This window comes from Stutzerimonas sp. KH-1 (assembly GCF_054483855.1).
In genome coordinates, this window is record NZ_CM137011.1 from 2272537 (window position 1) to 2327531 (window position 54995).

60 protein-coding genes and 1 pseudogene (2 of these 61 only partly in view) are annotated in these 54995 nt (G+C 62.7%); 10 read left to right on the forward strand and 51 right to left on the reverse strand.

Going from position 1 to position 54995, the window contains the following annotated elements:
* From ACX1DW_RS10905 to ACX1DW_RS10970, 14 genes and pseudogenes are all read right to left on the reverse strand, one after another.
* A pseudogene (locus ACX1DW_RS10905) lies at positions 1-28 on the reverse strand (hypothetical protein) (its annotated part extends 197 nt beyond the left edge of the window); the annotation flags it as partial.
* 25 nt (positions 29-53) lie between these two features.
* Positions 54-290, reverse strand: a complete 237-nt coding sequence (locus ACX1DW_RS10910) for a hypothetical protein (protein WP_013982118.1) — start codon at positions 288-290, stop codon at positions 54-56.
* Between the two features lie 780 nt (positions 291-1070).
* Positions 1071-3086, reverse strand: a complete 2016-nt coding sequence (locus tag ACX1DW_RS10915; protein WP_458993348.1) for a DNA topoisomerase III — start codon at positions 3084-3086, stop codon at positions 1071-1073.
* 294 nt (positions 3087-3380) lie between these two features.
* Entirely contained in the window at positions 3381-3764 is a 384-nt protein-coding gene (locus tag ACX1DW_RS10920) for a single-stranded DNA-binding protein (RefSeq protein ID WP_016852001.1), read from the reverse strand.
* Positions 3761-4309, reverse strand: coding sequence for a DUF3158 family protein (locus ACX1DW_RS10925; RefSeq protein WP_017244812.1), 549 nt, complete (start codon positions 4307-4309; stop codon positions 3761-3763). Before ACX1DW_RS10925 ends, ACX1DW_RS10920 begins: the two co-directional genes overlap by 4 nt.
* The gene (locus tag ACX1DW_RS10930) at positions 4306-5094 is read right to left on the reverse strand and encodes a PFL_4669 family integrating conjugative element protein (RefSeq protein WP_014819582.1); all 789 of its coding nucleotides are present in this window, start codon (positions 5092-5094) and stop codon (positions 4306-4308) included. The genes ACX1DW_RS10925 and ACX1DW_RS10930 overlap by 4 nt, the downstream gene beginning before the upstream one ends.
* A 188-nt stretch (positions 5095-5282) precedes the next feature.
* Complete coding sequence (locus ACX1DW_RS10935; protein ID WP_014819581.1) at positions 5283-6035, reverse strand: OST-HTH/LOTUS domain-containing protein; 753 nt, start codon at positions 6033-6035, stop codon at positions 5283-5285.
* A gap of 238 nt (positions 6036-6273) precedes the next feature.
* Positions 6274-7467, reverse strand: a complete 1194-nt coding sequence (locus ACX1DW_RS10940) for an STY4528 family pathogenicity island replication protein (RefSeq protein ID WP_014819580.1) — start codon at positions 7465-7467, stop codon at positions 6274-6276.
* 3 nt (positions 7468-7470) lie between these two features.
* Positions 7471-8031, reverse strand: coding sequence for a DUF2857 domain-containing protein (locus tag ACX1DW_RS10945; RefSeq protein WP_010792177.1), 561 nt, complete (start codon positions 8029-8031; stop codon positions 7471-7473).
* A gap of 17 nt (positions 8032-8048) precedes the next feature.
* Positions 8049-9692 (reverse strand): ParB family protein, encoded by a 1644-nt coding sequence (locus tag ACX1DW_RS10950; protein WP_023125208.1) that lies wholly within the window; start codon positions 9690-9692, stop codon positions 8049-8051.
* On the reverse strand, positions 9685-9921 hold the full coding sequence (locus tag ACX1DW_RS10955) for a hypothetical protein (RefSeq protein WP_003294162.1): 237 nt from the start codon (positions 9919-9921) through the stop codon (positions 9685-9687). Before ACX1DW_RS10955 ends, ACX1DW_RS10950 begins: the two co-directional genes overlap by 8 nt.
* Positions 9905-10771: a ParA family protein gene (locus tag ACX1DW_RS10960; RefSeq protein ID WP_014819578.1), complete on the reverse strand. Its 867-nt coding sequence runs from the start codon at positions 10769-10771 to the stop codon at positions 9905-9907. The genes ACX1DW_RS10955 and ACX1DW_RS10960 overlap by 17 nt, the downstream gene beginning before the upstream one ends.
* A 40-nt stretch (positions 10772-10811) precedes the next feature.
* The gene (locus ACX1DW_RS10965) at positions 10812-11030 is read right to left on the reverse strand and encodes an AlpA family transcriptional regulator (protein ID WP_010792181.1); all 219 of its coding nucleotides are present in this window, start codon (positions 11028-11030) and stop codon (positions 10812-10814) included.
* Positions 11031-11154: 124 nt separating this feature from the next.
* On the reverse strand, positions 11155-11955 hold the full coding sequence (locus ACX1DW_RS10970) for an ATP-binding protein (RefSeq protein ID WP_446678075.1): 801 nt from the start codon (positions 11953-11955) through the stop codon (positions 11155-11157).
* A 297-nt stretch (positions 11956-12252) separates the two neighbouring features.
* On the opposite strand from ACX1DW_RS10970, the gene ACX1DW_RS10975 reads away from it, so the two are divergent.
* Positions 12253-12495 (forward strand): hypothetical protein, encoded by a 243-nt coding sequence (locus ACX1DW_RS10975; protein ID WP_134280909.1) that lies wholly within the window; start codon positions 12253-12255, stop codon positions 12493-12495.
* Here ACX1DW_RS10975 and ACX1DW_RS10980 read toward each other — a convergent pair.
* Positions 12465-13376: a LysR family transcriptional regulator gene (locus ACX1DW_RS10980; protein WP_010792183.1), complete on the reverse strand. Its 912-nt coding sequence runs from the start codon at positions 13374-13376 to the stop codon at positions 12465-12467. The two genes, ACX1DW_RS10975 and ACX1DW_RS10980, sit on opposite strands and share 31 nt — an antisense overlap.
* A 467-nt stretch (positions 13377-13843) precedes the next feature.
* Between ACX1DW_RS10980 and ACX1DW_RS10985 the strand changes: the two genes are divergently transcribed.
* Positions 13844-14278, forward strand: a complete 435-nt coding sequence (locus tag ACX1DW_RS10985) for a LysR substrate-binding domain-containing protein (protein ID WP_014819576.1) — start codon at positions 13844-13846, stop codon at positions 14276-14278.
* Positions 14279-14389: 111 nt separating this feature from the next.
* Here ACX1DW_RS10985 and ACX1DW_RS10990 read toward each other — a convergent pair whose 3' ends face one another.
* The 12 genes from ACX1DW_RS10990 to ACX1DW_RS11045 all read right to left on the reverse strand — a co-directional run bounded on the left by ACX1DW_RS10990 (position 14390) and on the right by ACX1DW_RS11045 (position 26499).
* Positions 14390-14851: a cytochrome c gene (locus ACX1DW_RS10990; protein ID WP_010792184.1), complete on the reverse strand. Its 462-nt coding sequence runs from the start codon at positions 14849-14851 to the stop codon at positions 14390-14392.
* A 60-nt stretch (positions 14852-14911) separates the two neighbouring features.
* Positions 14912-16111: a lipid A deacylase LpxR family protein gene (locus tag ACX1DW_RS10995; RefSeq protein WP_458993349.1), complete on the reverse strand. Its 1200-nt coding sequence runs from the start codon at positions 16109-16111 to the stop codon at positions 14912-14914.
* Positions 16108-16974: an LOG family protein gene (locus tag ACX1DW_RS11000; protein ID WP_014819574.1), complete on the reverse strand. Its 867-nt coding sequence runs from the start codon at positions 16972-16974 to the stop codon at positions 16108-16110. The genes ACX1DW_RS10995 and ACX1DW_RS11000 overlap by 4 nt, the downstream gene beginning before the upstream one ends.
* Positions 16974-18383: an MBL fold metallo-hydrolase RNA specificity domain-containing protein gene (locus tag ACX1DW_RS11005; protein ID WP_014819573.1), complete on the reverse strand. Its 1410-nt coding sequence runs from the start codon at positions 18381-18383 to the stop codon at positions 16974-16976. The genes ACX1DW_RS11000 and ACX1DW_RS11005 overlap by 1 nt, the downstream gene beginning before the upstream one ends.
* Positions 18384-18390: 7 nt before the next feature.
* Entirely contained in the window at positions 18391-18594 is a 204-nt protein-coding gene (locus tag ACX1DW_RS11010) for a YgaP family membrane protein (protein WP_010792188.1), read from the reverse strand.
* 20 nt (positions 18595-18614) lie between these two features.
* A complete protein-coding gene (locus tag ACX1DW_RS11015; protein WP_014819572.1) occupies positions 18615-20153 on the reverse strand; it encodes an efflux transporter outer membrane subunit in 1539 nt (512 codons plus the stop codon).
* Positions 20150-21268, reverse strand: coding sequence for an ABC transporter permease (locus ACX1DW_RS11020; protein WP_014819571.1), 1119 nt, complete (start codon positions 21266-21268; stop codon positions 20150-20152). The genes ACX1DW_RS11015 and ACX1DW_RS11020 overlap by 4 nt, the downstream gene beginning before the upstream one ends.
* 4 nt (positions 21269-21272) lie before the next feature.
* A complete protein-coding gene (locus tag ACX1DW_RS11025; protein WP_014819570.1) occupies positions 21273-22442 on the reverse strand; it encodes an ABC transporter permease in 1170 nt (389 codons plus the stop codon).
* Complete coding sequence (locus ACX1DW_RS11030; RefSeq protein WP_014819569.1) at positions 22439-24211, reverse strand: ATP-binding cassette domain-containing protein; 1773 nt, start codon at positions 24209-24211, stop codon at positions 22439-22441. Before ACX1DW_RS11030 ends, ACX1DW_RS11025 begins: the two co-directional genes overlap by 4 nt.
* Before the next feature lies 1 nt (position 24212).
* On the reverse strand, positions 24213-25253 hold the full coding sequence (gene hlyD, locus ACX1DW_RS11035) for a secretion protein HlyD (protein WP_014819568.1): 1041 nt from the start codon (positions 25251-25253) through the stop codon (positions 24213-24215).
* 27 nt (positions 25254-25280) lie between these two features.
* A complete protein-coding gene (locus tag ACX1DW_RS11040) occupies positions 25281-25706 on the reverse strand; it encodes a hypothetical protein (RefSeq protein WP_014819567.1) in 426 nt (141 codons plus the stop codon).
* A 184-nt stretch (positions 25707-25890) separates the two neighbouring features.
* A complete protein-coding gene (locus ACX1DW_RS11045; protein ID WP_014819566.1) occupies positions 25891-26499 on the reverse strand; it encodes a TetR/AcrR family transcriptional regulator in 609 nt (202 codons plus the stop codon).
* A 283-nt stretch (positions 26500-26782) separates the two neighbouring features.
* On the opposite strand from ACX1DW_RS11045, the gene ACX1DW_RS11050 reads away from it, so the two are divergent.
* A complete protein-coding gene (locus ACX1DW_RS11050) occupies positions 26783-27679 on the forward strand; it encodes a LysR family transcriptional regulator (RefSeq protein WP_010792197.1) in 897 nt (298 codons plus the stop codon).
* Positions 27680-28045: 366 nt separating this feature from the next.
* Here ACX1DW_RS11050 and ACX1DW_RS11055 read toward each other — a convergent pair whose 3' ends face one another.
* The 15 genes from ACX1DW_RS11055 to ACX1DW_RS11125 form a co-directional block, all read right to left on the reverse strand.
* Complete coding sequence (locus ACX1DW_RS11055) at positions 28046-28336, reverse strand: helix-turn-helix domain-containing protein (RefSeq protein WP_003302338.1); 291 nt, start codon at positions 28334-28336, stop codon at positions 28046-28048.
* Positions 28337-28341: 5 nt separating this feature from the next.
* Complete coding sequence (locus ACX1DW_RS11060; protein WP_017244792.1) at positions 28342-28656, reverse strand: type II toxin-antitoxin system RelE/ParE family toxin; 315 nt, start codon at positions 28654-28656, stop codon at positions 28342-28344.
* A gap of 44 nt (positions 28657-28700) precedes the next feature.
* Complete coding sequence (locus ACX1DW_RS11065) at positions 28701-29708, reverse strand: phage integrase (protein WP_458993350.1); 1008 nt, start codon at positions 29706-29708, stop codon at positions 28701-28703.
* Positions 29708-30985 carry a hypothetical protein gene (locus tag ACX1DW_RS11070; RefSeq protein ID WP_458993351.1) on the reverse strand — a complete coding sequence of 426 codons (1278 nt, stop codon included), beginning with the start codon at positions 30983-30985 and terminating at the stop codon, positions 29708-29710. The genes ACX1DW_RS11065 and ACX1DW_RS11070 overlap by 1 nt, the downstream gene beginning before the upstream one ends.
* A 144-nt stretch (positions 30986-31129) precedes the next feature.
* Entirely contained in the window at positions 31130-32314 is a 1185-nt protein-coding gene (locus ACX1DW_RS11075; protein ID WP_458993352.1) for a zonular occludens toxin domain-containing protein, read from the reverse strand.
* Positions 32315-32326: 12 nt separating this feature from the next.
* Positions 32327-32653: a DUF2523 domain-containing protein gene (locus ACX1DW_RS11080; protein WP_458993353.1), complete on the reverse strand. Its 327-nt coding sequence runs from the start codon at positions 32651-32653 to the stop codon at positions 32327-32329.
* Positions 32653-33630: a virulence factor TspB C-terminal domain-related protein gene (locus tag ACX1DW_RS11085; protein ID WP_458993354.1), complete on the reverse strand. Its 978-nt coding sequence runs from the start codon at positions 33628-33630 to the stop codon at positions 32653-32655. Before ACX1DW_RS11085 ends, ACX1DW_RS11080 begins: the two co-directional genes overlap by 1 nt.
* Positions 33631-34200: 570 nt before the next feature.
* Positions 34201-34410, reverse strand: coding sequence for a major capsid protein (locus ACX1DW_RS11090; protein WP_044316574.1), 210 nt, complete (start codon positions 34408-34410; stop codon positions 34201-34203).
* Between the two features lie 10 nt (positions 34411-34420).
* The gene (locus tag ACX1DW_RS11095) at positions 34421-34636 is read right to left on the reverse strand and encodes a hypothetical protein (RefSeq protein ID WP_015277797.1); all 216 of its coding nucleotides are present in this window, start codon (positions 34634-34636) and stop codon (positions 34421-34423) included.
* Positions 34633-34812 (reverse strand): hypothetical protein, encoded by a 180-nt coding sequence (locus ACX1DW_RS11100; RefSeq protein WP_015277798.1) that lies wholly within the window; start codon positions 34810-34812, stop codon positions 34633-34635. Before ACX1DW_RS11100 ends, ACX1DW_RS11095 begins: the two co-directional genes overlap by 4 nt.
* A 15-nt stretch (positions 34813-34827) precedes the next feature.
* Positions 34828-35187: a hypothetical protein gene (locus tag ACX1DW_RS11105; RefSeq protein ID WP_181003917.1), complete on the reverse strand. Its 360-nt coding sequence runs from the start codon at positions 35185-35187 to the stop codon at positions 34828-34830.
* A 682-nt stretch (positions 35188-35869) separates the two neighbouring features.
* Positions 35870-36205, reverse strand: a complete 336-nt coding sequence (locus ACX1DW_RS11110; protein ID WP_458993355.1) for a DUF5447 family protein — start codon at positions 36203-36205, stop codon at positions 35870-35872.
* A gap of 3 nt (positions 36206-36208) precedes the next feature.
* Positions 36209-36526: an Arc family DNA-binding protein gene (locus ACX1DW_RS11115; protein WP_234301979.1), complete on the reverse strand. Its 318-nt coding sequence runs from the start codon at positions 36524-36526 to the stop codon at positions 36209-36211.
* Positions 36523-36672: a hypothetical protein gene (locus ACX1DW_RS11120; protein WP_313523537.1), complete on the reverse strand. Its 150-nt coding sequence runs from the start codon at positions 36670-36672 to the stop codon at positions 36523-36525. Before ACX1DW_RS11120 ends, ACX1DW_RS11115 begins: the two co-directional genes overlap by 4 nt.
* Positions 36669-36884: a hypothetical protein gene (locus ACX1DW_RS11125; RefSeq protein WP_014819553.1), complete on the reverse strand. Its 216-nt coding sequence runs from the start codon at positions 36882-36884 to the stop codon at positions 36669-36671. The genes ACX1DW_RS11120 and ACX1DW_RS11125 overlap by 4 nt, the downstream gene beginning before the upstream one ends.
* 139 nt (positions 36885-37023) lie before the next feature.
* On the opposite strand from ACX1DW_RS11125, the gene ACX1DW_RS11130 reads away from it, so the two are divergent.
* From ACX1DW_RS11130 to ACX1DW_RS11150, 5 genes are all read left to right on the forward strand, one after another.
* A complete protein-coding gene (locus ACX1DW_RS11130; RefSeq protein ID WP_106442936.1) occupies positions 37024-37299 on the forward strand; it encodes a DNA-binding protein in 276 nt (91 codons plus the stop codon).
* A 44-nt stretch (positions 37300-37343) separates the two neighbouring features.
* Entirely contained in the window at positions 37344-38522 is a 1179-nt protein-coding gene (locus tag ACX1DW_RS11135) for a hypothetical protein (RefSeq protein WP_458993356.1), read from the forward strand.
* A gap of 7 nt (positions 38523-38529) precedes the next feature.
* On the forward strand, positions 38530-39630 hold the full coding sequence (locus ACX1DW_RS11140) for a hypothetical protein (RefSeq protein WP_458993357.1): 1101 nt from the start codon (positions 38530-38532) through the stop codon (positions 39628-39630).
* Positions 39631-39695: 65 nt separating this feature from the next.
* Positions 39696-40454: a hypothetical protein gene (locus tag ACX1DW_RS11145; RefSeq protein WP_458993358.1), complete on the forward strand. Its 759-nt coding sequence runs from the start codon at positions 39696-39698 to the stop codon at positions 40452-40454.
* 42 nt (positions 40455-40496) lie between these two features.
* Entirely contained in the window at positions 40497-41228 is a 732-nt protein-coding gene (locus ACX1DW_RS11150; protein WP_458993359.1) for a hypothetical protein, read from the forward strand.
* Positions 41229-41487: 259 nt separating this feature from the next.
* Here the strand turns inward: ACX1DW_RS11150 and pcaD are convergent, their stop codons facing one another.
* The 5 genes from pcaD to ACX1DW_RS11175 form a co-directional block, all read right to left on the reverse strand.
* Positions 41488-42276 carry a 3-oxoadipate enol-lactonase gene (pcaD, locus tag ACX1DW_RS11155; protein WP_458993360.1) on the reverse strand — a complete coding sequence of 263 codons (789 nt, stop codon included), beginning with the start codon at positions 42274-42276 and terminating at the stop codon, positions 41488-41490.
* A gap of 178 nt (positions 42277-42454) precedes the next feature.
* A complete protein-coding gene (pcaF, locus tag ACX1DW_RS11160) occupies positions 42455-43660 on the reverse strand; it encodes a 3-oxoadipyl-CoA thiolase (RefSeq protein ID WP_458993361.1) in 1206 nt (401 codons plus the stop codon).
* Positions 43657-44439 (reverse strand): CoA-transferase subunit beta, encoded by a 783-nt coding sequence (locus tag ACX1DW_RS11165; RefSeq protein ID WP_200599997.1) that lies wholly within the window; start codon positions 44437-44439, stop codon positions 43657-43659. Before ACX1DW_RS11165 ends, pcaF begins: the two co-directional genes overlap by 4 nt.
* Positions 44439-45296: a CoA transferase subunit A gene (locus ACX1DW_RS11170; protein WP_156244484.1), complete on the reverse strand. Its 858-nt coding sequence runs from the start codon at positions 45294-45296 to the stop codon at positions 44439-44441. Before ACX1DW_RS11170 ends, ACX1DW_RS11165 begins: the two co-directional genes overlap by 1 nt.
* A gap of 175 nt (positions 45297-45471) precedes the next feature.
* Positions 45472-46314, reverse strand: a complete 843-nt coding sequence (locus ACX1DW_RS11175; protein WP_063541179.1) for an IclR family transcriptional regulator domain-containing protein — start codon at positions 46312-46314, stop codon at positions 45472-45474.
* Positions 46315-46478: 164 nt separating this feature from the next.
* Between ACX1DW_RS11175 and ACX1DW_RS11180 the strand changes: the two genes are divergently transcribed.
* Complete coding sequence (locus ACX1DW_RS11180) at positions 46479-47294, forward strand: DUF1206 domain-containing protein (protein ID WP_200600001.1); 816 nt, start codon at positions 46479-46481, stop codon at positions 47292-47294.
* A 162-nt stretch (positions 47295-47456) separates the two neighbouring features.
* Here ACX1DW_RS11180 and putP (ACX1DW_RS11185) read toward each other — a convergent pair whose 3' ends face one another.
* Both putP (ACX1DW_RS11185) and ACX1DW_RS11190 read right to left on the reverse strand, forming a co-directional pair.
* Entirely contained in the window at positions 47457-48941 is a 1485-nt protein-coding gene (gene putP, locus ACX1DW_RS11185) for a sodium/proline symporter PutP (protein WP_458993362.1), read from the reverse strand.
* 201 nt (positions 48942-49142) lie between these two features.
* On the reverse strand, positions 49143-51164 hold the full coding sequence (locus tag ACX1DW_RS11190; RefSeq protein ID WP_458993363.1) for a TonB-dependent receptor: 2022 nt from the start codon (positions 51162-51164) through the stop codon (positions 49143-49145).
* Positions 51165-51391: 227 nt separating this feature from the next.
* Here ACX1DW_RS11190 and ACX1DW_RS11195 point away from each other — a divergent pair, with 227 nt between their 5' ends.
* A complete protein-coding gene (locus ACX1DW_RS11195; protein ID WP_044315209.1) occupies positions 51392-51616 on the forward strand; it encodes a DUF3203 family protein in 225 nt (74 codons plus the stop codon).
* A gap of 136 nt (positions 51617-51752) precedes the next feature.
* Here ACX1DW_RS11195 and putP (ACX1DW_RS11200) read toward each other — a convergent pair whose 3' ends face one another.
* Complete coding sequence (gene putP / locus ACX1DW_RS11200; RefSeq protein WP_063541175.1) at positions 51753-53237, reverse strand: sodium/proline symporter PutP; 1485 nt, start codon at positions 53235-53237, stop codon at positions 51753-51755.
* 244 nt (positions 53238-53481) lie between these two features.
* Positions 53482-54995, reverse strand: partial view of a bifunctional proline dehydrogenase/L-glutamate gamma-semialdehyde dehydrogenase PutA gene (gene putA, locus ACX1DW_RS11205; protein WP_458993364.1) — the end only. It continues 1648 nt past the right edge of the window; only the last 1514 of its 3162 coding nucleotides appear in the window; its start codon lies beyond the right edge, outside the window — the gene reads right to left on this strand; its stop codon occupies positions 53482-53484.

The following is a 54995-nucleotide window of genomic DNA, read 5'->3' on the forward strand; positions in this document are numbered from 1 at the left end:
GCACGTCTTCGGGTAAAGACAGATTCATGAGAGAACTCCTTGAAGGGTGGGAATCAGGGGTGAGCGCGCTGTGTCCAGGCATGGGTATCCAGGGCGCGCTGTGCTGCGAGGTGGTTCGGGAAATACTCGACGGACTCCCGCGATACCGGGCCTTCGTCGTCTTGCGTGCCGATGTAGTGGCCGGCCGCGCTGCGCAGCACCTGTAGCGGCAAACGCTTGCCGGTCCAGGCCAGCGCCAGCGCACCACTGCGCACTGCGGTTGCAGAGGAAGATGCGGAAGGTTCAGACATGCCGTGCTCCTTGGTGGGTCGGGGAGCACGCATCCCGCAGGGGATGGGGTTCCCCTCGGGTGGTTGAGAAAAGTGCATCGTCGCCAGGCCGGCGAGCGTCCGCGGTGGGCGATGCGAAGCGGACTGGATCGGTCAACGCGGCGAACCGCGTTGCAGTCTTGAAGACCGGGACTGCCAGGGCATGCCGCTGACGACTGTCAGCAACGCATTGGCGTGAGGATGGGCGCGAAGCATGGCTGCCGTCGCAGGGAAAACCGAATCGCGGACGGTCCGCTTTAGGGCAGGCCCGCGTCACGGGACAAGGCAAGGACCAGGGCGCCGAAGGCCACGCGGGCCTTCGGCTGGAGAGGAAGGAAAACCACCTGTGGGCTGCGTCAGCGCGGGCCGTCGTCAAAGCCGTTCGCTGCGTCAGCAATCGCACCCGGCCCGTTTCGTGGCTGGGGCCGGAAACCTCTGGCGTGCATCCACACACAAAGGGAGCCCGTTGTTCCGCCGGCGGGCACCGGCACGGAATACCCTCGGCCCAAGGGGCCTCCTCATGGCTCGCGCGGCGGCAAGGCGTCAGGAAGCCCCTCATGACCGAGGCAAGGCACACCGATCAAGGGAATGGCGGCGGGCGCGATTCGTGGAGCAATGACCTTCTCGCCCCGTCGCCCGATGGCGGGCAGACGGGGCGCGCACACCGTTGCAGAAGGAGACGCGCGCTTTGGAGTCCCGCGCGGTGCGGGACGTTTGCCTCGCCGCCAGTGAAGTGGCCGGCGCGGCAGGGGGAAGCGAGGATCAGGACGCCTTGGAGGCAGCGCGCCGCTTGCGCGGTGCGCTGCGTCGGCCCGTCGGGGACTCTATCGGCAACGTGCCCTTGCAGTCCGGGTAGCGCGAGCAGGACCAGAACGCGCCGCTCTTGCCCGTGCGCTGCTGCATCGGTGCGCCGCACTGCGGGCAGGCTGGCGCCGGCGGCAGCTTGAGCGAGAGCGTCGCGCCGCGGTACTGCTGCACGAGCTGACCAACCCACACGGACTGCTTCTCGATAAAGGTGTCCAACGCCATCTGGCCGGCCTCGATCATGTCCAGCGCCTGCTCCCACACCGCCGTAGTGCCGGGGTCGGCGATGGCCGAGGGCACCGCGTCGATGAGCGTGAACGCCGCGTCGGAAGCGCGGACGGCACGGCCTTTCTTGACCAGGTAGCCGCGACCGATCAGACCGTTGATGATGTTGGCGCGTGTCGCCTCGGTGCCGATGCCGGTGGTATCTCGCAGCTTCTGTTTCAGGCGCGGGTCGGTCACGAACTTGGCGACGGTCTTCATGGCCTTGATCAGCTCGCCCTGCGTGTAGGGTTTGGGCGGCAGCGTCTTCAGCGCCTTGAGATCCACCTTTCCGACCGGGCAGGACAGGCCCGCATGCAGGGCGGGCAGCACCTGGCTGCGCTGCGCATCCTCGCCATCGGCATCGTCCGGCCCCGGCGTCGCCAGCACCTCACGCCAGCCGATGACGGCGATCTGCTTGCCCACGGCCGCCAGCGACTGACTGCCGCACGAGAACTGCGCCACCGTCCGGTCGAACTCATGGTGCGGGAGGAACTGCGCAAGGTAATGGGCGCGGATCAGCCGGTAGACGGCCAGTTCCTTCTCGTTCATGGCCGACAGGTTAGCGGGCTCCAGCGTCGGGATGATGCCGTGGTGAGCCGTCACCTTGCCGTCGTTCCAGGCGCGCGAACGCTGGTTGCGGTCGAGCTGGCCGATCAAGGGCCGCAGGCTGGGATCGGTGGCGAGCAGTGCATCGAGCACCGCCGGCACTTCCGCGAGCATGCTTTCGGGCAGGTATCCCGAGTCGCTGCGCGGATAGGTCGTCGCCTTGTGCGTCTCGTACAGCGCCTGCGCGATGTCCAGCGTCTCCTGCACGTCGAGGCCCAACTGCTTGGAGCACACCTCCTGCAGCGTGCCCAGGTCGAACGGCAGCGGCGGTGCCTCGCGCACGCGCTCGGTGTCCACCGACACGACCTGCGCATCGCGTGCGGCGCGAATGCAATCCGCAGCCTGCTGCGCCACCGGCTGCTGAAGGCAGCGACCCGCTGCATCGGTGCTGCCTTCGGGCGGTATCCAGCTCGCGGTGAAGGACCGGCCGGCATGGGATAGCAGCACGTCCACGGCCCAATACGGCACAGAGACGAAGCGCGCGATCTCGCGATCACGATCCACCACCAACTTCAGCGTCGGCGTCTGCACGCGCCCCACCGACAGCACGCCGGTGTAGCCGGCCTGCCGACCTAGAAGCGTAAACAGCCGGCTCAGGTTCATGCCGATCAGCCAGTCGGCACGCGAGCGGGCCAGGGCCGAGTAGTACAGCGGCAGCGTCTCGGCGGACGGCTTGAGCGCACCCAGCGCCTTGCGGATCGACGCATCGTTGAGCGCCGACAGCCACAGGCGCTGAATCGGCCCGTGGTAGCCGCACAGGTCGATGATCTCGCGGGCGATCATCTCGCCCTCGCGGTCGGCGTCGGTCGCAATCACCAGCTCGCCCGCCTTGGCGACGAGCTGCTGCACGACCTTGAATTGCGCCGCGGTCGCCGCCTTGGGCTCGACACGCCAACGCTCAGGAAGAATAGGCAGTTGCTCGATGGCCCAGCGCTTGTATTGCTCACCGTAGCCTTCGGGCGGAACCGCCTCCACCAGATGACCGATGCACCAGGTCACGACGACACCGGCGCCACTGTAGCAGCCGTTGCCGCGGTGGCCGGCACCCAGCACACGGGCGATGTCCTTGCCCTGGGACGGCTTCTCGCACAGGAACACGCGCATGAAGCCTCCTTGAAAATGTGCGGTTCATCGGATGGGCGTCAGCTTGGCGGGGCCAGGAGATGCCGGCAGCAAGGAAGCCGATTGATGCAGACACCGCTTTGTGATCGGCAGGCGGTCCGTTGCCGCAGCAGTGCGCATAGACCGCAGGAGCTGGCACAGCAAGAGCGTCGTTTCGGGAGGGCGGCTGGAACTCTGTGGACGACCTTGGAGCTATCCCCTGGGGATAGCTCGCTGGTGCATCGCGGGCGTATGACGGTTGCTACAGCCGCCCTCGGGGGACCGGCGATGGGCGAACTACTGTCCGCCGGCCGGCTTGGCGCTGAGCGCCACCGACTCGATGCGGTACGGCAGGATGCCCACGCGCCGCGCCTCGACCTTGAACGTCACGCGCTCGTTCTCGTCGGCGTCCTCCCATTCGTCGCGCACGGTGCGGCCCTCGACCAGCACCCGCATACTTTTCTGGTACAGCGTCTTCCAGTGCTCGGCGTCGCGGTGCCACAGCTCCACGGGCGCCCAGAAGCCGCCGCGATCTTCGTACTCGCCGTCCTTCTTCGGGATCGGGTTGTCGAAGTAGACGTTCAGGCGAAGCAGCCGGCGCGGCTCGTCGTTGCCGTTCGGGAATTCGCGGTAGTCCGGCGCAGAACCGATGTTGCCCTCGCCGACGAAGTGCGTGCTCATGGTGACTCCTTGGTGGTGGGTGGAACGGACGCGGTATGCCCGTGGACGCGCCGCAGGTAAGCCGCTTCGGCCTGGGCGGCCTTGCTGGCGCATTCCAGGGCTTGGCGAGCGATGCTGTGGGTCAGGCTGATCTGCATGTTCAGCACGATGCGCTGCAGTTCCATCGCGTACAGCTCGTCGATCAGCGAGGCCGGCGTCGCGGGGTTGGCCAGCAGGGCCTCCCACAACGCCACGCCCATGGAGGAACGGTCGAGGTTGCGCCAGCGCAGGAAGGTCGTCCCTGCGCCAGTGGCCTGCTGGGCCAGTTGCACGTCGAGCAGGCTGAAGGGGTAGGCGCGCGCCTGGGGCAGCACGCGCCGCTGCGCCAGGCCAATCACGTCGTCGCGCAGCGCTGCGCACTGGCTGGCCCAGGTCTCCAGACTCCCCTTACCCTTAAAAGGCTGTAAAAGGCCTTTTAGGTAGCCTGCGTGTTCCAGCCGCTGGAAGTCCGCCTGTTCCAGCGCCACGAAGCGCGTGGAGTGGCTGATAGGGGGCGATGCTGTCATGCGCCAGCACCCTCATCGCCCGCGGCACCATCGGCTGCGCCACCCGTGGGAGCCTGCGCATCGGGCACGATGGCAGGCTCAGCAGGCGGCGTGCCGGGCTTGTTCGACCGCCGCGCGATGGGTGGCGCGAAGCGCGAGCGGCGCGTGCCTTCCAGCACGTCCTGCGGCAACTCGCCGAACTTCTCCAGCGCCGCTCGCGCCGCCGCGTTCTTCGCCGCGAAGTCGTCGCGCGTCGTGCCCGAGTAGCGGTACTGCTGGGCCAGCGAGAACAGGCTGCGCAGCGCGTGCGCACCATCATTGAGCCAGCGCTCCAAGGTGCTGCGGTCGATCAGCGCCGTGTGGTGCGCCAGGATGAGCTTGCGTGCCAGGTCGTCGTAGTCGGCCAGCAGATACACCGCCATGAAACCGAGCTGGGCGTTCACGAACAGCGGCAGCTTCACCGGCTGCACGTTCATGTTCTCGCCCAGGGACAGCGCCGCTGGCACGTCGGCCAAGGCCTGATCCACCTGTTCGCGCAGGGTCTGCAAGCGGGTCTTGGTGTCGGCGAGCTTGTCCTCGATCCGCAACATCCACCAGTCCGAGTACGGGTCGTCCTGCTCGGCGCCGCGCTTCATCTTGTTCATGGCGCCGATGAAGCCGTTGAGACCGATGATGCCGGGGCGCCCCTCGGTCGGCGCACGGCCGTGCCAGATGCGCGAAGCGTGGTGCGTGTGCAGCGTCAGCGACATCGCGCTGCGCAGCGATCCGAGATTCAGTTGCAGGGGTTCTATGCGTTCGTTGGCCATGAGAGCGACTCGCGGTGAAGGGGCGAGTCGCCAGTATCGGCATCGGCCGGAAGGCTGTCAGTCAACAAACCGCAGCCCATGCGCGCCCGGTTTGTTCTGCGCGGAAGGCTGTGTGTGCCGGCTATCCCCTGGGGATAGCTCGGCGGAGTCGTTCGCGACTCGCGCGGAGGTGAGACCGCGTCGCGGGGCTATGCTTCGCGAGGTCTGTACCAGGCGGCCCGTTGCCCCTCCACCTCACGGTAGCGAAGCTCGAACAGGCGGCACTCGTGCACCACCTGCCGCCAACTGCTGCAGCCGTACTTGGCTGGAAGCTGCTCGGGATGCCGGTCCGCGATCCAGCGGCCAGCGGCGGCGATCGGTGTCCAGCCCTCGACGGCCAACTGCGCGGCGGCCTCGCGTAGCGCACGAACGATGCCGGCGGCCGGCCAGTCCACCGTGCCGTCCGGCGCGATGCCATTGACCACCAGGTCGTGGAACACATCCGACTGGACGAATTCCGCTGCCAGGCGCCGCGCCTGATCCATGTGCTCGGCCCAGCCGCGCAACTGCTCGAAGTGTTGATCGATGCGCGTGTAGGCGGAACCGAGTTCGTCCTGTGCAGCGCGGCACCCGTCCACGGTCCATAGATCGTGCTGGTCGATGAAGTGGTGCACCAGTGTGTTGCGCAGCGATACCAGGTCTTTGAGGTCGGCCTGGGTCTTGGCGTAGTCCTGCGCAGACAGGCTCAGTTGCACGCGCGTGCGAAAGGAGATCACGTCGCCGGGAAGATCGTCGTCGCGTTCCTCGCCGCCATTTCCATCGGTGACGACATACGAACCAAACAGTTGTCCGATCAACGTGCCCAGGGTCTTGGTCGCGGCATCTTCAATCCGCGCTGCGCGAATGGCCTCCAGCGAATGCGCCGGGCCTGAAATCTCGTGGTGGGCCACGATGGCTTTCATGAGGCGCTCGTATTGTTGAAGGCGAAAGAGGCATCTGCCCAGCAAGCGCTGAACGTCTCGCTGTAGTGGTTGCAGTGCGTTTGTGACGGGGAAAGTCGTCATATCCATCGTTGGCCGGGCTCGTGCGTGGCTGTCCTCGTTTGATTCACAGGCGACAGTTTCGCCTGTCATTCGGCGGGCGACAATCGAGCGCGGCGGAAAGATGTCTGTTCCAGCTATCCCCTGGGGATAGTCAACATCAGCGATCACGCAAGGCTTCTCGGAGCTGAGCCAGGTAGGCTCGTGCGACCTCGGGGTCAGCCGCACGGGATGCCGGCGGTGACGAGGGCGCAGGTGACGGGGGCGCTGGCGGTGCCGATGCACTTTCTCCGGCCCAGGCCTTGAACTCCCCGCGGATCGCCTTCTGGATGATGCCAAACAGGTAGCCGGCCGGGTTGCGTACCGCGCTGTTGTGGCAGCGTGCCGCCCACTCGTCGAGAACGGCCTGCCGCTGCGCCTCGTCCACCTGCTGCAGCGCCACCAGCGCGCCGGCCTGCTGCTCGTCCTTCAAGCGCAGGAAACGCTCGGGCAGTCGCAGGTTCTGCAAGGCCCTCGCGCGCGGCACTGTACGTACTTCATTTATACGATCATTACGTACTGTACGGTCCTCCTTCGGAATCCGAAGAGAGCTGTCCGGCGCGGGTTTCGGCCCTGCTTCGGATTCCGAAGACGGGCGCGCAGCATTCCGAAGAAGGGCTTCCTGGCCTTCTTCGGATTCGTGGTCCGCACCCTCCTGTGGATAACCTGGCGTCGTCCAGCCATGCCGCGCCATGCGCTGCGCCAGCACTTGCAGACGGGTCGGCAGCGTGCGCCCGCTGAGCAGCGGGTCTTCGGCGATCTCCCGCAGCGTGTTCATGCCCACGACCTGCACCGCCTTCGCCGCGTGCGTGAGCGCCTGGCTCACCAGGCCCAGGTAGTCCGGGTCGAGCTGCATCGCCTCGAAGGGTGACAGCGGTTCGTCGTGCAGCACGTAGAGGTTGCCTTGGATACGGCCGGTCTTGGGATCGCGCCGCCGCCGCACCAGGCTGAGCCAGCGCGTCAGCCGCAGCAGCGTCAAGGCGCGCGCCACGGTCTCGTGCGAGGCTTGCGCCGCACAGGGCATGGACGCCAGATATGGGCGGAGCTGGTCGTAGGTGGGAAAGGCGGTCACGCCGTCGTCGTTGAGCTGCAGGCGGAACACCTGCCAGGCATTGCGCTCCAGCGGCGTCAGGCGCCGGTCGAGGAACAACGCGCGCGGCACGCTCTCGTGCCGGTTGCCGCTGTAGAGAAAGCCGTCCTGGCTCGGCGCCGTGCCCTGCGCCGGTTCCTTCGGCTCAAGGTGCCGCAGCGCCTCGTCGAACAACGCCGACAGCGCAACCGGGCCATCACGCCGTGGAGCGTCGCCCGTCGTCATGACCTACACCAGCCCCTGGTCGACCCAGTTCCGTATCGCCGACCAGATCACCGACATGGGCAGGGTCATGGCCTCGGCCAGGTCCATGGTCAGCGCCAGCATCGCCATGTCGTCGTTCAGTGCGATGTGCCGCTCCGTGATGCCGGCCTTCCAGCGTTCCCACAGGGCCACGTCCTGCGCCTCGTCGAGCACCGGATGCCGACCCTTACGCTTGGGCAGCCCGAGGATGTCGCGGCGCAGCGCCACTTCCTGATGCGTGAGGCCGTAGAACTTGCTGACCATCTCCGTGCTCGCCCCCAGGCGCAGCATGCGGTCTACCGTGGCGATCTCCCGCTCCACGTCGTGCACCTGGCTCAGCAGCCGCTTCAACACTTCCCGGTTCACCGACACCGAACACCACGACACCGTGGCATTCACCAGCATGCTCACGAGTTCTGGGTGCTTCAGCGCATCCAGCTCCTCCTCACCGAAGCCCATGGCCTTGCAGCGGCGCAACTGGCCGTTGCGCAGGTCATGCAGGGCCTGGGCGATCACGGCCTGGTTGAGCGGGTGCGGTGCCGACATACGGGAGCCTCCTGCGCTCAGGAATCCTGGCTCGCTACGCCGGCTTCCAGATCCAGCAGCCGGCGCGCCAGGCGCAGCAGACGGAACAGCTTTACCAGCCCGGCATCGCTCAGGCGCGTGACCAAGCCGCCGTGACCATGCAGCAGCGGCCCAAGGTCATCGGCCAGCCGCGCGCTGTCCAGCCCGGTCGCGGGTGCCGGCGCGGTGCTCAGCGCGTGCAGCAGGGTCAGCATCGCACGCGCGAACGCCGGGAGCGCCTTCGCCTGGCCCACGGCCGGCGTCACGCAGACGAAGCCGATGCCGCCATCGCTGGCTTCGATGTGGTCGCCCACCGCCGCTTCCCCCGCGATCTCGCGAGCGAACTGCGCGATATGCACGCGCAGGCGATCCGGCACGTCCAGGCCCGGCTCGATGTACCAGACATCCGAGATGGGAAAGAGCCCGCCAACCTGCACCGGGATCGCACGCAGCGCGTCGGCCTCGAAGTCGGGTAGCTTGTCGCCGAGCTGATCCGCGACCATCCTCTGGATGGACTGCAGGCGCTCGGTGGTTGGGGCCGGCGTCACGATGTGCCCCTGCAGGCGCTCGTCGCGCTGCCCGTCCCGGGCGTTTGGTGCAGCGGCAGGTGGTGCCGAGGGTGTCTCTGCCGGTGGCGCGACGGGCGAGGTGTCCCGTGGCGTTGGCGCCGCGGGCGACAGTTGCGGCGTGATGGCTGGCGCCGCAGGTGCGACAGGCGTTGCCGGGTTCGGCGCGGCCGGCTCGCTGGTCAATACTCGCTGACGGCTTTCGCTGTCATCGACCTCCAATGCCAGCGTGTCGTAGTCCGCTTCCAGCAGCTCGGCCATCTGACCCACCAGTTCGTCCTGCACGCGCTGGGGCGAGAAGCCCTCCGGCTGCGTGTCGAACTGCGACAGCACATCCTGAAACAGCGAAGCGAAGTCCACGGTCAGCGGCCGGCCCAGCGCACGCCGCTCCCAGGTGCGCTCGCACGCCTTGCGCAGCACTGCGAGCCGGTCCACCTGATGCCGGCCCAATCCGCCGTACAACAGCGTCGGGATCGCCGGCAGCAGATAGCGCACCGCATCGTTCATGCGGCTGATGTGTGACTGCGGCACCGGATAGCCGTCGGCCGTCAGTCGCCGCGCGAGTTCGCTTTGCGACAGCGCCTGGCCGCTTTCCTGCTCGTAGAACTCGCGCGCCTTCTCGATGCCCAAGGCCCGCTCGATGAAGGTCAGGCCGCCGCGCAGCTCGTTCTCGGCCAGATGCCCGGTCAGCGCCACGATTTCGCCGCGCGCCGGCCACGGGCGGAACAGGCACGCAATGCGGAAGAAGCGTTCCTCCTTGGTCTCGCTCCACAACTCGCGCAGGATCGCCAGCCGCGTGTTGCCGCCGTTGCGAATGATGTAGTGCGCCTCGCCCGGCCTGCGCGTGATCGCGGGGGGCGCGTCCAGCCCACGTTCACGGATGGACGCCTTGATCTCCGCATAGGCCGGGTTGCGCGTCACGCGTGGGTCGTGGTCGTAGGGCCGCAACTGGTCCAGCGTCACCACCATCGGCGTGTCGGCGATGGGGTCGCTCAAGGTCGCGGCCGAAGGGCCGCTGCGCTCGAAGCCGGTGGCCAGCAGCTTGGCAGCCATGTCCTGCGGCGTCAGCTCAGCCACGGCCATTCTCCTGCGCTTGCCGGTCGGCGCGGCGAAGCTGTGCGCGGGCATTGCGGTCGGCACGGTGGTCGCTCGCCGTCGAGCTGGTGTAGATCGACGCGCAGCCTTGCTTCGTGAATTCCAGGTGCCCGCCGGACGTGCGAACCACGCGCCAGCCTTCGCCCAGCGCGAACTCGATCAGCGCGCGCAGCCGTTCGCGGCCGCGCGCCAGTTCATGCGCGCTCGCCATGGCCGGCCCCTCCCGCATCGGCCCGACCGGTGACCAGCGCGAAGCGCTCCCGCCACACGGGGAACAGCTCGCCGGCCAGCGTGCGCATGGTCTCCAACGCCGCGGGCGCCGTGCGCCCAGCCGGCTGCCGGCGCTCCACCCGGTGCACCGGCAATCCTCGTGTCGCAGCGCGCGGATAGGCTTCGATGGCCGGTACGTCGGTGCCCAGCACCTGCACGCCGGCCTGTTCCTGAAACACCTGTCGCAGCGCCTGCTGGACCAGCCGCGCATTCGACGACACAGGATGTACACGGTTGATGAGCAGACGCAGCGGCGGCGGCTCGATGCCCAGGTGCCGATACGGCGCGATGTCCTCGATCAGTTGCAGCGTGCCGCGCCGCAGCTCGCGCGCCGCGAGGATTTCCGGCGTCACCGGCGACAGCGCCAGGTCGGACGCCAGCACCGCCATCTCCAGCAGCACGCTGCGCGCGCCCTGGGTGTCGATCAGCAGCAAGTCGTAGTGCGTGCGGAAGACGGGAAGCAGATGGCGCAGTCGCAGGCGCCCATCCGGAGCGTGCAGCAGCAGCGTGTTCAGTTCGCCGCGGTCGTCGTTGGAGAGCACCAGGTCCAGGCCCGCGATCACGGTACGCGACACCAGTTGCTCGATGCGCCGCTCGTTGAAGGCCAGCATCTGGTAGATGCCGCCGGGCGCGCGAACGTCCAGCGTGAAGTAGCTCGACAGCGTGGGCTGCACGTCCAGGTCCAGCAGCAGCACGCGCAGCCCGGCATCGGCGATGAAGCCGCCCAGGTTGGCCGCCGTCGTGGTCTTGCCCACGCCGCCCTTGGTCGAAATGATGGACACCACCTGCATGGGCTTCTCCTCGTCGAATGGCATGAACCGAGAAGAAGCGTCAGGCGCGTTCTTTGAGGCGATCGGCGATCCACTGTTCGATCTCCACCGAGTCCCAGCCCACCGCGCGCACGCCCAGGCGCAGCGCCTTGGGGAACTTGCCTTCCTTCATGAGGCTGTAGATGTGCGCGCGCTTGAAGCCGGTCTTGGCTTCGACCTCGGCGCGGCGCAGGACGCGGTGCTCGGGCGGCAAGGCCGGCGCGATGGTCTGCGAAGACATGAGAGGCACTCCTTGACGCTCGATGGCGTTGTTCAGAAAGTGCCTCGCATTCCATATGCTGCTGCTGCGAGATTCACTGCAACTGCAGAACACGCAACTGCAATTGCAGTCTGCTGTTACAGGCTCAGCGCGATGCCTCCAGGTGGCGACGCGCCTGTGCCAGCTTGCTCCACAGCGTTCGCTCGCTGATGCCGGGCCGCCCTTCATGGTGGGCCAGTAGCGCACTGATCACCGCATCCATGTTGCGGAAGGACGAGTAGGCAGAGCCCGCGGGGGACTTGCCCAACAGCAATGTCAGCAGGCCGCCAATGATGTTCAGGTAAGTCGATTCGCTGCGCAGGCCCGGTTCACTCGCATCGCCCTCACGAATGCTACTGGCATGCTCCTTCGCCAACGCTTCGTGCTGTGCCTTCAGCGCCGCATGTAGTTGTGCGAGTTCGGCAAGCTGCAGCTTGGCGGCCTCGCGATCGGCCAGCAACACGTTCAGCATGGCGACGCTCACCGAAGGATGCAGTTCGCGCTCGATGCCGTCGAACAGGAATGGAGGCCGCTCACCGGGGTAGTAATGCGACATCCACGCCTTCAGGTCGACGTGGCGCACGATCAACGCAGGATCGTCGAGTGCGGGGCGCTGAGGTTCCTGCGCCATGCCTGCCTTGCCGTAAGAAAGCTCATCGTGTGCCAATGCGTCGAAGATGCGCTCGGAGAAAAGGCGCAGCAAGGGCCAGCGCGGAAAGTCGTTCGGCTCAGGCATGGCACGTGGCCCGAGCGTTTCCAGAATCCGCGGCTCAAAGCGCAACAGTCCCGCCCAACGGACGGCCGCCTCGATCGGGCGGTAGTAGATCCTGGCGCCAAAGGCAAGGCAACTCGATTTCTCCATGTCGCGTGCGTCCCATCGTCGGATCGAACTCTGGCAGACGCGCACCGCCCAAGTGGGCGAGGCGATTGCCCAGAAATCCGGATGAAGCGCAGGACCGGCCGGGATCGTGGAAGGAAGCGTTGCATCGGCGCTGACGGCCGGCTAAGGGCGAACTACATCTTGCTACGCTTGAAACTCCTCAACCATGATGCGGGCGCTTTGCCTTTGGACCGGCACGCGGCTTGGTGGTCGCGCTCCCCTGGAGTCAAGCATGGGTGCCGCGCTTTACCCGAAACCTGGCCAAAGTTTTCCGTAGGAATTCCAACGGCGTAAAGTGCCAATGCGTCAACAGGATGAGCCGGTTTGCAACCAGCAAAAGCTCATGCGTTCCGCGTCAGTGAAATGACCGCGGCGGCGAGCCCGCAGGCGAGTGCCGGAGGACGGAAGGGCGCAGCAATTGCGTCGAAACTGGCATCAGTACAGCGCATGAGCCATGCAGATCGGGTCAGCCGCAAGACCAAAGATGAATCGCGCAATCCGAGAAAACTAGCCGCGCACCTTTCGATAGATCTGCGTCAGATCGCGCGTGATGTGCTTGCGTCCTGATGACATACACGTTCGGCGCGTTCGATGAACCGCTGCAACGGCTCCGTCATGCCACCCTCGGTTCGTAACAGATAGGTGGTTATCGATGCGCTCTGACCGGCCAACGGGCGGACAACAACATCCGCCGGCTGGCAAGTTGCCAAGTGCGCGGCAGTGGAAAAACTTAGCCCGTACCCTGCGGCCACCAACGTCAGCATCAGCCCGTGAGAAGCGGCATACTCAGCCACGATCGGTTGGACATCGACAGAGCGGAACAGTCGTTCGCTCTGCCGACCGCAACCTTGGCATGCCCGTGGATCACAAAGTACCAGCGGATAGCTCACCACTTCCTGCAACGGCACTTCCTTGAAGGCTACAAGCGGGTGCCGTGCGGGCAGGATCACTACCAAGGGGTCGGCCCACAGCGGCTCAGCAATGATCCCGTCCTCCACTTCATTGACCATTGCAAAGCCGGCGTCGAACAGATTTGCGTTCAGCCCCTGCACGAGTTCGGTCAGCGGTACTTCGGAGAGCCGGATGTTTACCTGCGGCGACTCTTCGCGGCACAGTGCAAGCAGTGCTGATAGCCTCGCCCGTCCTATGTCTCTCGACAGCGCGATTCGCAAAATGCCCTGAGAACCGGAGGCAGCAGCCTTCGCGCTGGCCACTGCCTGCTCAACGCTCAACATGATGCGGCGGGCGTCGTCGAGGAAGACTCGCCCTGCCCAAGTCAGGGTTGTGCCCCGCGGCGTGCGACTGAGCAACGTCACGCCTAGAGTTGTCTCCAACTTGCGGATCGTGCGTGATAGGGGAGATTGTTCTATATGCAGCCGCCTAGCGGCTCGACCGAAGTGCAGTTCCTCGGCTACAGCAATGAAACAGCGAAGATGACGTAAGTTCATGCGCAGTCCCTCGTGACGTGACCAGTCCTTATGATCGTAGGGAGCCGCATGCGTGCGGAGAAGAGGCCGGCATGTCTTGCAGCGGCTGCCGTCGCCGGCTCACAGCACGCGGGCAATGGTGTCCGGAGTTATTGCAACGCTGCTTGAACGCGGGCGGCGGTCATGGCGGATGGCTAGCTAGAGCACTCGCGCCAGCGCGCCTCGGCTATCTTCTGTGGCCGCAGCGACCCGAGGAAGACAGTCGCGGCGTCTTACGTCACTCCCCGAGGGCGAGCGATTTGGTCTGTCGACACGGGCGGCAGCGCAGCGTCTGAAGTTCGCGCCAGCGGGCATCGCGCCGGATGAACTGTCGATGGGCATGTTCGGCGAATTCGAGATCGCCACCTGTAACCGCGCCGCTGAAGCACTGCGGCCGGAGCAGTCGCAGCAAGCGGCTGACGCGGGCGGACAAGCAATTCCTGTAACATGTGCCGCGCCTCTTCACTGCCTTGCAGCAAGCCCGCGACAGCGTGAGGGGAGCGGCCAACGGCTTTCACGGTCAGCAACGCATTACGCTGTCCGATGGCATCACCCCGTCGCGCTTGCCGACCTTGCTGGCGTTAAGCTGGCAGGAGGAGCCCGACGTCGAGTTGCGCCTGTTCGAGGTGTCACTGTCGCAGCAAATCAAGGGGCTGCATGGCGATCTGTATGACCTAGGGCCCAGTCTGGTGAAGTGGGTGACGACATCGTGGCTAAGGCGCTTTGGAGCGCCCCCCCTCATGGTCGCGGCGCCGGCATGGCATCCGCTGCTCAAGCACAAACGTATCTCACTGGACGAGGTGCTGCGTTATCCGCTGGTGCTGGTGACCCACATGCATACGGGGGTCATGAACGTCAGATCCAACGAGTGCTGCCGCGGGTGAAGCAGGAACCCGTGATCGCTGCACGGGTGGCTTCCTGGGAACCTGAAACGCGTCGAGGTATATTGATTGGACAGAAGCTAGTCTTCCGTCAACAGGTGTAGCCATCCCTTGCTAGCGGCTTCCATAGAACTTTCCCACGAACGAGCGACGGTAACTCTGGTGGCAGGCTAGGCAGCTTTGCTGGGTCTTGGAGAAAGCCGCGATGACTGCTTGGCCGTCATTCCGCTGTGCAGCCTCGCCCATGGCGGTCGCGGCGTCATGGACCTGTCCATCAAGACCCCGAAACTTTCCAGCGTCTGCCCCAAGCCAAGCAAGGATGCGCATCTTTTCCGACATGGGCGGCTCGGCATGCTTGGCGATTCGTGGTGCTAGCTCGGCGACCAGCGGCCAGTCTTCTTTGGAGATCGCGCCCGTGACGGCTTGCATGTCGCGACCGAGTCTTTCCATTATGGTACGAAGCGCCATTGGCTTTGCCGCCTCTACGGACTGCGCACCGAGTGCCGTGGCGAAGGTTGCCAAGAGCACGGACAGCGGGACGGTGAAAAACGATCTGGGTTTCAAGGGCTGGTTCACGAATTTCTCCATTGATGTTGTGACGAATGCTTTGGGTCTAACGATTGGTTGCAGGTGTCCTCAAAATTCCAGACTCAGCGCGATCGATCCGAATGCGTGATGGCCCGCCTGCTGGTCGAACTCGCGGGTTCTCCAAACGCGCATCACGGCGAGCCGTACGCCACGTCCAGCAACGATCCATTGGCTGCTGATGCCGAGAGCTGCTTGCGCGATCCAAGGCCGCCGGCTGACGTGATGGCTATGCCGGAACATGTTTCCGTCGAGTGAGAAGTCCCAGGCGACGGCTTTACCCTCCCGATTCAGGAAGACATGTGCCCCAGGTTTGGGCGCCAGGACCGACTGCGGCGTTGTCGTGCGCAGATCGGCAACACCAGAGGGCGGGCGGTTCTCTGCGCCAGGGCGGATCGGATAGCTGCCGAAGTCGTTCGGTATGTTCCAGCCCGCGCGAAACTCCACGCCGGTACTGGCGGCGGTTTCGATGTTTCCGACCCGCAGGGCATAGCTGCCGATCACGTCGCTGCCCCATCCAGGGCGGACCGCACCCTCCGTGTACGGCTTGAACTTGCGCTCCATGGCCATCTGAAACGCCGGCTCGTTGCGCAACTGGTTGTCCCAGCCGCGAAATCGCTCAATGCCGCGTGCCCGATGCACCAGATCCTGAGATTGCTCGGCCAGCGACCAGGGGCCGATCACGCCCAGGGTCAGCTCACGCACGTCAAGCATTTCGTAGCTGGCGGCTTGTGGGTGGATGCGGCGATTCCACGCCAAACCCAGGTAGAGCAAACCAGCGTACGGTCGGTCATCTGGAATCACGTCGGTGCGCGTCTTGTTCTCGGGCGTGTACATGGACTGGCCAAAGCGCACGACGAGGTTTTGCGACGACGAGTGGGCGCCGGCGTCGTGCCAGAAGCCTGGATCAGCCCAGCCGATGAAGCGGGCGTACAAGCCAATCGGCTGGGGCAGGCATTCCGGACGGAGCCCGCCTTGCAGATCGCGTGAGACTGCTGTTAGCGCGACACCGTTGGTGTAGTTGCGATCGGAGCCGGTGAACAAATCGTTCTCCAGACGCAGAGTGCCGCCCCGCCAGCGCAGGGATTGCTCTGGTGAGCAGGAGGGAGGATTTGCAGAGAGCGAGACTTCGGAACCGAAAGCAGCAATCGGGCTGAACAATGCACCCGTAATCAACAAGGCGGCGCACTGCATCGGCTGCCGCACCTTGGTGCCGCGCAGGCTCCAGAGATACCCGTCGATGCCAATCATGTTGCCCCATCGCCTGCCGCCCTGTTGACGTAAAAGCGTTCGAGGGCACTGACGATTTCCTCCGCTTCGTCTACGCAGGTGAACAAGTCGAGATCGGATGGAGAGACATAGCCTTCGTCGAGCAGAAGGTCGAAATCAACTACGCGACGCCAGAATGCACGGCCGACCAGCACTACCGGAATACGCTGCATCTTTCCGGTCTGGATCAAGGTGAGCACCTCGAACAGCTCATCGAGCGTTCCATAGCCACCCGGGAATGCCACCAAGCCCTTGGCGTGCAACAAGAAGTGCATCTTGCGCAGCGCGAAATAGTGGAATCGGAACGCCAAATCCGGGCACATGTAGGGGTTGGGTGCCTGTTCGTGGGGCAGCGTGATGTTGAGGCCAATCGAACGTGCGCCAACCTCGAAAGCACCGCGGTTGGCGGCCTCCATGATGCCGGGCCCACCTCCGGTGACGACGACGAAATCACGGCGGTTTTGCTGCTGGAAACGCGCCGAAATAAGGCCCGAGAAACGCCTCGCTTGCTCGTAGTGACGTGCCTGTTCGACCCGGCGATTGGCTCGCGCAAGCTCTTGCCGCAGCCCGACATTCTCCGGAGTGACGAGCGCCTGACGCTCCAGCGCGCCAAGGCGGGCTTCTGCCGTCTCGGCATCGCTCACGCGTGCGCTGCCGAAGACCACTACCGTCGAGCGGATGCCTTTCTCGTGCAGGATGCGCTCAGGTTTGAGTAGTTCGAGCTGCAGTCGCAGCGGCCGCAGTTCGTCCTGGCCAAGCAGTTCGATGTCTTCGTACGCAAGACGGTACGTTGGCGACTCGCGGATGGCGCGCAGGCGTTCAGCGAGATCTTCGGCGGGCTTCATCACTCGTGCGCCAGAAATTCCGGCCAGCGCAGCGCATGACCATGCTCGGGCACCGTGACCTGCCAGCCGAGTTGCTGTTGCAGGAGTTCGGCGAAGGCCTGCGCGGCAGACAGTTCCCCATGCACCACGAAGGTTTGCGCCGGTGGGTGAACAAAACCCCGAGCCCAATTCAGCAACGCCTTCTGGTCGGCATGCGCCGAGAGGCCGTCCACGCTGTGGATCGCCGCACGTACCGGGATGTCCTCGCCGAAGATGCGTACACGTTCGGCCCCCTCGATCAGGCGCCGGCCAAGCGTCCCCTGCGCCTGGAAACCGGGAAACAAGATGCTGCATTCGCGGCGTGGCAAGTTGTGGCGCAGGTGGTGCCGGATACGTCCCGCATCGCACATGCCGCTGGCAGAAATAATGATGGCCCCGGAGCGAATCCGGTTCAGCGCCATGGACTCCTCAGCGCTCGCTGTGAAATCCAGGTACGGGAGGTTCTCGCCGCGCGCGTGCCATCCGGCCAACCGCTTCGCCTGTTCGTCGAACAATTCGAGATGTTCACGCGTGATGCGTGTGGCCTCGGTGGCCATCGGCGAATCGACAAACACCATTGGACGCTGCAGACGCCCTTCGCAGGTGAGACGATGTAGGTGGTAGAGCACCTCCTGGGTTCGGCCGACCGCAAAGGCCGGAACGATGACATTGCCGCCGCGCTCGAACAGGGTTTTCTCGACGATGCCGATCATGTCCGCTTCGGTCGCCGAAAAATCCTTGTGCCGGCGGTCACCGTAGGTGGACTCGATGACGAGGATGTCGGCTTCCTCAATGGGTGTCGGGTCGCGCAGGATGGGGCGTCCCGGCTGACCCAGATCGCCGCTGAACACGATCTTCGTGGGGTAACCGTACTCGGTAATCCACACTTCCACGATGGCCGAACCAAGGATGTGTCCGGCATCACGAAAGCGGGCGCGCACTCCGACGCGGGGTGCGAACTCCCGGTCGTATTCGATACCTCGTACTTGCTGCAGGCATTCGTGTGCATCCTGCAGGGTATACAGGGGTGGCGGCACGGTCTTTTCTTTGAGCCGCTTGGCAACCCGCTTGGCATCGCTTTCCTGGATGTGAGCGCTATCGGGCAGCATCACCCCGAGCAGATCAACCGTCGCTGGCGTGGCGTAGATGGGCCCCTTGAACCCGGCGCGCGTGAGTTTGGGCAATAGCCCGCTGTGGTCGATGTGGGCGTGGGTCAGCAGGACGAAGTCAATGGACGCCGGGTCGAACGCGAACGGCTCGTGGTTGCGTGCTGCTGCTATACGCCCACCTTGAACCATGCCGCAATCGACCAGGAAGCGGACATTAGCCGCTTCGACCAGAAAGCACGATCCGGTGACTTCTCGGGCTGCGCCCAAAAAACTGAGTTTCATAGGGCGTTCACTCGGGTTTTCGCATCGGGCAAGTGCTGAGGCCGAGCAGGCGATAGCCAGGACAGCGGCCTGCCAGGCCGGTGAGGAGTGGCATGATTCCAATGAGTCCCAGCCAACGCCAGGATGAGTCCAGCCACAATGGGAGACTGAGCAAAATCAGTCCGATGACGATGCGCACAATGCGGTCGAGATTTCCAACGTTGATTTGCATGACGGTCTCCTTGTGTTGAATCAGCGGCTTGAAAACGCGACGGGGGCGGCAGCGCCCCGCAGCGGATGGGTTGCGGTCGATGCCGTCGTGGATACGTCCCAGCCACCACCAAGGGCCTTGTACAGCGCCACCAATTGCACGGCGGCGTTGGTATGCGCCCGCGCGGCTGCGGTTTCCGCCTCGTGCAGGCTGCGCTGGGCTGCCAGCAGTTCGACCAGGGCGATGTCGCCCGCGGCGTAGCGGGCCTTGGCGTGGCCGTAGCTCACGCGCGTGGCATCCAGTGCCATGCCGCGGCGCTCCAGTGTGTCCAGCCCGCCGTGATAGTCGCCCAGCGCGCGCTCGGCATCGCCCAGCGCCGCCAGCACCGCCTGCTCGTAGGCCAGCGCAGCCTGCCGCTCGGCTGCCTCGCGTGCCCGAATTTCGGCTCGCACGCGGCCACCGTCGAACAGGCGCCAGGAAATCAGCGGCAGGATGGAAAAACGCGAGCTGGATGCATCGAACCAATTGCCCGTACTGAGCGCCTGGAACCCGCCGCCGACACCGATGGAGAGTTTGGGGAACAACTCGGCTGTGGCCACGCCGATGTCGGCGGAACTCGCTGCCAGGCGACGTTCCGCAGCCAGCACGTCAGGGCGTCGGCGCAGCATATCTGCGCGCTCGCCCACCGGCAGCGCCCGCAGCGTGCTCGGCGTCAAGGGGCCATCAAGCAGTGCCAGCTCCCGCTCCGGCGGTGCGCCCAGCAGCACGCCCAGGCTGAGCACCGCGGCGCGCTGGCGCGCCTGGATATCCGGGATAAGCGCGTTGGCTGCTGTCCATTGGGCGTACGCCGCCTCCACGTCGGCGGCCGACGCGTCGCCCAGCGCATGCCGCAGGCGCACCAATTCCAAGGTCTGCTGCAGCGTATCTAGCGTGGCCTGTTGTGTGTGCAACTCGTAGCGGGCGCCGGCGGCGGTGAACCAGGTGCGCGCGACCTCGGCCACGATGCGCATGCGTACGCCCTGTGCCTCGGCTTCGGTCGCCTCCAGGCGGGCGCTGGCGCCTTCCATGGCGCGCCGCTTGGCCCCAAACAAATCGGCTTCCCAGGCCGCGTCGAAGCCCGCATCGTAGATGGTCTGCGTGGCGTCAAGACCGGGGATGGAGCCGATGGGCAAGGGGCCGTTCTCGCTTTGACGGCGCCGGTTGACGCTCGTGCCAGCGCCGACGGTGGGCAATGCCTCGCCGGCCACGCGATCGCGCAGGGCGCGTGCCTCATCGATGCGTGCCGCAGCCTGGCGCAGATCCAGGTTCTGTGCCAGCGCCGTGGCCATCAGGCGGTCGAGGATCGGATCGTCCAGTGCAGACCACCAGTGGCTCAAGTCTGCGGACTGGGATTCGCTTGCCAACGGCAAGGTCCAGCCGCTGCCGACGTCGACCGGCGGCGGCTCGCGGTAGTCGGGGCCCACGGTCGCACAGGCAGTCAGCAGCACGCAGGACAGGGCCAGCGCGAGCGGACGCACGCGCCCTGGGGTCAGGCCGGTGACGGTTGCGCGAAGAAAGGGAGTGCGGGTCTTGGATTTCATTGCAGGCGTCCTCGGACGAATACGGTGGCCATCGTCAGCGTGGCAAGGGCGATGACCGCCAGCGGCCACAGGCTGGCGAGAATGTCACCGGGCGGCATAGCCTTGAGAAAGCTGCCTTCGACGATGATGAGGAAGTGGGTTAGCGGAATGGCCTGGGCCAGCCATTGCAGGACGACAGGCATGTTTTCCACAGGCGTCGCAAAGCCGGACATCAGCACCGCCGGCACGCCGATGGCGAACGCACCCAGGATGGCCTGCTGCTGGGTCATGCTGACCGCGGAAATCATCAGGCCGATGCCGACCACCGACAGGATGAACAGCACCAGGCTGGCGAGCAGAAGTGCAAACGAGCCAGTAAACGGGATGCCGAACAGGAATACGCCTGCGCTGATCATGAACAGGCCCAGCACGGTGCCAATTGCGAGTGCCGGCAGTGATTTGGAAATGATGATTTCCGGCGTTGAAGTGGGCGACACCAGCAATTGGTCGAAGGTGCCAAGCTCGCGTTCGCGTGCAATCGACAGCGAGGTGATGAGCAGCGCGCTGAACAGCGCCAGGATGCCCGTGAGGCCGGGCACGATGAACCAGCGGTAGACCAGATTCGGGTTGAACCAGTGGCGCACGACCACTGGCGTCGGTGCCTGGGCGTCGGGCACGACCTCAGCGCCGACATCGGCGGCGATGGTAGACAGATAGGCCACGGTGATCTGCCCCGAGTTGCTGCGCCGGCCATCGACCAGTACCTGGGCGCGGCCACTTTCGCCGGCAGCGATGGAGCGCGAGAAATCCACCGGGATGGCGAGCGCGGCGATCACCTCGCCACGGTCGATCAGCTCGTGCAGCTGCTGCTGGCTGTCGACATGCCGGACGTGGGTGATGAAGCGCGCGCTGTCCAGGCGCTGTTCCAACTCGTGCGACCAGCGCCCCGCATCCTGATCGTAGACGGCGATATCGACGTTGCGCACTTCCAGCGTCGCAGCAAAGGCGAACACCAGCAACTGCAGGATCGGCGGCACGAACACCACCATCCGGCTCCGCGGGTCGCGCAGGACGCTGAGCACTTCCTTGATGAACTGGGCGCGCAGGCGGGTGAACGAGAATGCGGAAGTCAACATCGCGTCACTCCAGGTTCTTGCGCGTGGCGCGCTTGGCGATCACGAAGAACAGCACCCCGATCGCCGCCATGGCCGCAAGGTTGGGCAGGAACACGGCCCAGATGTCGCCGGCCAGGAACACCGTCTTCAGCGAATCGACGAAGTAACGCGCCGGAACCAGCCGGGTGATGGCCCGGATTGGCGCGGGCATCGCGTCGATCTCATATAGAAAGCCCGACAGCATGAAAGCCGGCAGAAAACCCGTGAACAGCGCGATCTGCGCGGCCAGGAACTGGTTGCGTGCCAATGAGGAAATCAGCAGACCCTGACCCAGCGCCGGTACCATGAATACCGCCGACAGCAGTAGCAGCGCCGCCAGCGAGCCTCGCATCGGCACGCCGAACACGAACACCGCCAGCGCCGCCGCACCCAGTGTGGATAGCATGCCGAGCACGAAATACGGCAGCAGCTTGCCGATCAGGATTTCGGCCACCGAGGCGGGCGTGGACAGCACCGCCTCCATGGTGCCGCGCTCCCATTCGCGCGCCACCACCAGTGCAGTCAGCATGGTGCCGATGATGGTCATGACGATGGCGATGGCACCGGGAATCAGTGCGCGGCGGCTTTCCAGCTCGGGGTTGAACCAGTAGCGCGGTTCCAGCATGACGGCCTGCGCTGGTGCTCCGACGTCCAGTCCGGCACGCCAGGACTGGACCACGCCGCGGGCGTAGTTCTCGACGTAGTTGGCGGTATTGGGGTAGGAGCCGTCGGTGACGATCTGCACCAGCGGCTCGCTGCCACGCTGGGCCAGCCGCTGCTCGAAATCCTGCGGGATCACCACGTAGCCGCGCAGGTCGCCTGAGACCAGCTGGTCGGCCACTTCGCGCCGGTCATGGGCGAAGTGGGCATCCAGGAACTTTGTGCCGGCAAAGGCCGCCGCAAGCTCCTGCGCTGCAGCGCCGGGCGACTCCAGCACCACGCCGACGCGGACATCCTTCGCATCCAGCGACACCGCATAGGCGAACAGCAGCAGCAACACCACCGGCAGCACGAACGCGATCAGCAGCGTCGAGGGGTCGCGCAGCGCCTGGTAGCTTTCCTTGGTGACCAGGGCGATCAAGCGCCGCAGATCAAAATGGCGCAGGTCGGTCTGCTGTGGTCCATTCCCGTCCTTGTGCTTTGTGGTGCCGTTCATGTGGCGGCCTCCAGCTCGCGGTCCGCCGACTCCACCAGGTGAATGAAGGCGTCCTCCATCGTCGGGTCGGGTCGTTCGGAGCTGACCGCCGAACGTTTGAGCGCGTCGGGCGTATCCAGCGCAATCAGTTGCGCACGCGAGAGCATGGCCACGCGGTCGCAGTATTCGGCCTCGTCCATGAAGTGGGTGGTGACCATGATGGTCACGCCCTTGCGGGCCAGTCCGTTGATGTGGGTCCAGAATTCGCGCCGGGTGATCGGGTCCACGCCCGAAGTGGGTTCATCTAGGAACAGCACGGGCGGCCGGTGCATCAGCGAACAAGCCAATGCCAGGCGCTGCTTGTGGCCCAGCGGCAGGGAATCGGGCGTGGCGGACAGCCAGTCGCCCAGATCGAAGGTTTCGATCATCTCGGCAATGCGCTCGCGCCGGGTGTTGCCTTCCAGTCCGTAGACGCCGGCCGAGAATTCCAGGTTCTGCTGCACCGAGAGCAGGCCGTAGAGCGAAAACTTCTGCGCCATGTAGCCGAGCCGGCTCTTGGCTGCGCCGGTGGCGCGGCGCAGATCATGGCCCACCACATGCGCTTCGCCAGCAGTTGGTTTCAACAGGCCGCACAACATCTTGAAGGTGGTGGACTTGCCGGCGCCGTTAGGGCCGAGCAGGCCGAAGATTTCGCCCTTTTGCACCTCGAAGCTGACGTTGTCGGTGGCGGTGAACTCGCCGAAGCGCTTGGTGAGGTTTCGGCACGACACGGCAATGTCGGAACCCAGCTCAACCGGCGGCAGACGCTCGGCCAGCGTCGAAGTGCCGCCGGGGCCGCCACCGAGCAGATCGATGAAGGCGTCTTCGAAGCGCGCGGGCACCTGCGCCAGCTCCACTCGCGCCTGATCGGACAGGGCCTGGAGCTGCTCCGCTTGAGCGCCCTCGCGCAACACCACGCGCACGCCGGCGCCCTGGATCACGCCATCGCTCACGCTGGGCAGGTCGAGTGCCTGGGTCAGGACCGCTCGGCGCTCGGCACCGACGTCTTCCAGACGGAAACTGCGGCCTTCGAGCTGCGCGGTCAGCTCCTGCGGCGGGCCATCGAACAGGAGCTGCCCTTGGTTCAGCAGCAGCACGCTCTCGCAGCGCTCGGCTTCGTCGAGATAGGCGGTGGACCAGACCACGGCCATGCCTTCATCGGTCAGCGCCTGCACCATGCGCCACAAGTCCTGGCGGCTGACCGGGTCGACACCCACGCCCGGCTCGTCCAGCAGCAGCACCTTCGGCCGCGCCATGAGCGCACAGGCAAGGCCCAGCTTCTGCTTCATGCCGCCGGAGAGCTTGCCGGCCAGGCGTTTGGTGAAGGGTCCGAGCCGCGTGAAGTCCAGCAGCTCGGCAAACAGATCGGCGTTGCGGTCCGCATCCATGCCGCGCAACTGCGCATACAGGCGCATGTTCTCCATCACCGACAGGTCTTCGTACAGGCCAAAGCGTTGCGGCATGTAGCCACTGGCGACATGAATGGCGTCGTTGTCCTTGACCACGTCATAGCCTGCCAAGGTGACGTGGCCGGCGTTCGGCACCAGGAGGCCGGTCAGAATCCGCATCAGCGTCGTCTTGCCGGCGCCGTCGGGGCCGACCAGACCCGTCAGCCGTCCATAGTGGATGCGCGCGCTCAAGCCCCGCAGCGCCTTTACGTCGCCGAAATGCTTGTCCACGTCTTCGATGACGATGGCAGCGTCTTCGCCCGCACCCGCAGGCACGGCGGCGATAGCAGGGCTTGCCTGCATTTCAACGCTCCCCCGCCGGGATACGGGTGCCGGCTTTCGCATCGACCTCGATCGTCACCGGCATGCCCTGGCGCAAGGCACTGTCGCTGTCGGCTTCGTCGATGACGATGCGCAGGCGGTAGACCAGATCCGTACGCAAATCCGTCGTCTCCACCGTCTTGGGGGTGAACTCGGCGCGCGGCGAGATGAAGCCGATCTGGCCGCGATAGACCTTCTCTGATGAATCGCTTTTGACGCGCACCAAAGTACCGGGCGCGATGCGCCCCAAGTCCGACTCGCCCACGTAGGCGCGCACGTAAACCGGCTTGTCCAGGCTCAGGCTGTAGACCGCGCTCTGGCTTGCGACCATGCTGCCGGGCTCCCGCACTCGTGCGATGACGGTGCCGCTACTGGGCGCCATCAACTCGGTGTCCGCCAAGGCTGTCGTGGCTTGCGCTGCGGCAGCCTGTGCGGCCGCAAGGCGAGCTTCTGCCGCGGCGATGTCTTCCTTGCGAAAACCTTCGGATGCTTGCGACAGGGCCGCCTTGGCCGCTTCGACGCCAGCGGCTGCCTGGTCGCGCGCCGTGCGGGCTGCATCGACCGTGCGCTGGCTGCTGGCGCCAGATGCCAGCAGGCCACTCTGGCGCTGGAAATTGCGCTCGGTCTCGGTGGCGAGCGCCTGGGCCTGCCTGAGGGCTTCGCGCGCCTGGGTGATTTCCTGCGGTCGCAGACCGCGGCGCAGCTTGGCCAGTTCCGCCTGCGCCACCTGCACCTGGGCCTGTGCTGCCGCAAGTGCTTCCCGATAGGGTTGCGCGTCAAGCGCCGCCAGGCGCGCGCCCGCGCTGACGGCATCGCCCTCATCGAAAGCCATTTGCATCACGCGCCCGGGCTGACGGAAGGCCAGTTGCACCTCGCGGATGTCGACGTTGCCGTAGAGGCGCAATGCATCTTGTTGTCCATGGTCGCGCGACAACCAGAACGCCAGTGCGCCGCCAAGAGCGAGCACGACGACGGCGATCACGACCCAACGGGTTTTCTTGAAGAGGAGGTTTGGAGTTTTCATCGATGGGTTTCCGCTGGATAAAGGTGCTCAGTGCTCGCGTGCGACCGGCGCATTCGCCGCTGACCGGCGCCAGGCGATGGCCGCTATGCCAGCCCACACCAACGTGCGCAGCGTCATGGCGACCACCGTGCGTCGCTCCCAGGCGCCACCCAGAGCCACATGCACTCCGAAAGCGAGGAACACGAGTGCGGTCGCCACCGTGATGACAATCGCCAACCACGCGGCCCAGCGCCGGCGCATCCACAAGCCGACGCCGGCGACGATGTAGGCGAACCCGGCCAGAAAATTGAACCAGAGCACGAAGGGCACATAGTGGCCGGCGGCTTGGCGCGCCGCGCCGTCGACAAACAGAACGGCGCCGCCCTCCCGAAGAGTGAGCAGACCGAAGCCGATCGCAAGCAGGGAGATCAGCCAGTGCCAGATGCTGCGTTGTGGATGAGTGGTCATCTTCATGGCCTTTACTTGATCGGGGAAACTCCCAGGCCTTCGTCGTCGCGGCGTGCGTGTGCATTCCGCCGGGCGGTCGGGCTGAGTGTTGAATGACGCGGATTCGCGCTGGAGGCGCAACGCGATCGCATGACCGTGGTGTGCCTCTCGGCTGACCGAGGAACTGCGTGGCGGCAGGATGGAAGGCGTTTCATCGGGTGTGCGTGATGCCACGGAGATAGATGGCAAACACGGCTGGCGCGTCGCGGCGGATGCGTGCTACATCGCCCGCCAGCAACGACTGCATCACCAGCCCTTGAATTGTGCCGATGAACAAGACGACGGCCGCGTCCACATCCAGTTCTGAATGCAGCTCGCTTCGCGCCTTACCGGCTTCGAGCAGTCGACGCAACCGCTCACCATATTGACGGGTCAAGGTCTGCACCATTTGCTTGGGCAGGGTCTCCCCCGGCCGCTGTAATTCGCCGAAGAGCATCCTCGGCACCCCCGGGTGCTCGGCCACGAAGTCGATGTGCGTCTTGAAGATCGCTTCAAGAGCTGCGAGGGGGGACGTAGCACCTTCTGCGGCCTTGTCTACTCGAGCCAGCAAGCGTTCCGTAACCCAGGACATCACCGCCTGCAGGATTGCGTCTTTAGTCGGGAAGTGACGGAACAGTGCTCCCTGGGTCAACCCCATGCGCTGCGCGATGGCCGTGGTCGTGATGTCGCTGGGGTTCTGTTCGGCAGCCAAGTCGACCACTGCCTCGACGGTGGCCGCGCGCCTCTCATCAGCCGGTAGATGCCTGGAGCGTCCGCTCATTGCTTGCATCCCAAAAAGTGAGTAATCTATTACTATCTTACCACTGTGCAGCCAGGCCGCAAGAGGGGAAGCACGAAAAAGAGGTCTCGATGAACAGCAGAACTGCTATCTCAGACGGCTGCCAACGGTCGATTTCTAGCGGGCGCAAACGTCGCCCTCCGCACCTCATTGGCGGAAGGGCGCCGGCACATCGCAAGCCTGGCGGGGCGTAAGTGGGCGGGATGTGGATGGAGATGCTGGCGCCCGAGAGGCCGAACCAGAAGAAGACGAACAGGAGGTGGCCTTGGATTTCAGATTGCTGCGCTACTTCATCGCAGTCGCGGAAGAACTGCATCTGGCCCGGGCAGCCGAGCGTCTGGGCATCGAGCAATCGCCTGTGTCACGTGCGATGCGCGACCTAGAAAGCCAGCTTGGCGTGCAGTTGTTCGACCGCAGCACACGCCTGACGCGGCTGACCTGGGCCGGCCAGGTGTTCCTCGGCGAATGCCGGCGCGTGCAGGCCACCGTGGAGCAGGCAGTCAAGAGCGCCAAGGCGGCGGCACAGGGCTACCAGGGCCATCTGCGCATCGCGATCTGCGACGGCCTGGCGCAGCCCCGCATCGCCACCTTGCTGGCACGCAGCCGCGAGGAGGAGCCCGAGATGGAGATTCGCGTCTTCGAGCTGCCGTTCGCGCAGCAGCTCAAGACGCTGCACGACGATCTGCTGGACATCGGCTTTGCGTTGTCAAACGCGGTACATGATGGCCTCGTCGCCGAGCCGGTGTGGACCGATCCGCTGTCGGTGATCGTGCCCGCACGCCACCCCTTGCTGGCACACGTGCAGGTGCCGCTGGCCGAAGCCCTGAAGTTCCCGCTGGTTCTGTGCCATCCCGAATCGGGATCGGGCTGCCGCCATCAGATTCAAGCGCTGCTGCAGGACGCAGGCACGCCGCTCAAGCTGGTCGATGAAGTGACCAGCCTGGGCGTGATGCTGACCCTGGTCGGTGCCGGCTACGGCATCGGCTTCGCCATCGCCTCGCAGGTGCAGACGCTACAGCGCCCGGACATCTCCATTCGTCCCTTGGCCGGCAGCCCACCGGTGCTCTCTACCTACCTGCTGCGCCGCCGGGGCGAACCCTCGGAGCCCATGAAGCGGTTCATCGAGCGGGCGAAAGGCGGGCGGGACCGGGCCTGTCGATGATGAGTCAATCCTTTGAGGACGCAGCTCACCTGTCCGTAGCGGCCTGTGGCGTGATGTGCCAGTGGACAGATAGACTTCGGTATGAAATCCGATGCTCTGGCTGTTGATGGATGTGCTTGGCTCGCTTTGGATCACCCGCAACGGCCTGCGTTGACCAGGCCGAAGACTTGAGTCCACAATCGAGTCCATTCCGTGACGCTTGGATCGGAAAAAACGTTCGTAATAAACGAGTTAGCGACCGGGTGCTGTTCCCTTCGCCCGCTCCAGACACCTAACGTTAAGGCCCTGTTTTTACAGGGCTTTTTCGTTTCTGGCTTTTGGTGGTGTCGAAGAAGTGTCGAAAAGGTCCAGCCGTACAGGCTGTGATCAAACGGAAGAAAGCGCCTGGATGACGTGCTTCGGATCGTTATGGATGGCGCGCAGCAGCGCCTTTGCCGGTCCGGTCGGCTCCCGTCGACCTTGTTCCCAGTTACGCAGCGTACCCAGTTGAACGTCGATCATCGCCGCGAACTTGGCCTGGGTCAGACCGGTTGCTTTGCGGATCTCTTTCACCTGCAGCGAGTCGACGACGAATTCCCGCGAGGGCTGACGTTCGCCACGGTGAATCTCGTCCATCTGCTGGACGCTTTCCAGAAGGTCTTCGAAGAATTTGCTCATGGTGATTACCTCCACCGCTCGATAATTTGCTTGAGCACCTTGCGCTCGTCTGCCGTCAGGTCGTCCTTCTCGTTCTTCGGATAGATCAGCAGTAGTGCGATCTGCGAAGCCGCCGTGAAGTGGTAGTAGATGACCCTGGACCCGCCTCGCTTGCCGTGACCGCTAGACGCAACGCGAACCTTGCGAATGCCGCCAGTACCTTCAATCACATCGCCCATGTCCGGCCGGTCAGCCAGTTGTCGCTGAAACTCCGCGTAGCTGTCATCGCTAAGCAGATCCCGCAGGCGCTTGGTGAAGATCGGTGTCTCGATGAAGATCATAGCCGCATAGTACGCCAGTGGCGCACCCCCATCAATTGATTCGATCACTGGCCGGCGAGCGGTAACGTGATGCCGGCCAATGGCCCCAACCTGATCGCATCATGCAAATGCTCTGGCGCAAGGTGCGCATACCTCATCGTCATATTCAGCGAGGCATGGCCCAGGATCTCTTTCAGCGTCACGATATGCCCACCGCCCATGATGAAGTGAGCTGCGAACGTGTGGCGCAGGATGTGGCTTGCTTGTCCGCGTGGCGGCTTGATCGAGGTCGAGAGCAGGACCAGCCGGAACACGCCAATGCAGTTGGTGAACGGGCCGTGCGTCTGCCAGTGCTTCTTGATCGCTGCCACCAGCTCAGGCGTTACCGGGACCATCCGCACCCGCTTGGACTTGGTATTGGCAAACACCAGGGCGTTGCCTCGAATCCGATCCGGTCGAAGCGCTTGAGCCTCACCCCACCTCGCCCCGGTCGCCAAGCAGATCCGCGCCACCATCGCCGGGTGTGGAGACGTGGTCCGCGCCTGGAGTGCATCGAGCAGCTCGGAGATCTGCGGCTTGGTCAGGTAGGCCAAGGGGCGCTCCTGCAACCGGACCGGACGGATACGTGTGAACGGACAGGGATAGTCGATCACGTCGAGTTTGTGCAGCTCGTTGTAAACCGCTTTCAGGTAGCCAAGGCGATTGTTCGCCGTCTTGCCGGTTACTCCTGCTGCCATCCAGCGCGCACGCGTGGCGGCGATCTTCGCGCCATCGACCATGCGAGCTATCGGGTCGCCCATCGCCTTTGCACACGCCCGCAGGATCGCCACACGTCGAACGCCATCGGAGAGCGAGACGCCGTGGAGATCGAACCACAGCTCGACCAGCTCTGACAGCCTGCGCTTGTCCTTTGGCCGCGGTGCCCAATCGTTCGATTCGCTGCACTTGGCTCGACAGGTCGCCTCGAAGCGCATTGCCTCGGCCTTGGTCTTCAGCGTCTTGCGAAACCGCTTGCCTTTGACCGGCTCAACGTCGACCCGCCAGCGCCCATCGCAGAGCTGCTGGATCGCCATCAGACCGCTCTGCCCCATCGAACGTGACGCTCTTGAAGCAACGTCTTGATGTGCTTGTACAGATCACGCTCGCTCATGTCCTTGGCAGCATAGTGGTCACGAATGACCGGCCAGCATTCCCACTCCTTCAGTCGATCAAATGCGGTTTTAGCGCCCACTCGCTCCCGTGCCAGCAGGCTTACGAAGTTTCCCAGGAACAGCTCCACGTTCTTGCCCGAGAAGCCCCGTGACGTCTTGTAGTAGCGCTTGTATTCCGTTTCATCGACAAGGGAATCGACCGCCACGTCGACTCGCACGTCATCACGCATCAGCGTCCAGATCGGCTCGTACTGCCCGGGGCGATGCAGCAATTTGAACTGGCACAGCCCGTAGCGCCACAGGCCGTCCAAGTGGGCGGAGAACGCCGCAAACGAATCCGTTTCGATGGCCTCGCCGGTCTTTGCGCTGATCGAGCCACTGGCGAACTGCTGGATGACCGAATGGTGATAGCGCAGCTCGACCCGCCATACATCTTGGGTCGGGTCGTAGTTATCAGGATCGGCCGGATCGAACGAATCACGCCGACGCCAGACGCTTTCCCAGAAGTCGAGCTTATCGGTCGCGCGGGCCTGTTCGGTTTTGTTGTAGATGCAGAGCTGAACGCCACCAGCCGAGCCAAACATGGATGTTTCGCCACGACCGTAGACGCTGGACTTGGTCGCCCAGTTGATCTCGTTGATACCCGAGATATCCCGGTGCGTCCGCGCGCGACAGTGCAGGCGTGCTACCAGATCCACCGGAGGCTTCCAGCCCTGGAGATCCAACGCCAGATGAACAGAGCATTGGTTGCGTTCGCGGTGTGTCATTACGGCTGCGGCGTAGTAGTCCATCCGCTCTTGCAAGCGCTCAGGCGACAGCGCGTCAATGGCGTGCGGAGACACTTCGATTTTCAGGTGCGGGCCGATGTTCTCGAGCTTGGCGTTGAAGTTCTTGATGAGCAGGATGAACCCGAGGTCAGCGTTCTGCAGCTTGTACTGGTAGCCCGAGTCCCGCCCTACCCGTCCGGCGTGCCAGAACTCCCCGGCGAACTCGACCATGACGCCCGGTTTCTCGAACAGCGCCATGATTTCCGGACGGATCAGGCCGCGGTACAGCTGGCGGACCGTATCGACGCCGCAACGGAGCAAGCGAACGCCCGACAGGTCGGTCAGCTTGGCCGAATGGCTATCGAAGAACAGTCGCCCGGTTGGCGTTTCCTGAAAGTTCTGATCAACACGAATCTGGTCTTTAACGCTCATCTTCTTCTGCTCCAAATTGCAACGAATCGACACTGTTCAGTTGGGTTTATCTGACGTGTTACAGGGACGTCAGCGCGCGCGTTTGCACGCCGGCTCGTGCCTCGCCGCGCGTGCAAAGAGCGCGGAGCGCACGCGCGCTGACGGTCACCACAGGAAACGCCCCTTCTCGTAGGGCACCACGACCACGGACGAGCCTTTAGGGGCTGACTGCAGGCCGCTGGCGACCGCCTGTTCAAATGCCGGAGGCGGACTGCCGGCGTGCATCGGCGTTTGTGGCGGTTCGGGGTCGGGCTTGGTGTCGTCGAAGTAGCCGTTCTGCACGACCGACATGCAGAAGCCGAACGACACATCCAGGCGCGTGCCTTGCTGGGTGTTGCATCTACACCCCGTCAGCCCTTCATCGCTGTCACCGACCTGCATGCGCTTGTAGTTGCGGGCGATCAGCTCGCGGTCGGTGGTGGCGATGCATACGGGTTTGGGGAAGGTCTGCGGCTCGGTCAGTGCGTCATATACCGGCGCCGAAGCTGGCAGGTCCTGCACCCTCGGAACCCGTTTGCCCAGGTACTGCTCGACGGTGAGCGGTGCGGCCTGTTCGGCGTCGGCACTGGGTCGGATGAAGGCGCCGACCGTATCCCGTACCTGATCGACCATGCTCCCGGCCGGCGCGCTGCTGGTCGCTTCGAGCTGGGTTTTCTCGGTGTCGTAGCGCTCATAGGCGCGATAGACGAGGATGCCCGCACCGATCAGCACGCAGATGGCCAGGATGAACTTGGTCGGCACTTTGGCCTGGAAATGATGCTTGGCGTTGGTGCTGGTGTAGGCTCCGAAGTAGCGCTTATCCAGGCGCAGCGACTTCTTGTCGGCATCCTTGAAGCTGGTCTTCAGCTCGACCTTTTCCACCACCACTTCCGACTCGAAGCGCAGCAGCTGGGCGGACTTGAACACGCGCCAGTAGTGGATGTGTGTATTGCACAGCCGACGCAGGTGCACATCCAGGTAGCGAGGGTCCTGGGTGACGAGGTGCACTTCGTGGCCCTGGTGGCGCATGGTCTCGAAGCGGGTGATGTGCTCCGGTGGTCGCGCCCGTGGATCGCGTGCGCCAAACCACCCCTGCGCTTCGTCCACGACGATGATCGAATCGTTTGGCAGCTCGAACCACTTTTCGGGATCTTCGAACTCGAACCACTGCGCTTGCAGCTGATCGGGCTTAAGGCCGTTGATGTTGTGGAAGTAGACGACGCGGCCTTCGGCGTGGGCCTTCTGATCGACTTCGCGGATGGTGTTCAGGGTCTTGCCATGGCCGGGCTTGCCGGTGCGGATAACGAGCATGACGGCGCCTCCTTAGGCTTCGATGGAGGTGCCGCCCGGCTTGTGCCAGACCTGAGCACGCTTGCGGTCGGTGGCCTTGTCGATCCCCGCGAGCATGAAGCGCGTCGAGATGGCGGCGAAATACAGGTTCACCACCACATCGAACTTGGCCAGCCCGAGAATCCCCTGAATCACCGGTCCGACATCGCCCATCAGCCCGAACAGGTAGTCCTGCGCCTGGCCAATGATGAGGTTGAAGCCGATGTAGGAGACAAAGCCGAAACCGATCATCTTCAGCACCATCTTCACCAGCGGGCCGAGGATGATGACGAGCATCTGCACGATGAATAGAAACTGCATCACTGACCTCCTACGGAGCGGCCCACGTACAGGGCAGCCAGGACGGTAGCCACGGCCACGAACAGGCCGCTCAGGTCACTGGCGGCGCGGCAGAGGGGCTCGTAGCTGAGTTGGAAGGAGCGCCCGCCGCCAGTGCGCAGGCTGAAGCTCTCGGCGGCAGGGCACGTAGCCGGCAGGAAGCGGGTGCCCTGGTTGATGAAGGACGGCAGCTGAATCTCGGCGCCTTCCTCGAGCTGGAACTTGTCGCCCTGCACAGCGGATTCGATGGCCGGCTTGTGCTTTTCGAAGTCGGCCTGTTCTTCAGCGTGGCAGCGCAGTTCCTTTTGCTGGCGGAGGATGGCGCACTGCACGGCATCGCCCGTGCACTTCACCTCAGCGTCACAGGCTTCCCCTTCTACGCTGGACTTGCCGCACTTGTTTGGGTCCTTGGCGGGGTCGCATTCGGCTTCGCCATCACCTTCACCGTTGCCCTCGCCGTCACCTTCACCGTCGCCCTCGCCCTCGCCCTCGCCCTCGCCATCACCTTCGCCATCGCCGCCTCCGTCTCCCTCGCCGTCTCCATCACCTTCACCGTCACCGTCGCCGTCCTCATCGCCATCGCCGGGCTCATCGGGATCGGGGTTCTCGCTGTCGTCACAGCCACCGACCTCGACTTCGGGGTCACACGGCTCCGGAGGCTCAACGCTGCAGAAGGTGCCGTTCCAGACGTAGCCGTCCGGGCAGGTGTTATCGGGATCAGGAGTAGGCGTTTCGTCGGGGTCGGTCTGCTGGCCGGGATTGCCCGGTTCCTTGCGGGTGTCTTCGTTGCACTCGATGCCGTTGCCGGTGTAGCTGTACACACCGAACACGCCGGGCGGATTGCCGCTGCTGTAGACGTAGACGTTGCTGGCCGGCGTGAAGCCGAAGGCGTACTGGCAGCTATTGGCGCAGACCGAGCCCGGCGGATCGATCACCGGCTGGCCAACGGCTTCCTTCATCTTGTGTTCGTGGGTGACGACCTGGCCGATGGTGGCTTCGCAGCGGCTGGGCTCTTCAGGCGCAACACACGCGCCTGTTTCGGTATCGTAACTTGAGCCTGGAGGACAAGAATCGCCGCGCCTTGTTGCAGCGTTGTACCACGAGCCGTAACGCTCAAGCTTGCCGGAATTGGGGTTCCGATTTAAGCCATAAGTACGGCAGGTAAAGGAACTGGTGCCTGCTTGGATTTCCTGCTCAAACGAAACATATTGCCCGGCGTTTAATTGCTCGTAGTGGGCATGGTTTGCGTTACAGGCGGCGACACCGCTGGAGTATTTTATTAGCGGGTCCGGAAATTGAATGGTCCAATAATAATCTTCGGCACTAACGGGCGAATGCCAAAGCAAGGACGCCAATACCGCGAATACAAACCTGGCCATATCTACACCCGCCCAAAAAACACGAGATAAAACGCCAGGGTGGTGAGGATCAGGACATACAGTTCGTAGCTCATGGCGTTTCCCTGGAAGAGAAAACCCCGCCGGAGCGGGGTTTGTTTGCTTCGGCACATGCAGTGCGCAAAACCCCGGTTACAGGGCGCGGCGCATGTACTTGAACGCCATCGCGGCGATGATCACGGCGAAGACGGCCCAGCCGATGGTGCCAACGTCGGTGCCCGCGGTATCGAGCGCCGCGGTGGCTTCGGTCGGGACGGCTGCGTAGACGGAGCCGGCCAGGGTGGAGAGCGCGGCAGCAGCGCCAACGCCGATTTTCTTGATGAAGTGCTTGTTCAGTTGCATGGGTGATACCTCACTGTTTCAGGGCTTTTTTCAGGACCAGGAAGCCGAACACGGTGGCGAACAGAACAATCGCTTCGCCTTGCAGCTCGGAGACTTGGTCCCAGGTCAGTGCAGAGCCGTAGAGGCTTTGCATTTCCTCGACCGTGAGGGCGACCAGCGAGCCGGAGCAGATGGGCGAGCCATCGGCGCCTTGCAGCCAGTCACCGTCACAGGCAAGGAAATTCATTCGCCGGCCTGCTCGAGGTCGGCGGGTTGTTCGGAGGGTTCGCAGTCAGGGCAGACGGCGAAGTGGGGCGGCAGGCTGAGATCCGGCAGCAGGTCGCTTTGCGGCGCGGGCAGCGCCATGAGCTTGCCCATGTCGTTTCCGCAGCAGTCGCAGTACACCCGGTCATCGATCAGCATGGCCGCCCCTCCCGGTTAGTTGGCCTTGGCCGGGTCGCCGGCTTTGGCCTGGGGTTGAGCTGGGGTGCGCGGGGTTTCGGCAGCGGCGCGGGTCTGGACGGCTTCGAGCTGGAGCGCCAGATTCTTGCCCTTGTTCTGCCCACCACGGGCAATCTCGAAGTGGATGCGCACCAGTTGCAGCGGCTCGAACTGCGCGCCGGCTGCGAAGATCTCGTCGGCTACTTCGTCCGCTGCTGCCATGCCGATGATCGACAGGCCGTGTTCGGTCTTGCCGTCCGGCTCATCGCCGTAGAAGACCTTGATGTACTTCTGGCCGGCTTCACCGTCGAAGCGTTGAGTGCCGAGAAATGCAACTTCCATAGTCGAACGTGCCATCTTGTGTTTCCTCTCTCTAGTTGCGCTTTATTGCGCTGCTTTGCTTTCTGCAGGCCGAGCGATCCCGAACGAGTGAAAAAGCAATTTCACTGCGACCGGCTTGTTACTTGGCTTGCGGGTTATCTATAGCTGTATTTAAACGCTCTTGGAACAACTATTTATCAAGTATTAAAACATTCAATACTTCATTTTTTAATGCGACGAATAGTGCTGAATTGACACTTTTCGCTTGATCGAACATTAATTTCATTAATCATCGGAAACGCCGTTTAACACCAAGGGCTTCGCCCTTGTCATCCCACTCTCGCCGCCGAGGGCTCGGGAGCGCGGGAGGGAAAAGCGCTCCCGCACTCACGAGCGGAGGCTGTTTCGGTTCGTGCAGGGTCAAGGGTGCGCTCCGCCCGTGCTTCCGTTCGCCGGATCGGTGAAGCGTGATCCGACGAGCCGGGAGCGCGGCCCTGGACCTCTTCGGCCACGCGCTCAGCCTGATAACGCTCAGCGACATAGCGACGCAGCTCGACGAGGGACCGGTGTTTCGTTGGCTCGCTACCGTCCAACGGAATGAACAGAGGAACATCGCGACGATAGGTGACGTGCCCGTACAGCTCCCCACCAACGGTCAGCTCCCGACCGATCTCATGCCAGTTCGGGTCCGCGATACGTACCTGCATCCGCTTGCGCCCTACCCCACCAGCTCGAACGGTTCGTGAATCGGGACGAAGGGCGTTGGCTTGCCCGAGTCGTAGATAACGCTCCACCACTTCGCGGGGCGGTCGGGTGGCGTGTGCTTCTCGCAGATAAAGGCCGGTTCCACTTTCCACTCCGAGAGCAGAGGCTTCCAGGTTCCACCGACGCAGCCCATTTGCAGCGTGCGAATCGGCCGCGCATAGGCGGGGCGGCATTGGGCGCATGGTGTGGACCGGGAGGGAGCGGGTTTCACCATCTCGCGTCTGGACCAGCAGACAGAGCAGTCGCAGTCCTGGGCGTGCGGAAGGCGTTGATATTGGGAGTTGGACATAACTCATTGCCCCACCTCTTGCTTAGCTAACACTGCGCGAGCGGCAACCAAGGCATCATTCAAAAGGCCGACATCAGCGGGCACTTTGCCTAGGTAAGGAAGCAACTGATCCAACGAGGCAACGCACTTAGAAAGCGCAGAGATCACTTCACGGTCGTTACTTGCCTCCTGCATGCACTGCGCAGCAGCGCCAAACGACGCTTCCAGGCGAAGAACGATTTCGGCGTTCAGGGAGCGGCGTGCAGCCCAAGCGGACTGCTCGACCTGGGCGCGAAGTGCAGCAGGCATACGCAGCTTGAATTGCTGGTCTGTGCGGCTCATTGGTCCACCCCCGGAAAACGCACCAGACGGGTTTTGCCAAGTTTCACGCTCTCGACGGCGCCAGTCCTGATCCAGCCAGCGACCGTATCGATGGACACACCGGCCAGAGCGGCGAACGCGGCTTGCGTATAGAAAGGAGGATTCATGCGGTCCACTCCTGTTCCAGCAGCCAGCTACGCAGCAGCGCACTGTTAATCATGCGGCGCTTGCCGAGCTTTACGGTGGGGAGCACGCCCCGGTAGACCCAGGCGCGGGCCATGGAGCATGTCAGGCCGTTACGTTCCGCCCAGGCTTCGACGGTTTCCACGTCCTGCTGTGGGGCGATCAGCTTCGAAGGTTCCAGCTCTTCCAGTTCCATGCTCGTTCCGTCACTATTCGTGGCAATTTATGCATTAATGCATTAATGCATTGACGAATAATTCGTCACTGAGAGAAATACTACAGACGAATAGTTCGTCACACAAATATTTCGTCAGTGCCTCTTAGAGCATTTTGGAATGATTGAAGAGCGTTTAAGAACGCTTGTTCGCCACATCGGGCCTGCAAAACTTGCTCAAGCCTCTGCGATCAAGAATCGTCGTCGATGGCAGACCGTAGCCACGGACATGAAGGTCAAAACTCGTATCGAGGACATGGAAGAGCTACTGAAAGCGTTTCCGCAGTACGAGCTATGGCTCTGGAAGGGAGAATCTGACCCCGATAACGGGCAGTTTTCTCCCAATCGGGAAGACCTTCCTGTAACACAAAAGGCATATCCGAAGAATAACGACTAGCTATTGCCTCCTAGCAGATCACCCTTCAAATACGGAGCCAGATAATGAAGGTAGCATCTCATTTAAAAGATCATCGCATTGACGCGTCCAACACGCTGATTGAAATGGAAATAGGAGAGTATGAAACCTTAATCAAGGACGTACTAAAGAACAATATATTCCAACGCAAAAGAGTGCGCTCCTCTAAAACCGTTTACTCTCTACTCAAGCAAGACCTGATGCGCCAATGCGTAATTCCTCCAGTCGTCTTAGCACTAACCTCCGACATCGCGGACTATAACGAGAACGAACCCGATGATGATGTAAGGTTTTTAAACTGTGTGCGCGAGGCAGCCGAAAATTTAGTAATACTGGACGGACTACAACGCACATACACGATCCTAGACTTAATCACAGAACTCACAGACAAAAACGACATTGAAGCACTCAATACCGTCAGAAAGTCAAAGATTCGGGTAGAGCTATATGTTGGCCTTAACCGCCTAGGCATTCTTTATCGCATGCTGACGCTTAATACCGGCCAAACGCCTATGTCCTTACGCCAGCAAATTGAAATTCTTTACTTGGACTACATAGAGAGCGGTGTAGACGGCGTAGAGCTCTTGCGAGAAAACGAAGGAAAAGTCGCAAGCAGGATAGATCAGTACAACTTCAAGGACGTTGTAGAAGGCTTTAACGCCTACCTTGACAGAGATGAGCTGCCCATCGAGAAGGCAGACATTCTGGAAAACATTAATAGCCTGGAAAAACTTTCTAAAGAAAACCAAGGAACCGAACTTTTCGAAAAATATCTTGAAGCGCTTCATAAGCTTGTTCTAAAGGTAGATTCTATTTGTGGCGATGCAGAACTTTCCCAGGAATATCTTGAGCAAAATAGCTCTCCCTTTGGCAAGCGTGCACTACAAGTCATTAAAAAACCTCAAGCAATGTCAGGTTTGGGGGCAGCGATAGGTAAGCTAATTGATTTCGAAGCTGTGAAAAATGTTGATGAAATAATTGACACTATTGAAGCATTGCAAGCTGATGATCCAGAGGAGTTCCTCGAAGAGATAAACAACTCACTGAATTGGCTGAAGAGCAACGCCAGCAAGATTGGTAACGCTCAAAGAACGTTCTTTAGCTTCTACTTCAGAGACCTCTTCAACAAAGATTCTGATAGTTATGCCAACCTAGTCGCCGCAAGTAAAAGCGCGCTAAGAAAATATCAATCTCAGAACATGTGAGCAGAGCATGGGATTGACACTACATGACGAAACCGGCCCAAGTACATACCAATTCGTAGGCCGGGAAAATAATGTATTCTTACTATGCAACGATAACGGAAATTTTGCAGAGATTTATACGCCACTAAACTTGGATGATGAGTATAAAGACGAGCCATTCGACATCTATTTTCTAGCAAAGAAAGATGTAGTTGAAAATGAAATCTACCAAGTATACTCATCACAAAGCCGTATAGGGTGGTGTATCCCCATTAACGCTTTAGGCTCAGACCTGCATGATTATGCGGATGACCCACACTTTCTAAAGTACGCCTACAAAGCCATCGAGGGTGCTCTTCGATATCCGGACGATAGTAATATCTATAGGGCGATTGCTGAAATAGATCACTCAGGAAAAATAAATTTTCTAAATTTATTCCATCCTTATACCGTAATTCTAGTCATATGCAGAAATACAGTAACCCTCGAAAATCCATTTATTTTTGAGCACTGCATACCGTCCCTGGTCAAAAATGGTTATCAGCCTTTGACAACCAAAAACCCTTCTCAAATATGTCACGTAGGTATTCCGCCACAAGGCAGAAGACTAAGACTCAACTCTGCGGCAGAAGGCATTGAGAACTTTGACGTAATTCTTTCAATTTTAACCTCAGTAATTGCATACGAAGGAAATGCAGTATTCCGATTCTTCTATATCTACCAAATATTCGAGCTATTAATAGAAAGCATCTTAAAGCTTGAACAAGAGGAGGTCATTGAAAACCTATATCAATCCAAAGCAGACCCAGCCAAGAGCCGTGAGATTCTAAAAAACCTAAAAGATATGACTAGCGAGCAGGAACGGCTAAGGCTTCTTGTCACCAAGTACAGCAATTGCGCTGCTGAAGCCCAGGAGATAAGAAGAAGTTGCCAGAGCCTCACAACCTCGCTCGGTCTAAAATCAGGGAATAACTTTGAGGAGTTTTTTTATCCGATCAGAAATTTTCTGGTGCATAGACTTCGGGAGTTTCCTGAAGAGAGCGTCAGCCAACTGGAAGATGTTGTGCTACACACCATAGACTATGTTTCTAAGATACTAAGTAAATTCAACGCAAAACCAGCATCGTAACAGGGCATATTTAGAAAAAAGGGACAGACTTATTTAACAATCCGATAACTGAGCAAGGAGGCGTGATGAGATCAGATTGGGATGATGCACCGGAATACCTACGCAACAGAAAGAAGCCTAGCCCCTGGCGGTTCTTGGCGATCCTAGGTATCGGTTCAGCGGTGCTTTCGGCACTTGCATTTACATTCGGCAAGTCAGTAGTGCTGGACGTAAACCAGATCAAGCAAGGCATTCATGTCGGCGGCAAGCTTTGGTTTAACCAAGACCCAGAGCAGCCCATACAGCCGGTTAGCCAGCCTTCGGTTGCAAGCTACGAAGCCCCAGCAGCAGAACAAGCACCAGCACCCCAGCAGCGGCCGCTGACCCAGGAAGAAATCGACTGGTTCGAAGAGCGCACAGCGGAGGCGGTACAGTCCCGGCAAACATCGTTTAACGATAGCAATTACACGCCCAAACAGCCGGCGAGCATCTACACCCCGCCCGCAGCCCATCGGATTGCCGCAGCGACGCCCAGCACTAGCGCCCCCAGGTCGCGGTCGGTGAGCCGAGAACATACGTCGAAATGGATCAAGGGTTGGAACGGCGGAATCGACTATCTAGCCGAATGGGTATCCGTCAATAACTACATCGACGGAACCAGCGTATGCGCCAACCACCGTCGAGGCTCAATCGACTACCGCGAATGCCGCAAAGCCGCCAAGCAACACTTCCACGAGCAATGCCGGGCATGGCGAGCACGCTTCGACAGTGACCGCAAAGACCATAGCGACCGGATGAAGACGCGCTATTGCGGAGCGGCTAGTAGCTTTAACCCGATGGGCTGAATTAGCCAAACTTAAAATCAATAAATCTTAGGAGCGCTCGAATTGCTCGCCTTTAAGCTAATCGTAGTTTTCATTTACATTATTAGCTTTATTTTGAGCCTGGAAGACTCGATAGCAAAATCCCCACAAGGACGGATACTGCTCGAGGGGATAAAAAATGGCTCCATAAAACTATTTCAGTGGCTTGCTTCAGTAGATGCACGCGAAAGCTTGAGGGGGTTATCAAGGTTCACTGGATGGACTATCTCAGCGCTGTTTCTAGGAATTTGGATTTTTGGTAAAAAGCTTCCAAACGAAATAAGTGGAAGCTTAGCGATTGCATTCTTTGCAATGCTATTCTTCTGGACATCTATAAAATGGTTCTTAAATTTCAAACAACAGCTTTCTGAGCTGCGCGTCCCATTCTACATAATCATCACTCTTCCTTGGCTGATGCTTCTTCTTCAAAAAAATGGCCTAATGGACCATGAGCAATCTCCACATCTTGCGCTGGTACCTTTGCTCGTCGAGCTTGGATTCACAAACCATACAGATTACTTCTCAACTGCATTACTCTCAGGAATTCTAGCTATTGGATCTCTTTTATTTTTCTGCGTTGGAATCATCTTTTTTCTCATTGTGCCCGCAGCGATTTTTTTGCTGCTTGTAGGCAGCTCAAAAGTCAGCAACCATTTTTCAGTTGGAATGCCCATCTGGTTGCGACATGCGCTGCTCGTCTATTACTTCTTTGTAACTACCTATATGGCTGCTGGTGGGCTAGGTTTACTGAATTAGCAAGACCTGTCGATAAAGTGTCGAAAACACTGTGCCGAATTGCGACGAATCGAGCAGGCGGTTCGGTCTGGAAACCGCATAACGACACGCATTGAGCCGAAACGACACGCTAGGCAAAAGGGTTCGATTCCCTTCGCCCGCTCCAGTCTTCGAAGGCCCTGCTTATACGCAGGGCCTTTTCATTTGTGGCGGCGACATGCGTTGAGCCCTGACTACGATTGGGCTCAACGGTCGGTTTTCTTCTAGCCCATCACAGTCCTCAGCCGCGCAAAAAGGTCAGCACTCGCTGTGTGAAGGCATCGCCGGCTTCGACGTTGGATAGATGCGCAGCCTCGAAGGCGACCAGTTCGGCGCCTGGGATGTTTGCCTGGATGAACTCGCCGTGTTCGACGGTCGTAACCGGGTCCTTGGCGCCGCAAACGATCAATGTCGGTGCCTTGACCGCGGCAAGCTGCCCACGATAGTCGGCGTCGCGCACCGCCGCGCAGTTGGCAGCGTAGCCGTCCGGCGAGGTACTGGCGATCATGTCGGTGATGCGTGCCGCAACTGCCGGGTTGGCTTGGGCGAACTCGGCGGTGAACCAGCGCGCAATGGATGCATCACGCATGTCCCGCATGGTCTGTTCGCGGCCGGCCAGGACGCTGTCTATCCGAGCGTTCCACACTTCATCAGTGCCAATCTTTGCTCCGGTGTTGCAGAGCACCAGGCGCTGTAGACGCTCGCCCGCATGCATGCCCAACCACTGGCCGATCAGCCCGCCCATGGACAGACCACAGAACGCAAAGCGCTCGATACCAAACGCATCCAGCATGCCGAGCACATCCTGGCCCAGCTGTTCGATGCTATAGGGACCAGGCGTCACGCTGGAGCCGCCGTGTCCCCGAGTGTCGTAGCGCAGGACGCGAAAGTGCTCGGCGAACGCCGCAACCTGGTCGTCCCACATGCGCAGGTCGGTGCCCAGTGAATTGGAGAGCACCAGTACAGGAGCATTTTCCGCACCATCGAATCGGTAGTTCAGGCTGACATCGGCCAGTTTCACGCTCGGCATTGTTGTCCTCTCTTTCGTTTGTTCGATCAGGCCGCCCACCTCCAAGTGTTGGCCAATCACGCAGGCAGCTTTGTAGGTATCCGCTCGCATGTCGCAGAGATGGGTCGTGTGAACCAGCCACCCTCATAGGCTCGCGGCAGACGACTGCCGCCGCGAGCAACCTATAAGGCACCAGCTGTCAGACCCGCTCCACGGCCAGTGCCAGCCCCTGCCCTACGCCGACGCACATGGTCGCCAGACCGAGCTTACCGCCGGATTTCTCCAGCTGATGGACAGTAGTCAGCACCAGGCGCGCGCCGCTCATGCCCAGCGGATGGCCGAGGGCGATGGCGCCGCCGTTGGGGTTTACGCGGGCATCGTCGTCGGCCAGGCCGAGGTCGCGGGTCACCGCCAGCCCTTGGGCGGCGAAGGCCTCGTTCAGTTCGATGACGGCGAAGTCACTGACCGCCAGCTTCAGCCGCTCGCACAGCTTCTTCACCGCCGGTACCGGGCCGTAACCCATGATGCGCGGGGCGACGCCGGCACTGGCCATGCCGAGAACCCGGGCGCGCGGCTTGAGGCCGTACTTCTGCACCGCCTCGGCGCTGGCGAGAATCATCGCCGCCGCGCCGTCGTTGACGCCCGAGGCGTTGCCGGCGGTGACGGTCTTGTTCGGGCCGTTGACCGGCTTGAGCTTGGCCAGCGCTTCAGCGGTGGTGTCGGCACGCGGGTGCTCGTCAGTATCGACGATCGTTTCGCCCTTCTTGCCCTTGATCACCACCGGGACGATTTCCTCGGCGAAGAAGCCGGCCTGCTGGGCGGCGGCGGTACGCTGCTGGCTGCGCAGGGCGAAGGCGTCCTGATCCTCGCGGTTGATCTGCCACTGGTCAGCGAGGTTGTCGGCGGTCTGCGGCATCGCGTCAACGCCGTACAGCTCCTTCATTTTCGGATTGATGAAACGCCAACCGATGGTGGTGTCCTCGATCTTCTGGGTGCGGCCGAACGCCGTGTCGGCCTTGCCCATCACATAGGGCGCGCGGGACATCGACTCGACGCCGCCGGCAATGGCCAACTCCAGCTCACCGCTGGCGATGGCGCGGAAGGCTGTGCCCACCGCGTCCATACCCGATGCGCAGAGACGGTTGAGGGTCACGCCCGGCACCGTCTCCGGCAGCCCGGCGAGCAGCGCGGCCATGCGCGCGACATTACGGTTGTCCTCGCCGGCCTGGTTGGCGCTGCCCATGAACACCTCTTCGACCGCCGCTGGATCGAGCCCAGGGTTGCGTTCGAGTAGCGCCTTGAGCGGAATTGCCGCCAGGTCGTCAGCCCGCACGCCAGCCAGCGCGCCGCCAAAGCGGCCGATGGGGGTGCGTACGGCATCACAGATGAATACGTCGCGACTCATTCCTCTCCTCCTTGCTGGCCGTGGGCAGCGGCTGTGCGGGCTTCCAGGGCGCGCAACGCTTCCAGTTCCTCGGCGCGAGGCGCTTCGGTAGTACCGAGCGTTTCGGCGAAGCGGATCGCCCAGCCGGTGTTCTCCACCACCTGCTCGCGGGTCACGCCCGGGTGCAGCGCGGTGACAATGAACTCGTTGGTGCCGGCTTCCGGCTCCATGATGCACAGGTCGGTGATGATCGCGACAGGGCCCTTGCCGGGCAGGCCCAGCTGCTTGCGGTGCTCACCGCCCTCGCCGAAACCAACGGAAGTAATGAAGGCAAGCCTGTCGACGAAGGTGCGATGCGACTGTTTGAGGATGATCAGCACTTCCTTGGCGCTGCCAGCAATCTCCGGCGCGCCGCCGGCACCTGGCAGGCGCACTCTCGGCTGATGGTAGTCACCGATCACCGTGGTGTTGATATTGCCGTACTTGTCCACCTGCGCCGCGCCGAGGAAGCCTACGTCGATACGCCCACCCTGCAACCAGTAGCGAAAGATCTCGCCAGTCGGCACCACGGTGTCGGCGGTCTCGGCCAGTTCGCCATCACCGATGGACAGCGGCAGCACGGAAGGTTTGGCGCCGATCGGGCCGGATTCGTAGATCAACACGACCTCCGGAGCATGGGTCAGGCGCGCCAGGTTGGCAGCCTTGGACGGCAGGCCGATGCCAACGAAGCAGACGCTGCCATTGCCGAGGCGGCGGGCAGCGGCGACGGTCATCATTTCATTGGTGCTGTAGGCGCTCATCAGTTGGCCTCCTGCTGCTGGGCCAGCTTGCGCTGGAAGGCGGCGAAGTCTTCGGTGCCGCGGATGTAGGTATCGATCCAGGTAGTAAACGCCTCGCGGTCGCGGGCAATCGGGTCCCAGGCCTGGTAGAAGCGGTTGTCACGCTCGTAATAGCCGTGCGCATAGGAAGGATGCGCGCCGCCCGGCACCAGGCAGACCGCAGTCAGCGCCCAGGTCGGCAGCACGCAGGCGTTCATCGGCGCGTTCAACTCGTCGACGATTTCTTCGACGGTAACGATGCAACGTTTGGCGGCCAGCGCGGCTTCCTTCTGCACCCCGAGAATGCCTTGGATCAGCACGTTGCCCTTGCGGTCGGCCTTCTGCGCGTGGATCACGGTGACGTCCGGGCGCACACTCGGCACGGCGGCCAGCACCTCGCCGGTGAACGGACAGCTGACCGACTTGATCAGCGGGTTGACCTTCGGCAGGTCGGAGCCGGCGTAAGCACGCAGCACGGCGAACGGCAGGCCGGACGCACCGGCCACGTAGGCGTTGGCGAGATCGGCGTGGCTGTGTTCCTCGATCTCCAGCGGCTGCGGCCAGCCCTTCTCCACCGCATCACGCAGGCGGTGCAGCGAGCCGACGCCGGGGTTGCCGCCCCAGGAAAAGATCAGCTTCTTCGCGCAGCCGGCGCCGATCAGCAGGTCGTAGACCAGGTCCGGTGTCATCCGCACCAGGGTCAGGTCCTTGCGCTCCTGACGCACGATCTCGTGAGCCGCGGCGGTCGGAATGAGGTGGGTAAAGCCTTCCAGGGCGACCGTGTCGCCGTCGTGAACGAAGCGCTCGACGGCTTCGCGAAGTGTGAGAAGTTCAGCCATGAGTCGGTCTCTAGTCTTCGGTGCGCAACCTGCGCGTTGACGAAAACATTAACGACCACGGCAAGGCGTCACAATCCGATAATCGACATATCGTTCGATTAACGAACAACTTACGAAGAGCGGTTTGCACCCAATGCGCGTGCATGCTGAGGCACCGAAGCCTGCCACGACCGTCTCAGTGGAATAAGCGGGTACTGAGTTCCCGGCTGGCCTCCAGCAGCACTGGCAGGAAACGGGTCTCCAGTTCCTGACGGGATACGCGACCGGCGTGGGTGCCGACATTGAGCGCTGCGAGCACCTGCCCGGCGGAATCCTTGAGCGGCACCGCCAGCGAGCGCAGCCCTACTTCCAGTTCCTGGTCGATGATGACCCAGCCCTGCCGGCGAATCTCCTTGATGCTCTCGCGCAGCGCTTCGGGTGTGTGCAAGGTGCGGCTCGTCTTGATCTGCAGATCGGCACGGTCGAGATACTCGTCTAACGCCGCATCATCCAGTGCCGCCAGCAGGATGCGGCCCATGGAGGTGCAGTACGCGGGCAGCCGGCTACCTACCGAAAGGTCCACGGAGATCAGCCGCTGCGGCGTCGCCGAGCGCGCCACATAGAGCACCTCGTCACCTTCCAGGGTCGCCATCGAACAGGCTTCATGGAGCTGTTCGCTGAGACGGTCGAGGATCGGCTGGGCAGTCACGGCCAGCGGCGTGGACGACAGATAGGCGTGGCCCAGTGTCAGTACCTTGGGCAGCAGCGAATAGGTGCGCCCGTCGGTGGTGACGTAGCCGAGTTTCATCAGCGTATGCAGACAGCGGCGCACGGCGGCGCGGGGGATCTCGGTGCGATGGCTGATCTGCGCGATGGTCAGATGACGCTTGCGTTCCTGAAAGGCGTGGATCACTGCCAGACCGCGGGCCAGCGACGTCATGAAGTTCGGATCGCCGGTCAGCGCTTCGATGCGTTTGGCCGGCGAGGCGACGATGGGCGGTGCCATCGACGGAGAATGAGCACGCTGATCGTCGGTCATTGGCGTGAACCTGGACATGTAGTGGATGGGCGATTATCGACATGCAGGCCGATTATCGCCAGCTGTGTGAGTGTAGCAACGGCCGAACCGAGCCGGCGCCCCGGCGTCTACTGACCAGGCGGCCTCATACGGCAACACACTCATGACGCAACGGAGGACACTGGATGGATGTGACCCGCGGAGTAGTCTGGCTGGCACGCAGCGGTTACGCCGCGCGTGGCGTGGTCTACGTGATCGTCGGTTTTTTTGCGCTCATGGCCGCGCTGGGCGCGGGCGACACCGTGGATACCCGCGGCGCAGTACAACAACTGCTCGGGCAACCCTTCGGCGCGGTGCTGCTCTGGCTGGTGGTGATCGGCCTGCTGGCGCATGTGGCTTGGCGCCTAACCCAAGGCATTGGCGATACCGACCGGCACGGCCACGATGCCAAGGGCCTGCTGGTACGTGCCGGCCTAGTCGGCAGCGGCGTGGTGAATCTGTTGCTTGCGCTGTTCACCCTGAGCCTGCTGGTGAGCGGCCTGGACCGTTTCGCCGAGAGCGGCGGCGGTTCCGGTAGCGACAGCACCGACAGCCTCATGCGGCTGCTGGGCCTGAAACATTCGCACTGGCTGATCTGGGCGATCGCGCTGATCCCGCTCGGCGTCGGCATCGCCCACCTGATCAAGGCCTGGCGCGCGCATTTCGAGCGCTACTTCCAGTGCGACGAGGGCACCATGCGCCTGGTTCGCCCGGTCTCACGCATCGGCCTGGCGGCACGCGGCTGCGCCTTCCTGATCATCGCCGGCCTGCTGTTCATGGGCGGCAGCCGTTACGAACCGACCGACCCGCCGGGCCTCAAGGAAGCATTGGAAGCTCTGCAGGGCATGCCAGCTGGTGGCGTGATGTTGCTGGCCGTCGGCGCCGGACTGCTGGCCTTTGCCCTGTACAGCTTCGCCGAAGCGCGCTGGCGGCGGATCGATTTGTCCGAGGTGATGGATTGAGTGGATTGGCGGTGGGCCGGGCTGGATCCTGACGCCTTGAATCGGATCGACCGTAGCGGTGGGCTGAAGCCCACCCTACGCAGGACTGGCACGACGGTTGTGCACGTCCGCTTTTTGTAGGGTGGGCTTCAGCCCACCACGAGCGCGCATCCACTCCGGTCATCAACCGGCGTGGTAATCCGCATCCGCCTCCTCGAAGCGCTTGACGATGCTGGCTGCCGGCTCGGCGCCCAGCTTGCTCACCACGACGATGGCGATGCTGGCAAGGATGAAGCCCGGGATGATTTCGTACAGCCCCAGACCGATGAACTCCTTCCACACCACCACGGTGACCGCCCCCACCAGCATGCCGGCCAGGGCGCCGTTGCGGGTCATGCGCTTCCACAGCAGCGAGATCAGCACCACCGGACCGAACGCCGCGCCGAAGCCAGCCCAGGCGTATGACACCAGACCGAGCACCTTGCTCTCCGGGTTGGAGGCGATGCCGATGGCGATCAGCGCGATCAACAGCACCATGCCGCGACCGACCCAGACCAGTTCGGTCTGCGAGGCGTTCTTGCGCAGCATGGCCTTGTAGAAGTCCTGGGTCAGCGCGCTGGAGCTGACCAAGAGTTGCGCACTGAGGGTGCTCATCACCGCCGCCAGCACGCCGGAGAGTATGATGCCGGCCACCCACGGGTTGAACAGGATCTTCACCAGCTCCATGAACACCCGCTCGCCGTTCTGGCTCACCGCACCGGCCTGCTCCGGGTGATCGGCGAAGTAGGCGATGCCGAGGAAACCCACCGCCACGGCACCGGCCAGCGTCAGGATCATCCAGGTCATGCCGATGCGACGGGCGTTGGGAATGGTCTTGATCGAGTCGGCGGCCATGAAGCGCACCAGAATGTGCGGCTGGCCGAAGTAGCCCAGGCCCCAGGCCAGCAGCGAAATGATCGCGACGAAGGACAGCCCGCGGAACATGTCGAAGTTGGCCGGGTTCTGCGCTTCGATAGTGGCCATCGCGGTGCCCATGTCGCCGAGGGCGAGAATGACGAACACCGGGGTGATCAGTAGCGCGAAGATCATCAACGTGGCCTGTACGGTGTCAGTCCAGCTCACCGCGAGGAAGCCCCCGATGAACACATAGAGGATGGTCGCCGCCGCGCCGACCCACAGCGCGTACTCGTAGGGCATGCCAAAGGTGGACTCGAACAGCCGCGCGCCGGCCACCACGCCCGAGGCGCAGTAGATGGTGAAGAACACCAGAATCACCAGCGCGGAGAAGATCCGCAGCATGCGGCTCTCGTCCTCGAAGCGGTGCGAGAAATAGTCCGGCAGGGTCAGCGCGTTGTGGTTGTGCTCGGTGTGCACGCGCAGGCGCCCGGCGACGAACAGCCAGTTCAGCCAGGCGCCGATGATCAGGCCGATGGCGATCCAGCTTTCCGACAGGCCGGCGACGAAGATCGCGCCGGGCAGGCCCATCAGCAGCCAGCCGCTCATGTCGGAGGCGCCGGCCGACAGCGCCGTGACGAAGCTACCGAGGCTGCGGCCGCCGAGGATGTAGTCAGAGAAGTTCTTGGTGGCGCGGTAGGCGATGAAGCCGATCAGAATCATCGCCGCAATGTAGATCACGAAGGTGATCAGAGTGGGTGTGCTGACGTTCATGGGACTTGTTTTCCTTGTTGGTCCTGACGTTCCATCGCCAGCGCGGACAACGACCGGCACCCGCAACGGAACAATCGAGGGGCGCAAGAATAGCGCGTCATCCGCGTACTTGCGCGTGACCGCGAGGTTCTGCCTGCCAGAATGAACGAGGGCCGGCAGTAGCTGCCGGCCCTCGTCAGTGCTGCAAGGCAATTGTCCGCCTTAGAACGCCAGGCGCACGCCTACGGTCAGGTTGCGACCGGGCAACAACACCTCATCCTTGATGAAGGAGGTGTGCTGACGGGCCTTTTCGTCCAGCAGGTTGTTGGCCTTGAGGTAGAGCAGGTAATCGGTCTGGTTCAGCAAGCCGCTATAACCGAGGCTGGCGCCCAGCATGTTGTAGCCCCCGGTTTCGCTTTCGTAGTCGGCCAGCTCGTCCTGGCGCTGCACCCGATAGAACTCCAGCTGGCCATTGAGTGCCGGGGTGAAGCTCTGGTCCAGCCGCACACCCAGGCGATCGGCAGGGATACGCGGCAGGTCGCCACCGCCGTCGCGCAGCTTGCCGCGCACGTGGTCGCCAAAGAGGGTGAACGCGGTGGCGTCGGTGGCCTGGAAGCGCACCTCCCCCTCCGCCCCGGTGAGCACGGCGTCCTGCTGGCGGTACTCGATCTCGCGGTAGCCGCCACCGATGTCGTTGCCAGTGTCGGCGGCATAGATGAAGTCATCTACCTCGTTGCGGAAAACGCTGAGGCTGAAGGTCGTGCGGCCGGCAAACTTGCGCAGGGTGATTTCGGCGTTGTGCGAGGTTTCCTCCTCCAGGTCGACATTGCCCAGCTCGACGGTGCGGGTCGCGGCATGCGGGCCGTTGGCGTAGAGCTCTTCGGCGCTGGGCAGGCGTTGCGAGCGCGTGAGCGAGAAGCCCAGCGAGTACTGCGGAGCGAAGGTCCAGACCGCACCGGCGGACATCGAGGTGCCGCTGTGATCGGTATCCGGGCGGCCATCGGCATCGATGTCCTGCCATTCGTGGCGCAGGCCGAGTTCATAGCGCCAGGAGCCGGCGGTGTATTCCTCGAGCAGGAACAGGCCGTGGTTGCGGGTCAGCGTCTGCGGCACGTAGGCCTCCTCGCCGAGGGCTTCGAAGTCACGACGCAGGGTCTGTGCGCCGAGCACGCCGCGCCAGCCGAACAGCGGCTGATGGGTCAGTTCCAGGCGGGCGTCGGTGGCGTCATTGTTGAAGCGGGTGCCCACTTCACCGCCTTCGATTTCCTTGTGCTGATAGTCGCTGTGGCCGATGCGCAGCCGCGCCAGCTCGAAGCCCGGCAGCGGATCGCTCAGCTCGCCGCGCAGATCCCAGCGCTTCTGGCGCATGTCGACATAAGGCACGCTGCCATGCTCGTCATGATCATGGTCGTCGTCATCGTCGTGATCATCATGGGCACCGCAGTGCCAGTCGCTGCCGTGGGTATGGCAATCGGCGTGCTCATGGGCCAGCAGCCCGTAGCGATTGTTCTGCTCACCGTAGGCGGCGCCGATGTAACCGCGCTCGCCGATGAAGCTTGCGCCCAGGTTGAAGCTGTCGGTGTCGTTGTAGGAGCCTTCCTGCTTGTCCGGCGAGCCGGGGATTTCATAGGGGTCGGCCTGGCGTTTGGTGCCCTCGGCGCGGACAGCGAAGTTGCCGCTGCCAGCAGTGATACCGAACACCCCTGCCCCTTCGTTGGCGACGCTGTTGGCGCGTAGCTCCAGCTCGCCTTCGTAGCCCTTCTCCGGAACGCGGGTGGGTACCTTCTTGTCGATCACGTTGACTACCCCGCCGATGGCGCCGCCACCGTAGAGCAGGGTCGCCGGCCCCTTGAGCACCTCGATGCGCTCGGCCAGTAACGGCTCGCTGGTCACCGCGTGGTCGGGGCTGATGGTCGAGGCGTCGAGCAGCTCCACGCCATCGCTCAGCACCTTGACCCGAGCGCCGTCCAACCCGCGAATCACCGGGCGCGCCGCACCGGCGCCGAAGCTGCTGGAGCGAACTCCGGGCAGGCTTTCCAAGGTTTCACCCAGCGTTGCCTCGCGACGCAGCACCAGTTCATCTCCCTCCATCACGGCAGCCGGCGTGGTCATTTCATGGCTCTGCTTGGCTAGACCGCTGGCGCTGACCACGACGGATTGCAGTTCGACCGGCTCGGCCGCCCAGGCAGCCGGAACCAGGGCCAGGCTGATCGCCCAGGCCAGGGGATGACGCTTCAGTTTCATGTGACTCTCCAGACAATGGCGGTTGCCTTCCGAGGCAACCGAAGACGGCTGTGCGCCGGCATCCGGTAGCGGTGCCAGCTTCGCCGGGCGAGAATCTAACATGTTATATCGTAACGTTTAAGCCTGTTTTTCCAGTAACAGGTACAACGGATGAACCCTGTTCGTGGTCGACATGGAAACGCCGGGCGAACCGCGCGCGGCTTTTGCACCGCTTCGGGAGATAGATCATGACCGTAGACATCGACACCACCACGGGTACCTGCTGCGTGGTCATCAACGGCAATACGCACCGCAGCGCCCTGATGGACGTACGCATCACCACCGATCCACAGGCGCGGATGTCGGTGATGAATATCGACGGCGCAAGCATCCATGTGCCGGAAGACGAAGCCGAGCATCTGATCGCCGCGGGCGCGGTGGATGACCGGTCCAATCTGGTCGCGGACGACTGAAACTGCGGCAGAAAAGCAAAACCCCGGCTAGCCGGGGTTTTTTGTAGGTGCTCGCAGCAAAATCCTCTGCAGCCTTTGGAAGTGCGCCCCGCTTCGACTTCAGCTTTCGAGCCGGGGCGACACTCCGACACTGGTCTTAGCCGGCGTGGTAATCCGCGTCGGCTTCCTCGAAGCGCTTGACGATGCTCGGGGCCGGCTCGGCGCCCAGCTTGCTCACCACATAGATGGCAATGCTGGCGAGGATGAAGCCCGGGATGATCTCGTACAGACCCAACCCGATGAATTCCTTCCACACCACCACGGTGACGGCACCGACCAGCATCCCGGCCAGCGCGCCGTTGCGGGTCATGCGCTTCCACAGCAGCGAGATCAGCACCACCGGGCCGAACGCCGCGCCGAAACCGGCCCAGGCGTAGGACACCAGACCCAGCACCTTGCTGTCGGGGTTGGAGGCGATGCCGATGGCGACCAGCGCGATCAGCAGCACCATCGCCCGGCCGACCCAGACCAGCTCGGTCTGCGAGGCGCTCTTGCGCAGCATGGCCTTGTAGAAGTCCTGGGTCAGGGCGCTGGAGCTGACCAGCAGCTGCGCACTGAGGGTACTCATTACGGCAGCGAGGACGCCGGAGAGGATGATGCCGGCGACCCACGGGTTGAACAGGATCTTCACCAACTCGAGGAAAACACGCTCACCATTCTGGCTAACCGGCCCGGCCAGTTCCGGGTGTCCGGCGAAGTAGGCGATACCGAAGAAGCCCACCGCCACGGCACCGGCCAGCGTCAGGATCATCCAGGCCATGCCGATGCGGCGGGCGTTGGGGATGGTCTTGATCGAGTCGGCGGCCATGAAGCGCACCAGGATATGTGGCTGGCCGAAGTAGCCCAGGCCCCAGGCCAGCAGCGAGATGATCGCGACGAAGGAGAGCCCGCTGAACATGTCGAAAGCCGCCGGATTCTGGGTGGCGATGGTATCCATCGCGGCGCCCATGTCGCCCAGGGCGAGGATGACGAATACCGGGGTGATCAGCAGCGCGAAGATCATCAGCGTTGCCTGCACGGTGTCGGTCCAGCTCACCGCGAGGAAGCCACCGATGAACACATAGAGGATGGTCGCCGCGGCGCCGATCCACAGTGCGTATTCGTACGGCACACCGAAGCTGCTCTCGAACAGCCGCGCACCGGCGACCACGCCCGAGGCGCAATAGATGGTGAAGAACACCAGAATCACCAGCGCGGAGAAGATCCGCAGCATGCGGCTCTCGTCCTCGAAGCGGTGCGAGAAGTAATCCGGCAGCGTCAGCGCGTTGTGGTTGTGCTCGGTGTGCACGCGCAGGCGACCGGCAACGAACAGCCAGTTCAGCCAGGCGCCAACGATCAGGCCGATGGCGATCCAGCTTTCCGAGAGGCCGGCGACGAAGATCGCACCGGGCAGGCCCATCAGCAGCCAGCCGCTCATGTCCGAGGCACCAGCCGACAGCGCAGTGACAAAGCTGCCGAGGCTGCGGCCGCCGAGGATGTAGTCGTCGAAGTTCTTGGTGGCGCGGTAAGCGACGAAACCGATCAGGATCATCGCCGCGATGTAGATCAGAAAGGTGATCAGCGTGGGTGTACTGATGCTCATGTGTGTCCCTCGTTAGTTGTTGTTCGGCGCAACGCGAGAAGACCCACGCGGCACCTTGGCAGAGGGCGATAGCGAAAAGGCCATCACCTGTGACAGGCCCAACCGGACCCGTCAGTGGCGGAAGAGCGTCCGCCAACTGTCCAATTGTTGTTGTGTTCCGGCTGCCAGAGCGGCCGGGAGGTTTAGCGTGATGCGCCGGGTGAACGATCAAGACCATTCACCCGGTGGTACAGCGTGAATGCGTTCAGTCGTCTCCGAGCGACAGCAGCGAGGCGTTGCCGCCCACCGCAGTGGTGTTGGTCGAGGTGGTCCGCTCGTTGGCGAAGCGCAGCACATAGCTGGGGCCACCCGCCTTCGGACCGGTGCCCGACAGACCACAGCCGCCGAACGGCTGCACGCCGACCACGGCACCAATCTGGTTGCGATTGACATAGAGGTTGCCGACCCGCGCCAGTTGCTCGATGCGCTCGGCGGTTTCCTCGTTGCGGCTGTGTAGGCCGAGGGTCAGGCCGTAGCCGGTGCCGTTGATTGCCGCAACGACCTTCTCCAGGTCCGCCGCGTCGTAGCGCACCACGTGCAATACCGGGCCGAACTGCTCCTTCTTGAGCTGATGAATACCGTCGATCTCGAAGGCCACCGGCGCCACGAAATGACCATTCAGACCAGCCGGCAAGGTCGCCTCGGCGATCAGTCGCCCTTCGCTCTTGAGCTGCTGGATATGCGCCAGCAGGCCTTCGCGAGCTTCCTGGTCGATCACCGGACCGATGTCGTTCTCGCGCAGATGGGTCGGGCCGACTCTGAGCTCGGCCATGGCACCCTTGAGCAACTCGATCACACGATCGGCGATATCACGCTGCACATAGAGCACGCGCAACGCCGAGCAACGCTGACCGGCGCTGGTGAAGGCGGAACCGACGGCATCCTTGATCACCTGCTCGGGCAGCGCGGTGGAGTCGACGATCATCGCGTTCTGCCCGCCGGTCTCGGCGATCAGCGTGGCGATCGGGCCTTCCTTCTCGGCCAGCTGGCGATTGATGATGCGCGCCGTGTCGGTGGAACCGGTGAAGCACACGCCGACCACCCGCGGATCGCGACAGAACACGCCGCCCAGGGTGGCGCCGTCGCCCGGCAGGAAGGCGATTGCCTCTTTCGGCAGGCCGGCTTCGAACATCAGTTCAAGCGCACGCGCAGCGATCAGGCTGGTCTGCTCGGCCGGCTTGGCCAGCACGGTGTTGCCGGCCACCAGCGCCGCGGTGATCTGGCCGAGGTAGATCGCCAGCGGGAAATTCCACGGGCTGACGCAGACGAACACGCCGCGGCCTTCATGGAAAAGCTCGTTGCGCTCGCCGGTCGGGCCTTTCAGCTCTTCGCGGCCAAGCTTCTGCCGCGCCTGCTGTGCGTAGTAACGGCAGAAATCCACCGCCTCGCGTACTTCGTCGATGCCATCCTGCAGCGACTTGCCGGCTTCAACGGTACACAGCGCCATCAGCTCGGCGCGGTGCTGCTCCAGCAGATCACCCAGACGCTCCAGCACGGCGGCACGGGCTTCCACCGGCGTGGCATTCCAGCTCGGCCAGTAAGCCGCCAGGCGATCGACGGCCTGGCGCGCCTGCTCGGCGCTGGCGAACTGGGCCTGGCCGACAACCTTGTTCAGGTCATAGGGGCAACGCACCTCGGACGGCGTTCCGGCGAGCCTCTGCCCGCTGATGACCGGCGCAGCCTGCCACTGGCGCTCGAGGAAAGGTTGGTAGGCGCTGG

Coding starts and splice junctions, on each gene's coding strand:
- ACX1DW_RS10910 (WP_013982118.1), bottom strand. CDS start 290: ATGTCTGAACCTTCCGCATCTTCCTCTGCAACCGCAGTGCGCAGTGGT.
- ACX1DW_RS10915 (WP_458993348.1), bottom strand. CDS start 3,086: ATGCGCGTGTTCCTGTGCGAGAAGCCGTCCCAGGGCAAGGACATCGCC.
- ACX1DW_RS10920 (WP_016852001.1), bottom strand. CDS start 3,764: ATGAGCACGCACTTCGTCGGCGAGGGCAACATCGGTTCTGCGCCGGAC.
- ACX1DW_RS10925 (WP_017244812.1), bottom strand. CDS start 4,309: ATGACAGCATCGCCCCCTATCAGCCACTCCACGCGCTTCGTGGCGCTG.
- ACX1DW_RS10930 (WP_014819582.1), bottom strand. CDS start 5,094: ATGGCCAACGAACGCATAGAACCCCTGCAACTGAATCTCGGATCGCTG.
- ACX1DW_RS10935 (WP_014819581.1), bottom strand. CDS start 6,035: ATGAAAGCCATCGTGGCCCACCACGAGATTTCAGGCCCGGCGCATTCG.
- ACX1DW_RS10940 (WP_014819580.1), bottom strand. CDS start 7,467: ATGACGACGGGCGACGCTCCACGGCGTGATGGCCCGGTTGCGCTGTCG.
- ACX1DW_RS10945 (WP_010792177.1), bottom strand. CDS start 8,031: ATGTCGGCACCGCACCCGCTCAACCAGGCCGTGATCGCCCAGGCCCTG.
- ACX1DW_RS10955 (WP_003294162.1), bottom strand. CDS start 9,921: ATGGCGAGCGCGCATGAACTGGCGCGCGGCCGCGAACGGCTGCGCGCG.
- ACX1DW_RS10960 (WP_014819578.1), bottom strand. CDS start 10,771: ATGCAGGTGGTGTCCATCATTTCGACCAAGGGCGGCGTGGGCAAGACC.
- ACX1DW_RS10965 (WP_010792181.1), bottom strand. CDS start 11,030: ATGTCTTCGCAGACCATCGCGCCGGCCTTGCCGCCCGAGCACCGCGTC.
- ACX1DW_RS10980 (WP_010792183.1), bottom strand. CDS start 13,376: ATGAACTTACGTCATCTTCGCTGTTTCATTGCTGTAGCCGAGGAACTG.
- ACX1DW_RS10995 (WP_458993349.1), bottom strand. CDS start 16,111: ATGATTGGCATCGACGGGTATCTCTGGAGCCTGCGCGGCACCAAGGTG.
- ACX1DW_RS11000 (WP_014819574.1), bottom strand. CDS start 16,974: ATGAAGCCCGCCGAAGATCTCGCTGAACGCCTGCGCGCCATCCGCGAG.
- ACX1DW_RS11005 (WP_014819573.1), bottom strand. CDS start 18,383: ATGAAACTCAGTTTTTTGGGCGCAGCCCGAGAAGTCACCGGATCGTGC.
- ACX1DW_RS11010 (WP_010792188.1), bottom strand. CDS start 18,594: ATGCAAATCAACGTTGGAAATCTCGACCGCATTGTGCGCATCGTCATC.
- ACX1DW_RS11015 (WP_014819572.1), bottom strand. CDS start 20,153: ATGAAATCCAAGACCCGCACTCCCTTTCTTCGCGCAACCGTCACCGGC.
- ACX1DW_RS11020 (WP_014819571.1), bottom strand. CDS start 21,268: ATGTTGACTTCCGCATTCTCGTTCACCCGCCTGCGCGCCCAGTTCATC.
- ACX1DW_RS11025 (WP_014819570.1), bottom strand. CDS start 22,442: ATGAACGGCACCACAAAGCACAAGGACGGGAATGGACCACAGCAGACC.
- ACX1DW_RS11030 (WP_014819569.1), bottom strand. CDS start 24,211: ATGCAGGCAAGCCCTGCTATCGCCGCCGTGCCTGCGGGTGCGGGCGAA.
- hlyD (WP_014819568.1), bottom strand. CDS start 25,253: ATGAAAACTCCAAACCTCCTCTTCAAGAAAACCCGTTGGGTCGTGATC.
- ACX1DW_RS11040 (WP_014819567.1), bottom strand. CDS start 25,706: ATGAAGATGACCACTCATCCACAACGCAGCATCTGGCACTGGCTGATC.
- ACX1DW_RS11045 (WP_014819566.1), bottom strand. CDS start 26,499: ATGAGCGGACGCTCCAGGCATCTACCGGCTGATGAGAGGCGCGCGGCC.
- ACX1DW_RS11055 (WP_003302338.1), bottom strand. CDS start 28,336: ATGAGCAAATTCTTCGAAGACCTTCTGGAAAGCGTCCAGCAGATGGAC.
- ACX1DW_RS11060 (WP_017244792.1), bottom strand. CDS start 28,656: ATGATCTTCATCGAGACACCGATCTTCACCAAGCGCCTGCGGGATCTG.
- ACX1DW_RS11065 (WP_458993350.1), bottom strand. CDS start 29,708: ATGGCGATCCAGCAGCTCTGCGATGGGCGCTGGCGGGTCGACGTTGAG.
- ACX1DW_RS11070 (WP_458993351.1), bottom strand. CDS start 30,985: ATGAGCGTTAAAGACCAGATTCGTGTTGATCAGAACTTTCAGGAAACG.
- ACX1DW_RS11075 (WP_458993352.1), bottom strand. CDS start 32,314: ATGCTCGTTATCCGCACCGGCAAGCCCGGCCATGGCAAGACCCTGAAC.
- ACX1DW_RS11080 (WP_458993353.1), bottom strand. CDS start 32,653: ATGCAGTTTCTATTCATCGTGCAGATGCTCGTCATCATCCTCGGCCCG.
- ACX1DW_RS11085 (WP_458993354.1), bottom strand. CDS start 33,630: ATGAAGGAAGCCGTTGGCCAGCCGGTGATCGATCCGCCGGGCTCGGTC.
- ACX1DW_RS11090 (WP_044316574.1), bottom strand. CDS start 34,410: ATGCAACTGAACAAGCACTTCATCAAGAAAATCGGCGTTGGCGCTGCT.
- ACX1DW_RS11095 (WP_015277797.1), bottom strand. CDS start 34,636: ATGAATTTCCTTGCCTGTGACGGTGACTGGCTGCAAGGCGCCGATGGC.
- ACX1DW_RS11100 (WP_015277798.1), bottom strand. CDS start 34,812: ATGCTGATCGATGACCGGGTGTACTGCGACTGCTGCGGAAACGACATG.
- ACX1DW_RS11105 (WP_181003917.1), bottom strand. CDS start 35,187: ATGGCACGTTCGACTATGGAAGTTGCATTTCTCGGCACTCAACGCTTC.
- ACX1DW_RS11110 (WP_458993355.1), bottom strand. CDS start 36,205: ATGTCCAACTCCCAATATCAACGCCTTCCGCACGCCCAGGACTGCGAC.
- ACX1DW_RS11115 (WP_234301979.1), bottom strand. CDS start 36,526: ATGAGCCGCACAGACCAGCAATTCAAGCTGCGTATGCCTGCTGCACTT.
- ACX1DW_RS11120 (WP_313523537.1), bottom strand. CDS start 36,672: ATGAATCCTCCTTTCTATACGCAAGCCGCGTTCGCCGCTCTGGCCGGT.
- ACX1DW_RS11125 (WP_014819553.1), bottom strand. CDS start 36,884: ATGGAACTGGAAGAGCTGGAACCTTCGAAGCTGATCGCCCCACAGCAG.
- ACX1DW_RS11130 (WP_106442936.1), top strand. CDS start 37,024: ATGATTGAAGAGCGTTTAAGAACGCTTGTTCGCCACATCGGGCCTGCA.
- ACX1DW_RS11135 (WP_458993356.1), top strand. CDS start 37,344: ATGAAGGTAGCATCTCATTTAAAAGATCATCGCATTGACGCGTCCAAC.
- ACX1DW_RS11140 (WP_458993357.1), top strand. CDS start 38,530: ATGGGATTGACACTACATGACGAAACCGGCCCAAGTACATACCAATTC.
- ACX1DW_RS11145 (WP_458993358.1), top strand. CDS start 39,696: ATGAGATCAGATTGGGATGATGCACCGGAATACCTACGCAACAGAAAG.
- pcaD (WP_458993360.1), bottom strand. CDS start 42,276: ATGCCGAGCGTGAAACTGGCCGATGTCAGCCTGAACTACCGATTCGAT.
- pcaF (WP_458993361.1), bottom strand. CDS start 43,660: ATGAGTCGCGACGTATTCATCTGTGATGCCGTACGCACCCCCATCGGC.
- ACX1DW_RS11165 (WP_200599997.1), bottom strand. CDS start 44,439: ATGAGCGCCTACAGCACCAATGAAATGATGACCGTCGCCGCTGCCCGC.
- ACX1DW_RS11170 (WP_156244484.1), bottom strand. CDS start 45,296: ATGGCTGAACTTCTCACACTTCGCGAAGCCGTCGAGCGCTTCGTTCAC.
- ACX1DW_RS11175 (WP_063541179.1), bottom strand. CDS start 46,314: ATGACCGACGATCAGCGTGCTCATTCTCCGTCGATGGCACCGCCCATC.
- ACX1DW_RS11180 (WP_200600001.1), top strand. CDS start 46,479: ATGGATGTGACCCGCGGAGTAGTCTGGCTGGCACGCAGCGGTTACGCC.
- putP (WP_458993362.1), bottom strand. CDS start 48,941: ATGAACGTCAGCACACCCACTCTGATCACCTTCGTGATCTACATTGCG.
- ACX1DW_RS11190 (WP_458993363.1), bottom strand. CDS start 51,164: ATGAAACTGAAGCGTCATCCCCTGGCCTGGGCGATCAGCCTGGCCCTG.
- ACX1DW_RS11195 (WP_044315209.1), top strand. CDS start 51,392: ATGACCGTAGACATCGACACCACCACGGGTACCTGCTGCGTGGTCATC.
- putP (WP_063541175.1), bottom strand. CDS start 53,237: ATGAGCATCAGTACACCCACGCTGATCACCTTTCTGATCTACATCGCG.